The following is a 57,671-nucleotide window of genomic DNA, read 5'->3' on the forward strand; positions in this document are numbered from 1 at the left end:
GTTACCGGGCGGGAAGGGCCGCGGCACCTGTACTGAACATCGGTTAATCCCGGTTTGTTTTAAATTTGACGGGCAATAGCCGTTCACGCCATGCAGACGTCGCGAGACGGCAGGGCTAAGCGTGGTTCAGTTTTGGGAAGGGCGCTATGGTAATGGAAGGCGGCGCGTTCGTCACCTGCAAAACCGGATGATTTTTCTTAACCTGGCGCAATCTCAAAACAGTCCCATCTGCCCGGTGACCAGCGTGGTGAAGTCGTCGTGCAAGAAAGGGAGTATAGCGTCTGCCACCGGTTGCAGCTGACGTTCGAGGTAGTGCTGATAATCGATGGGCGAATGGCGGGTTTCCAGCGGTTCCGGCCCGGCGACGGTCATCACGTAGCTGATCCAGCCGCCGTTCTGATACTGCAGCGGCCGCCCCTGACTGCGGTTGTAGTCGTCGGCGATGCGCGCGGCGCGGGCGTGCGGCGGCACGTTGCGCTGATAGTCGTCGAGCTTTCTGCGCAGCCGTTTGCGGTACACCAATTGATCGTCGAAGTCGCCGTTCAGGGTTTTGCCGACGTAGTCACGCACATAGTCCTGGTAGGGCTGTTGTTTGAAGATGCGCTGATAGAGCTGCTGCTGGAACTGCTGCGCCAGCGGCGTCCAGTCGGTGCGCACCGTTTCCAGGCCTTTGTACACCATCTCTTCCTGGCCGTCGGCGCGCGCGATCAGGCCGGCGTAGCGTTTCTTGCTGCCCTGCTCGGCGCCGCGAATGGTCGGCATCAGGAAGCGGGAATAGTGGGTTTCGAACTCCAGCTCCAGCGCGTTCTCCAGCCCGAACTGCTGCTGCAGATGCTGCTGCCACCAGGCGTTGACCCGTTGCACCAGCGCCCGGCCGATCTGCGCCGCCTGTTGCTCGTCATGCGGCTGTTTCAGCCAGACGAAGGTGGAGTCGGTGTCGCCGTAAATCACCTGATAGCCTTCGGCTTCGATCAGCTCGCGGGTTTGGCGCATGATCTCGTGGCCGCGCAGGGTGATCGACGACGCCAGCCGCGGATCGAAGAAGCGGCAGCCGCTCGATCCCAGCACGCCGTAAAGTGCGTTCATGATGATCTTCAGCGCCTGCGACAGGGGCTTGTTGTGCTGGCGTTTGGCGGCCTCGCGCCCTTGCCAGATCTGCTCGACGATCGCCGGCAGGCAGTGTTTGCTGCGCGAGAAGCGGGCGTTGCGAAAGCCGGGCACCGAGTCGGCGTCGCTGGGGTGGCGCATGCCTTCCACCAACCCGACCGGATCGATCAAGAAGGTGCGGATGATCGACGGGTACAGACTTTTATAGTCCAGCACCAGCACCGAGTCGTACAGGCCGGGCCGGGAATCCATCACAAAGCCGCCGGGGCTGTGTTCCTCCGGCTGTTCGCCGAGGTTGGGGGCGACAAAGCCCAGGCGATGCATGCGCGGCATATAGAGGTGGCTGAAGGCCGCCACCGATCCGCCGCTGCGATCGGCCGCCAGCCCGGTGACGGTGGCGCGCTCCAGCAGGAAGTTGAGCAGGTCGGCCTTGGCGAAAATCCGCGTCACCAGCTCGCAGTCTTTCAGGTTGTAGCGGGCCAGCGCCGGCTTGTCTTCGGCGAAGCGCCGGTCGATCTCCGCCATGCGCTGATAAGGGTTGTCGATCGCCTTGCCTTCGCCCAGCAGTTCCTGCGAAACGTATTCCAGGCTGAAGGAGGGAAAATTCCAGGTGGCGGATTTCAGCGCCTCGATGCCGTCGATGATCAGGCGGCCGGCGGCGGCGGCGAAAAAGTGATTCTGCTTGAAACCATGCTCGCGCCATTCCAGCAGGTTGCCGCCGCGCCCCAGCCGCAGCGGGATTTGGTAGCGCTCGGCGTGCTTTTGCAGCACCCGCAGATCGAACTGCACCAGGTTCCAGCCGATGATGGCGTCGGGATCGTGACGCTCCAGCCACGCGTTCAGTCGTTCCAGCAGTTGAGGGCGGCTGGCGCAATATTCCAGATCGAAATCCAGCGGCTCATCGCCGCCGTTGGCCGGCCCCAGCATGTAGACCTGCCGCTGGCCGCAGCCTTCCAGCGCGATGGAGTAAAGCTCGCCGTGGGCGGTGGTTTCGATATCCAGCGACACCAGTTTTAGCGTTGGGCGGTACTCCGGCGCCGGCTTCATTTGGCCGCTGAGCAACGGCCCATTGCCGTCGCCCAGGCCGTTGAACCATACCGGCGCGGTAATGAAGCGTTCCATCAGGTAGCGCTCGGGCGGGCGAATGTCGGCCTCGTAGACCGCAACGCCGCCTTCCCGCAGCAGTTTTTCCAGCTTGATGAGCTGACGGTGCTGGCGGCAGTACAGCCCCAGCATCGGGCGGTGATGAAAATCCGTCAGCGCCAGCGGTTTCAGTTCGACTTGCCGCTCTTCGCGCAGCAGCAGTTCCGCGCGCTGCCTTTGTTCGGCGGGGATAAATGCCACCGAGGTTTGCGGCGGCAGACGCAGCTGGCGCGGGCCCGCGTCGGTCGCCAGCCAAAATTCGACCTCGGTGCCGGCGGGCGTGTCGCGCCAGTGGCGAGTGAGCAGGAACCCCTGTTGCAGTGCTGTCATAACCCCTTCGTTTTCCGCCGGGCGGCGTGTGCGACGTTCAGCGTGATGTCGGTTTTGGCGCTAATATAGATAAATTACAGTATGGGTTTTTATACAGTCATTGTCCATTGCCGCGCGGCGTTGCCAAATACGCATACAATTCATCGATTGACTCGCCAGCGGCGGCGCTGGAAAATCCTCGGCCCCGTTTGGCCCGAATAATCCACAGAGGTGTAATGGAAGCCTATTTACAAGATTTGATCACCCAGTCACTGGCTTTCACTCTGATGGTCGTTCTGCTGGTCGCTTTTCTGGAGTCGTTGGCGCTGGTGGGGCTGCTGTTGCCCGGCACGGTGATGATGGCCAGCATCGGCGCGCTGATCGGCAGCGGCAAGGTGGATTTTTACTACGCCTGGGCGGCGGGCATCGTCGGCTGCCTGCTCGGCGATTGGATCTCCTATTTCGTCGGCCGCGCCTTTAAGGGGCCTTTGCATCGCTGGTCGTTTCTGAAGAAGAACAAAGCGCTGCTCGACAAAACCGAACATGCCTTGCACCAGCACAGCATGGCGACCATTTTGATCGGTCGCTTCGTTGGCCCGACGCGCCCGCTGGTGCCGATGGTGGCCGGCATGCTCGATTTGCCGCCGTACAAGTTCGCGCTGCCGAACATCATCGGTTGCCTGACCTGGCCGCCGGTCTATTTCTTCCCCGGCATTCTGGCGGGGGTGGCGATCGATATCCCCGCCGACGCCAACAGCGCGACGTTCAAGTGGCTGTTGCTCGCGGCGGCGCTGCTGGTCTGGCTGGCGGTGTGGCTAAGCTGGCGCTGGTGGCGCGAGGGCAAGCGCAGCGCCGATCGGCTGAGCCGTTGGCTGACACCGCTGCGGCTGCGCGTGGTGTGCGGATTGAGTTGGCTGGCGGCGTTGGCGGTCGGCTATTTGCTGAGCCAACAGCCGCTGATGCCGGTGTACCGGCACCTGCTGTGGAAAGTGCTGTCCGGGCAATGATTGCGGGGGCATTAGCCCCCGTTCGCCTTACTGGAAGAACGCTTCCAGCTGTTCAAATACCCGCACGTCTTCGCTGTGGCGCTTCACCCGCAGCACGTCTTCCAGCTTTTCCACCTGGCTTATCATTTGTTCCAGCCGCTGATCGTCGGCGACCAATAGCCAAATGCGGCTCTGTTGGCCGTCTTTCAACGGCAGACACAGAATGCCTTCGACGTTGAACGCGCGGCGGGCGAACAGCCCGCAAACGTGCGACATCACGCCGGGATGGTTGCGCACCGCCAGCTCCAGGATCACCTGTGGTTTATCTTGTGGTTGCAGCATGGCTTATTCTCCAATCATGTCGATGTTGGCGGCGCCCGGCGGCACCATCGGGAACACTTTTTCGTTGATATCGATCAGCGCGTGGATCAGGCAGGGACCCGGGCGCTGGATCGCCTCAGCCAGCGCCGCCTGAGGATCTTCCGCGGCGTTCAGATCGCAGGTATCCAGCCCGAATCCGGCAGCGATTTTCAGGAAGTCGGTACGCTTAGGATAGGCGGCGGCGAAGATGCGCTGTTGGTAGAACAGGGTTTGCTGCTGGTGCACCAGCCCCAGCGCCTGGTTGTTCATCAAAATGATTTTCACGTCCAGATCGTGCTCGACCGCGGTGGCCATTTCCTGAATGTTCATCATCAGGCTGCCGTCGCCGGAGAAGCACAGCACTTTACGTTCGGGCTCCGCCAACGCCGCGCCGATCGCCGCCGGCAGACCGAAGCCCATGGTGCCCAGGCCGCCCGACGTCAGCCACTGGCGCGGCCGGCTCAGCGGATAGGCCTGCGCTACCCACATCTGATGCTGACCCACGTCGGTGGTGATGATGGCGCTGTCGTCCACGCAGCGCGCGGCGGCCAGCACCAGGCCGTAATGGCTCAGCGGATCGTCGGCGTTCGGCATGTTGAACGGGAATTCGCGCTTCAGATCGTTGACGGTGTTCAGCCACGCGCTGCGCGGTTGCGTGTCGATCTGCGGCAGCAGCTGTTGCAGCACCTGGCCGACGTCGGCATGGATCGCCACGTTGGCCTGTTTGACCTTGCCCAGCTCGGCGCGGTCGATATCCACATGAATGATGGCGGCGTTAGGGCAGAACTGCTCGGTTTTGCCGATTGCCCGATCGTCGAAGCGCGCGCCCAGCACGATCAGCAGATCGGCCTCCTGCAGAATGAAGTTGGTGCTGCGCGCGGCGTGCATGCCCAGCATGCCCAGTGACAGCGGGTGTTCCACCGGCATCGCGCCCAGCGCCATCAGCGTCATGGTGGTGGGCAGACCGGCGCGCTCGGCCAGCTCCAGCGCCTGCCGGTGAGCGTCGGCGCAGATGATGCCGCCGCCCAGGTAGAGGATGGGGCGTTTCGCCTGATTGATCATCGCGGCGGCCTGCGAAACCAGCGCCGGATCGAAGCTCGGGGCGGCGTCCGGCACGGCGATCGGCGGCAGCTCTTCCAGGGTGATGGTGGCGGTTTGCACGTCTTTCGGCACATCGATCCAGACCGGGCCGGGACGGCCGGACTCGGCGATGCGGAACGCGTCGCCAATCACCTGCGGCAGCTCGCGGATATCGCGCACCAGATGGTTGTGCTTGGTGATCGGGATGGAAATGCCGTAGGTGTCCACTTCCTGGAAGGCGTCGGTGCCGATCATCGAGGAAGGCACCTGCCCGGTGATGCACACCAGCGGAATGGAGTCGAGCTTGGCGTCGGCGATGGCGGTGACCAGGTTGGTGGCGCCCGGCCCGCTGGAGGCGATGCACACCGCCGCCTTGCCGTTGGCGCGCGCCATGCCTTGCGCCATAAAGCCCGCGCCCTGTTCGTGGCGCGCCAGCACGTGGTGAATGCGGGTGCTTTGGCTCAGCGCGTCATACAGCGGCAGCGCCGCACCGCCGGGGATGCCGGCGACGGTGGTGATGCCCTGACGCTCCAGCAAATGAACGATCAATTGTGCGCCGGTGAAGCGGGTACTCGGTTGAGGCGTGCCCGAAGTTGCCATGTTCCTGTCCTTTCTCAAGGCCGGTGAGCTTTGCTGGGCAGGGTGCTAAAACAAGAAACCCCGCCCGGTTTGCGCCGGCGGGGTTTGGGAATCGATGCGTTGATTCGGACCCTACGGCGCATTGCCGACGACCACCACCACACGCACGACGACCACCGCGGCTGGTAGCGCGGTAACTAGTAGGGTCGAAGTCAGCGAGGATGCGATCACAGGGAACCTTATCATCAGTAAAAAAAGTCAGGTTTTTATAAAAACACAGGCGCAAAATTCGCACAACAGGTTTATTGGCGCAGCATAAAAAACGCGCGTCAGATCACGCTTTACCCGAAATGCCCAGCACGCGCGCTTCCGGTGCGCTGCCGTCCAGCAGGGCCTGCGTCGGGCCGTCGTAGTAGATGCGGCCGTCGACCACCAGCAGCGTGCGCGGTGCGATGCGTGCGGCGTCGTCGAGATTGTGCGACACCATCAGCAGCGTCAGATTACGCTGTTCGCACACCGTCTGCAGCAGCTGCAACATCTCGTTGCGCAGCGCCGGATCGAGCGCCGAGAAGGGCTCGTCGAGCAGCAGGATCGGCCGTTGGCGAATCAAACAGCGCGCCAGCGCGGCGCGCTGACGCTGGCCGCCGGAAAGCTGCGACGGCAGGCGCTCCAGGTGTTCCTCCAGGCCGACCTGACGGGCGATATGTGCCCGCTGTTGGCGCTGCTGTTCAGTCAGGCGCAGGCCGGGATCCAATCCCAGCCCGATGTTCTGCGCCACCGTCAGGTGCGCGAACAGGTTGTTCTCCTGAAACAGCATCGACACCGGCCGTTTGGCCGGCGGCGTGGCGGTATGATCTTCGCCGTTCAGCAGCAGCCGGCCGCTGGCCGCCGGCAGAAAACCGGCGATCAGGCTCAGCAGGGTGCTTTTACCGGCGCCGCTGGGGCCGAGCACCGCGACGCGCTCGCCCGGCTGGATGCGCAGATCAAAGCGCATCGGCAGGTGTTCATACAGGTAGGTCAGTTTTTCAAGCGTCAGCATGGCGCCCCGGTAAGCGTTCGATCAGGGTAAACAGCAGGAAGCACAGCAGCAGCAGCAGCAGCGCGGTCACCGCCCCGTCGTTGCTGCGGTAGGCGCCAATCTGCTGATACAGGTAAAAAGGCAGGGTACGGAAATGCTCATTGCCAAACAAGGCGACCACGCCGAAATCGCCGATCGACAGCACGCAGGCGAAGGCCAGCGCCTGCGCCAGCGGGCGGCGCAGCGCGCGCAGTTCGATCAGCCGCAGCCGCTGCCAGCCGCGGATATCCAGCGACAGGCACAGCGGGTTGTAACGTTCGGCGAGGTCGCGCATCGGGTTCTCCAACACCTTCAGCGCATAGGGCACCGCCATCAGCGCATTGGTGAGGATCACCAGCGCATAGGGCGACTGCGGCAGCCCGATCGTATCGCTCAGCAGCAGGAAGAAGCCAGTGGCCAGCACGATGCCCGGCATCGCTAGGATCACCATGCCGCTCAGCTCCAGCGCCTGGCCGCCGCGCAGTTGCTGTCGCAGCTTCAGCTCGCGGCTGCTCCACAGCAGCATCATCGTGAGCGCCACGCACAATAGCCCGGCGCCGAGGGCGATGCGCAGCGACGTGAACAGCGCCTGCCACAGCACCGGCTGGCGCAGCACGCTGACGACGGCCTGATTGGCGCCGTCGGCAATCACCGCCAGCAGGGGCGGCAGCAGCAGCAGCAGCGCGGCGGCGATCAGCAGAAAATCGCTGATGCGCCGCCACCGGCTGTCTTCCGGGTTGCGCCAGCGCTGGGCGTGGGTATGGCCCACCGGCAGCACCTGGCTCAGGCGCTGGCTGATCAACACCAGCCCCAGACAACAGCTTAACTGGATCAGCGCCAGCATGGCGGCGCGGCCCAGATCGTAGTCGTAACTCAGCGCCTGGTAGATCGCCAGTTCGATGGTGGTGGCCTGCGGTCCACCGCCCAGCGACAGCACGGTGGCGAAGCTGGCGAAACACAGCATGAAGATCAACGCGCCGCTCGGCAGGATCTGGCGGCGCAGCGCCGGCCATTCGACGAAGCGGAACTGCTGCCAGCCGCTCATACCCAGTTGGGCGGCCAGTTGGCGCTGCTCCACCGGAATGTTCTCCAGCGCCTGCAGCAACAGGCGGGCGGCCAGTGGCAGGTTAAAGAACAGGTGTGCCAGCAGAATGCCCTGCAGCCCGTAGGGCGAGAAGCCATATTCGACGCCCAGCCAGCCGCACAGCGTCGCCAGCCAGCCCTGGCGCCCATAGACGCTGAGCAGGCCGAACACCGCCACCAGCACCGGCAGCACCAGCGTCATGGCGCACAGCCGCAGCAACAGCTGCCGGCCGGGGAAACGGCGGCGATAGAGCGCGCGCGCCAGCAGAACGGCGGGCAGCACCGAAATCAGCGCTGACAGCAGCGCCTGCCAGAAGGTGAAGCGCACCACGTGCCACAGGTAGCTGTCCTGCCACAGGCCGCGCCAGTCGCTGTCCGGCGCATGGCGCCACAGCGAGCCCATCGCCAGTGCGGCGACCAGCAGGATCACGCCGGCGGCCAGCAGCCCCGGCCAGAGCCAGCGGGGGATCAGCGGCTGACGGCGGTTTGCCATGCCCGGATCCAACCGCCGCGTTGTGTGGCCACCTCTTCGGCGCTGTATTGCAGCGCGGTCTGCGGCACGTTCATCTGCTCAAAGCCGACGGGCAGCGGGGTGTTGATCACCGGATACATCCAGTTGCCGGTCGGGATGGTGTTCTGGAACGCCGGCGTCACCATGAACCGCATGAAACGCTCGGCCAGCTCAGGCTGTTTGGCGGCCTTCAGCTTGCCCGCCACTTCCACCTGCAAGTAGTGGCCTTCGCTGAACGTGGCGGCGGCGTAAAGGTCTTTTTTCTCTGCGATCAGGTGATAGGCGGGAGAAGTGGTGTAGCTGAGCACCAGATCGCCTTCGCCTTTTAGGAACAGGCCGTAGGCCTCGCTCCAACCTTTGGTGACAGTGACGGTCTTCTTCGCCAACTGCTGCCAGGCGGCCGGCGCCTTGTCGCCATACACTTTTTGCATCCACAGCAGCAGGCCGAGGCCCGGCGTGCTGGTGCGCGGATCTTCGTAAATCACCTTCCAGTCGCGATCGCTGCTGATCAGCTCCTGCAGGCTTTTCGGTGGATTCTTCAGTTTTTCTTTGTTGTAGACGAAGGCGAAGTACCCGTAGTCGTAAGGCACGAAGGTCGTATCCTGCCAGCCGCCCGGCACCGTCAGTTTGGCGGTGTCGACGCCGCTCGGCGCGAACAGGCCGGTTTGCTGCGCCGCCTGCAACAGGTTGTTGTCCAGCCCCAGCACCACGTCGGCGGCGCTGTTCTTGCCTTCCATGCGCAGGCGGTTGAGCAGTGAGACGCCGTCTTCCAGCGCCACGAACTTCAGCTCACAGTCGCACTCGGCTTCGAAGGCTTTTTTTACCGCCGGGCCAGGGCCCCAGTCGGCGGCAAAGGAATCGTAGGTGTAAACCGTCAGCGTCGGCTTGGCGAACACCGGCGCGGCGCATAGCAGCAATAAGCAGGGCAGATATTTTTTGACCACGTTGCACTCCTGAAAAATAAGGGGGCAAGGGTATCTGAGGGGGCGAGGCGGCGTCGCCGGTTCGCTGGGCTCAAATCCCTCCGCCGGTATTGACCGGATCAGGTTCGACGGGTGTGCTCTCAGCGGAAAATCGGGCTTATGCACACGGCCCGACTCACCGCACCCCGTTGAGACGGCGCTATTGTAAAGATTAACCGACCCGGGCGAAAGGCGCTTATGCCTCCGGCGGGGCAAACCAGGCTGACTTGAAGTCGAACCAGCCGAGGGTGTTCATTCGCACGCCGCGCATGCTGCGCTGGCCGTGCAGCTGCAGCCAGTGGTGGAACAGCGGATGTAGCTGGTGGTTGCTGACTAGCCGCTGGCAAAACTCCGCCAGCGGCAAGCGGTTGGCGCGCCATAACTCCGCGTCCTGCGCCAGATCCTCGTTCATGCAGTGCTGCATCAGCGGCAGTTCGTACAGCGTGGCGAACAGCGAAAACTCCAGCGGCAGATAGAAGTTGGCGCTGCCGAGCCACAGATCGCTGCGCGCGTCGCCCTGGTGCCAGGTGGCGTAATCCACGCTTTGTACGATCAGGCGGATGCCGTGCTGCGCCAACAGCGGTTCGATCGCCTGGCGAATGGCGTGAAACTCCGAATGCTCATTGAAGTGGGTCATCGTCAGTTCAGTCAGCCCCGCCGGTTTGGGTTGCTGCGCCAGCGTGCGGTTGTGGTGCCAGCGCGGCAGCAGGCCGTATGCCGGCGACCAATAGCGCTGGTAGAGCGGCCCGGCGTGGCTCAGCAATGAAATGGGGTTGATCAATTCGCACAGCCAGCTGCGAATGGCGGGGTCGGCGGCCAGCGGGGAACGCTGATCGAACAGCAAGAAATAACAGCCCTCTTCCAGTCGGCTTTCCAGTTCGTTTTTGCCGGTTTCATCGCCCTGCAGCTGCACGCCGGAGTGCACCAGCTCTTCGGAGAACTCCGGCAGCACCCAGATGTTCACCTCGTCGATCAGCGCCCGGTAGCCGAAATAGTCGTCGAAGGCGTGGATCTTCATCTGGCTGGGAAGATTGCGCACCACGCGGTAGGGGCCGGTGCCGACCGGATGGCGGGCAAAGTCCGGCAGTTCGCGCCATTCGCGCGGCAGGATCATGGCCTGCACGCTGCCCAGCAGCCAGGGTAGCCAGTGGTCGGGGCTGCGCAGATGCACGTCGATAACGAACGGCGTCGGCGAGGTGACGCTTTCGATATGTGAGAACAGCGGTTGCGAGGTCAGACGCGAGAGGGAAGTGATGACGTCTGCCATCTCCAGCTCGCGGCCGTGATGAAAATGGATCGCCGGGCGCAGGTAAAACCGCCAGTGCAAGGGCGTCAGCGCCTGCCAATGGTGGGACAGATCGGACTCCAGTTCCCCGTTTTCCTCATTTATGCGCGTCAGGCCGTTGAAGATCTGGCGCGCCAAATGGGTTTCCGAACGCCGCAGCGCCGAGCCGGGCAGCAGGTTGTACAACTGCCGGTAGTAGAGCACCCGCAGGATGTGTTTACCCTGGCGGAAGCTGCGCCCCAGCTGCGACAGCAGCATTTGGCGCACCACGTTTTTGTCGCCCACCAGCTGCACCAACTGATCGATGCGGTCCTGCTCCAACAGCTCCTCGGCCCGCTGTTGCTGCAGCGCCAGGCCGGTGTAGTGGAAGGTTAACCGTGAACGCTTGCCGCGCCCCGACTCCGCCTGCCAGGTGAGCCAGCCTTCCCGCTGCATGGCGCTCAGCAGGGAGCGCACGTGGCGCCGCGAGCAGCTGAGCACCTCCGCCAGATCCTGCAGGGTGGTGTCGGTGGTTTCACCGTGGCAGCGCTGCCACAGGCGGATGAACTGGTGCTGCAATCTGGACGTGGACATAAAAGAGGAACGCTCCCGCCTCAACTCGTCAATTTTTCTTTCCCTATATTACGCCGATAATTTTCATCAATGAAAGGGGAGGGCGTAATCATGAAAGCTTTCTTATCCAAACAGTTCTATCAGCGCTATTTCAGCGCGGTGCGCCGTCAACGCGCCGACTGGCTGAGCGTGGTGCCCGAACAGGCGCGGCTGGCGATGCTGGCACACCTGACGCAATGGGACATCAAAGAGATGACCGATAAGCAATATCGCGAGCACCTGTAGGGGCTGCGGCAACAAGTTTCTGAGTAATGGTGCTGTTTCACCAGCCAGTGGGGCAACCCACTGGTTTTTTTATGCATGGACATGGCGATGCGCTTGCATTTTTCTTGCCGTGGCCTAAGGTTCTTTCTTCTGCTTTGAGGTCAGGGAAGACGATATGCAACGCCTGAGCCGGTTGTCACTGCGCATTAACCCCATCTTTGCCGCATTCCTACTGATCGCTTTTCTCTCCGGCATCGCCGGCGCATTGCTGACGCCGACGCTCAGCCTGTTTCTGACCACCGAAGTTAAGGTGCGGCCGCTGTGGGTCGGGCTGTTTTACACCGCCAACGCGGTGGCCGGCATCGTCGTCAGCTTCCTGCTGGCCAAACGTTCCGACACCCGCGGCGATCGCCGCAGGCTGATCCTGCTGTGCTGCCTGATGGCGGTCGGTAACTGCCTGTTGTTCGCCTTTAACCGCGACTACCTGACGCTGATCACCGCCGGGGTGCTGATGTCCGCCGTTGCCAACACCGCCATGCCGCAGATCTTCGCGCTGGCGCGGGAATATGCCGATAGCGAGGCGCGTGAAGTGGTGATGTTCAGCTCGGTGATGCGCGCCCAGCTTTCGCTGGCGTGGGTGATCGGCCCGCCGCTGTCGTTTGCGTTGGCGCTGAACTACGGATTCACCGTGATGTTCCTGATTGCCGCCGTCACCTTCGCGGTTTGCGTGCTGCTGGTGGGGTTTATGCTGCCTTCGGTGCCGCGCGCGGCGGAAAATGAGGGGCTGCAGGGTGGGGTGTCTGCGCCGATCGCGCCCGCCAGTGCCTGGCGCAATCGCGACGTGCGGCTGCTGTTCATCGCCTCAATGCTGATGTGGACCTGCAACACCTTGTATATCATCGATATGCCGCTGTATATCACCGCCGATCTCGGCCTGCCGGAAGGGTTGGCCGGGGTGTTGATGGGTACCGCCGCCGGGCTGGAGATCCCGGCGATGCTGCTGGCCGGTTACTACGTCAAACGTTTCGGCAAGCGCAACATGATGCTGCTGGCGGTGGTGGCAGGCGTGCTGTTTTACCTCGGGCTGACGGTACTGGAGAGCAAGCCGGCCCTGATCGCGCTGCAGCTGCTCAACGCGGTGTTTATCGGTATCGTCGCCGGTATCGGCATGCTCTATTTTCAGGATTTGATGCCGGGCCGACCGGGCGCCGCCACCACGCTGTTCACCAACAGTATCTCGACCGGGGTGATCCTGGCCGGGGTGCTGCAGGGCGCACTGGTGGAGAACCTCGGTCATGGCTCGGTGTATTGGATGGCGGCGCTGTTGGCGCTGGCGGCGCTCGGGATGAGCGCCAAAGTGCGTGAAGTGTGAGGTTAAACGACGGCATTCTTGATGCAAGTCATTGAGAAGGCTGAAGCGGACGCCCAAGCTGAAGGCATATGGAGCGCGATCGTTGCGCCCACGCCCGTCTCGCTATTGAGATGCCGCCTTGTTGTTTAGAACAGTGGGAACGTTATGGATAAACTCACACCGCTCAAACCGCTTCCTTCCCTGTGCGCCCTCGCCGCCACGCTGATTATCTGGTTCCTCATTCCCGTACCGGAGGGCGTTGCGCCCAACGCCTGGCAGCTGCTGGCGCTGTTTATCGGCACCATCATCGCCATTATCGGCAAAGCGATGCCGATTGGCGCGGTCTCAGTGATCGCCATCGCCCTGGTGGCGGTGACCGGCGTCACCAATCCCGGCAAGCCGGGCGCCGCGCTGGACGATGCACTCAGCGGTTTTTCCAACCAGCTGATCTGGCTGATCGGCTTTTCGATCATGATCTCCCTCAGCCTGAACAAAACCGGGCTGGGCGCGCGCATCGGCTACTATTTTATTTCGCTGTTCGGCAAAAAAACGCTGGGCATCGCCTATGCGCTGACGCTGGCGGAAACCACGCTGGCGCCGGTGACGCCGAGCAACACCGCGCGCGGCGGCGGCATCATTCACCCGATCATGAAATCGATCGCCGACAGTTTCGGTTCAAAACCGGAGCTCAATACCTCCGGCAAGATCGGCCGCTACCTGTCGCTGGTGAACTACAACATCAACCCGGTCACCTCGGCGATGTTTATCACCGCCACTGCGCCTAACCCATTGATCGTCAGCCTGATCGCCAAAGGCACCCATGGCAGCTTCGAGCTGTCCTGGTCGATGTGGGCGATTGCCGCCCTGGTCCCGGGGCTGTGTTCGCTGCTCGTGATGCCGCTGGTCATCTACCTGTTGTATCCGCCGGAGGTGAAAAGCACCCCGGACGCGCCGCGCTTCGCGCGCGAAAAACTGCAGGCGTTGGGGCCGGTGACGCTGCCGGAAAAAATTACCCTCGGGGTGTTCGCGCTGTTGCTGATACTGTGGGCCGGCATTCCGGCGATGATCTTCGGCCCGGCGCTGGCGGTCAATCCCACCACCGCGGCGCTGATCGGCTTGGCGGTGCTGCTGGCCACCGGCGTGCTGAGCTGGGAGGATGTGCTGAAGCATAAAGGGGCCTGGGACACCGTGGTGTGGTTCTCGGCGCTGGTGATGATGGCCAGTTTCCTCGGCAAGCTGGGGCTGATCGGCTGGCTGTCGCAGACCGTGGGCAACGGCATTGACCATATGGGTATGAGCTGGGTGGGCGGTACGATCTTGCTGACTCTCATCTACTTGTATTCGCACTATTTCTTCGCCAGCACCACCGCGCACGTGACGGCGATGTTCGCCGCCTTCTTCGCCGCCGGCATCGCGCTTGGCGCGCCACCGGCGCTGCTGGGCCTGATCCTGGCGTTTTCTTCTTCGCTGATGATGTCGCTGACGCATTACGGCACCGGCACCGCGCCGATCATCTTTGGCTCCGGCTATGTGACGCTGGGAGAATGGTGGAAAGCGGGATGGGTGATGAGTGTGGTTAACCTGCTGATCTGGATGCTGATCGGCGGGGCGTGGTGGAAGCTGCTGGGCTACTGGTGAGGAAAAAATTCACCCGCCGGGCGGCGGGTGAAGGGGATTAATTCAGAAACGCCGGCTGCTGCGCTTCGTAGCGGGAGATGTCCGCTTCGTGCTGCAGCGTCAGGCCGATGCTGTCCAGCCCGTTGATCATGCAGTGGCGGCGGAAGCTGTCGATTTCGAACGGATAGCTTTTGCCGCCGGCGTTGACCGTCTGGTTCTCCAGATCCACCACGAACTCCGTCCCTTCGTTGGCGTCTACCAGTTTGAACAGTTCATCCACCTGCTGCTCGCTCAGCGTTACCGGCAACAGCTGGTTGTTAAATGAGTTGCCGTAGAAGATATCGGCGAAGCTCGGCGCGATCACCACTTTGAACCCGTAGTCGGTCAGCGCCCAAGGGGCGTGTTCGCGCGAGGAGCCGCAGCCGAAGTTCTCCCGCGCCAACAGGATGCTGGCGCCTTTATAGCGCGGTTTGTTCAGCACGAACGCCGGGTTCGGTTGCTGGCCGGCATCGTCGAGGAAGCGCCAGTCGTTGAACAGATGCTGGCCGAAACCGGTGCGGGTGACCTTCTGTAAGAACTGCTTGGGAATAATGGCGTCGGTGTCGACGTTGGCCGCATCCAAAGGCACCACTAAGCCGGTATGTTGAGTAAATTTAGCCACGTTAGCCCCTTAGTGAATATCACGGATGTCGGCGAAGTGACCGGCGACGGCGGCCGCGGCGGCCATCGCCGGGCTGACCAGGTGGGTGCGCCCACCGCGGCCCTGACGCCCTTCAAAATTACGGTTGCTGGTGGATGCGCAGCGCTCGCCCGGATTCAGACGGTCGTTGTTCATCGCCAGACACATTGAGCAACCCGGCAAACGCCATTCGAAACCGGCTTCGATAAAGATTTTGTCCAACCCTTCGGCTTCCGCCTGGGCCTTCACCGGGCCGGATCCCGGCACCACGATGGCCTGCACGCCGCTGGCGACCTTGCGCCCTTTGGCGATCGCCGCCGCCGCGCGCAGATCTTCGATGCGGGAGTTGGTGCAGGAGCCGATGAACACTTTGTCGATCGGCACGTCGGTCAATTTGATGCCCGGCTTCAAATCCATGTAGGCCAGCGCTTTCTCGGCGGAGGCGCGCTCGACCGGATCGTTGAACGATTCCGGCGCCGGGATCGCCTGATTGACGGCGATCACCTGGCCGGGGTTGGTGCCCCAGGTGACCTGCGGCGCGATCTCTTCGGCGCGCAGCGTCACCACGGTATCGAACTGGGCGTCGGCGTCGGACTTCAACGTGCGCCAGTAAGCGACCGCCTGCTCCCAGTTTTCGCCGGTTGGCGCGAACTGGCGCCCCTTCAGGTAGGCGAAGGTGGTGTCGTCCGGCGCCACTAAGCCGGCTTTGGCGCCCATTTCGATCGCCATGTTGCACAGGGTCATGCGGCCTTCCATGCTCAACGCTTCGATCGCCTTGCCGCAGAACTCCACCACGTGGCCGGTGCCGCCGGCGCTGCCGGTTTTGCCGATCACCGCCAGCACGATGTCTTTGGCGGTGATGCCCTCGGCGGCGTCGCCGGTGACTTCAATCTTCATGGTTTTGGCCCGGCCCTGCTTCAGAGTCTGGGTCGCCAGCACGTGTTCCACTTCGGAGGTGCCGATGCCGAACGCCAGCGAGCCGAAAGCGCCGTGGGTGGCGGTGTGCGAGTCGCCGCAGACGATGGTCATGCCCGGCAGCGTCATGCCTTGCTCAGGCCCGATCACGTGCACGATGCCCTGGAAGGGGTGATTCAGGTCATACAACGAAACACCGAATTCCGCGCAGTTCTTGATCAACTCCTGCATCTGGATACGTGCCATCTCGCCGCTGGCGTTGATGTCTTTGGTCTGGGTCGACACGTTGTGATCCATGGTGGCGAAGGTTTTGCCGGGCTGGCGTACCTTGCGGCCCATGGCGCGCAGGCCGTCGAACGCCTGCGGCGAGGTGACTTCGTGCACCAGGTGACGGTCGATATACAGCAACGGCGTTTCGTTCGGCGCTTCGTACACCACGTGGGCGTCGTACAGCTTCTGATATAAGGTCTTGGCCATGTTATGCCCCCTGAGCTACAAAGCGAGCGATGATGTCGCCCATTTCATCGGTGCTGACGGCTTTGCCGTCACCGGCCAGATCGGCGGTGCGGTAGCCCTGTTCCAACGCCTGGTTGATGGCGCGCTCCACGGCGTCGGCCGCTTCATCGGCGCCCAGGCTGTAACGCAGCAGCAGGGTGGCGGACAGGATCTGCGCAATTGGGTTGGCGATGCCTTTGCCTGCAATATCCGGCGCGGAACCGCCCGCCGGTTCGTACAGGCCGAAGCCTTGCTCGTTCAGGCTGGCGGATGGCAACATGCCCATCGAGCCGGTGATCATCGCGCATTCGTCGGACAGGATGTCGCCGAACAGGTTGGAGCACAGCAGCACGTCGAATTGGGACGGATCCTTGATCAGCTGCATGGTGGCGTTGTCGATATACATGTGCGACAGCGACACGTCCGGGTAATCCTTGGCAACCTGATTGACCACTTCACGCCACAGGATGGAGCTTTGCAGTACGTTGGCCTTGTCGATCGACGTCACCTTGTGGCGGCGCTTGCGGGCGGATTCGAAGGCGATGCGTGCGATGCGTTCAATCTCGAAACGGTGATACACCTCGGTATCGAAAGCGCGCTCCTGCATGCCCTGGCCTTCGCGGCCCTTCGGTTGGCCAAAGTAGATGCCACCGGTCAGTTCGCGCACGCACAGAATGTCGAAGCCGCGGGCGGCGATGTCGGCGCGCAGCGGGCAGAATGCCTCCAGCCCTTGATACAGGCGGGCCGGGCGCAGGTTGCTGAACAGTTTGAAGTGCTTGCGCAGCGGCAACAGCGCGCCGCGTTCCGGCTGCTCGGCCGGCGGCAGGTGTTCCCATTTCGGGCCGCCCACCGAGCCGAACAGGATGGCGTCGGCCTGCTCGCAGCCGGCGACGGTCGCCGCCGGCAACGGGCTGCCGTGGCGATCGATGGCGATGCCGCCGACGTCGTACTCGGCGGTGGTGATGCGAATATCAAAGCGTTGACGCACCGCGTCCAATACTTTGCGCGCCTGAGCCATTACTTCCGGGCCGATGCCGTCTCCGGGCAAGACGGCAATGTGATAAGTCTTCGTCATGTTCACACCGTTTCCTGATTATTTTGATGTTTGTTTTGCTGCAGGCGCTGCTTTTCTTTTTCTACCTGCTGTGAGCGCCAAATATTGTTCAACACGTGCACCATTGCCTTGGCAGAGGATTCGACGATGTCGGTCGCCAGGCCTACGCCGTGGAAGCGGCGGCCGTTGTAAGAGACGACGATATCCACCTGGCCCAGCGCGTCGCGGCCATGGCCCTTGGCGGTCAACTGGTACTTCACCAGTTCGATCGGGTAATCGGTGATGCGATTGATCGCCTGATAGACCGCATCGACCGGGCCGTTGCCGGTGGCGGCTTCGGCTTTCTCTTCGCCGCCGCAGATCAGTTTCACCGAGGCGGTGGCCATGATGCTGCTGCCGGACTGCACGCTGAAGTAGCCCAGGCTGAAGTGCTCCGGCTCTTCCTGCTGTTTATTGATGAAGGCCAGCGCCTCCAGGTCATAGTCGAACACCTGGCCTTTTTTGTCGGCCAGCTTCAGGAAGGCGGCATACAGGGTATCCAGGTTGTAGTCCTGCTCCTGGTAGCCCATCTCTTCCATGCGGTGTTTCACCGCCGCGCGGCCGGAGCGGGAGGTCAGGTTCAACTGCACGTCCTTCAGGCCGATCGACTGCGGGGTCATGATTTCGTAGTTTTCGCGGTTCTTCAGCACGCCGTCCTGGTGAATGCCGGAGGAGTGGGCGAAGGCGTTGGAGCCGACGATCGCCTTGTTGGCCGGAATCGGCATGTTGCACAGCTGGCTGACGATCTGGCTGGTGCGGAAGATTTCCTGATGATTGATGTTGGTGTGCACGTTCATGATGTCCTGGCGCACTTTAATCGCCATGATCACCTCTTCCAGTGAACAGTTGCCGGCGCGCTCACCGATGCCGTTCAGGGTGCCTTCCACCTGACGGGCGCCGGCCTGGACCGCGGCAATGGAGTTGCCGACCGCCATGCCCAAATCGTCGTGGCAGTGTACGGAAATGATGGCTTTGTCGATGTTCGGCACGCGGTCATACAAGGTGGTGATGATGCCGCCGAACTGGTTCGGCGTGGTGTAGCCGACGGTGTCCGGAATATTGATGGTGGTGGCGCCGGCGTTGATGGCGGCTTCGACCACGCGGCACAGATTGTCGATCGGCGTGCGGCCGGCGTCTTCACAGGAGAACTCTACGTCGTCGGTGTAGTTGCGGGCGCGTTTGACCGAGCGCACCGCCATCTCCAACACTTCGTCGAACGAGCGCTTCAGCTTCGATTCGATATGCAGGGTGGAGGTGGCCAGGAACACGTGGATGCGGAACGCTTCAGCGACGCGCAGCGCTTCGGCGGCCACGTCGATGTCTTTGTCCACGCAGCGGGCCAGGCCGCAGACGCGACTGTTCTTGATCTGGCGCGCGATGGTTTGCACCGATTCGAAGTCGCCCGGCGAAGAGACCGGGAAGCCGACTTCCATCACGTCAACGCCCATTCTTTCCAGCGCCAGCGCAATCTGAATCTTCTCTTTTACGCTCAGGCTGGCCTGCAATGCCTGTTCGCCGTCACGCAGCGTGGTATCGAAAATAATGACTTGTTGGCTCATCGGTGCATTCCTTATCGTGTTGATTTCACGCTAAGCGGGCAAAAAAAAACCCGCGCAGTAGCGCGGGTTTCTTATGGGTGATCGGCTGAGTCAGCTCCGAACTTCATCCACAGGCATACCGCGCAAACAAGATGCGTTGAGTAGTAGGCCTAGTAGACGGTGGGTACGGATCATAAGGGTTCAGCTTCTCTTAAATTGGGTGTCTGCCTAATTTGATACGTGATTGGCCTGGCGATGTCAACACCTGATTGAATGCGGGGACAATGCACCGGCTAAGTGGCCAAACAGAGGAACATTCGGTAAAAATGCGGTGCTCTAGAGAAAAAGTGGGGCGCAGTTTGCGCGTTGCTTAGCATAAACGAATCGAATAGAGACTGCGCTAATTGCTTCTGGATTTTGTTGGGTTAAGATTTGTGATGAAAATTAAGAGAGATTAATCACGGGAGGCAACAAAATAACATTTTTAATTCAAATGATTGAAATTGGATTCATATGATTAATTGATTGTTTTAGTCATAATATAACAAAATAATGCGATTTTACACAAAGTGAGCAGTGTTTTTAGATGGTTTGATTGCTTATGATGTGTTTTTATAGTTTGTCTCATACAGTGCGGTTACGTTGTTTAATTGTATTAATCATTGTTAATACCTAATTGTTGGTACCACCCAGGTAGCATTCTTCCTGCTGACGGGATAAGTGACTGACATGCATTCCATATACGACTTATATCGTGTCGATAACACGAGGTTTTTTATCGGCTCATGACGGTAATAGCAGGATTTGTCGTGCAAAGATAAGACAATGCGGCGTTTCATTGTTTTTCGAGCATAAGGATTAGATTATCTACACAGGATTTAGTGGAGTGAAATATGGCTGAATATGATTCAGAAATCGCCATGGTCAAAGAGCCGGCGGACATCCATTTGCGCAGCGTCGATCTTAATTTGCTGACGGTGTTTGACGCCGTGATGCAAATGCAAAATATTACGCGAGCCGCTAATTCGTTGGGGATGTCGCAGCCGGCGGTGAGTAACGCGGTGGCGCGCCTGAAGGTGATGTTCAACGATGAACTGTTTGTGCGCTGCGGGCGCGGGATTCAGCCCACTATGCGCGCCAGGCAGCTGTTCGGGCCGGTGCGGCAAGCGCTGCAGCTGGTGCAAAATGAGTTGCCGGGATCTGAGTTTGAGCCGCTGACCAGCACGCGAGCGTTCTCCTTGTCGCTGTGCAGCCCGCTCGATTTACGTCTGGGCGCTGGAATAATCAATCACGTCAAACAGATCGCGCCGCAGCTTAACCTGCAAATAAAGTCATACATTAACAATAATATCGAACATCAATTGCGTTATCAGGACGTCGAGTTTGTCATCGGCTACAGCCGTTTCGAGTCGGCGGAGTTTCGCAGCCTGGCAATGTTCGACGACGAATTAGTGCTGGCGGTCGCGCAGGCGCACCCGCGAATAGGGGAGGAGGTGACGCCGGAGAAAATGTTGGCCGAACAGCACGCGGCAGTTTCCCTGGAAAGTTTTGGTTCTTTCAGTAAACCTTTTTATTTAGAGGAACCGATGCTGCGCACCGTGACACAACAGTGCACGGATCTCTACAGCGTGTTGAATATGGTGTCGCAAACGGACATGGTGGCGATTGCGCCCGCCTGGCTGGTGCGGCAACAGACGGAAGCGTTGAAAATAAAGTCGGTTCCTTTATGTGGCAACGATAATAAAGCTACTTGCTATCTCTCCTGGCATGAATCCTCCGAGCGGGATAAAGGCCACCAGTGGATGAAATCCGTTCTGATTGAGGCCGGTAACCCAAAGTAACGCGATAAAAAATGGGGTCATACAAAAATAATATTCAACTGAGCGTTTTTTTCTCATGATAAAAGCTAAGAACTATCTGGGTTTTTATTAAGATGTTTCTTGGTTTTGCGGCGATAAAATAACTTATTTTCAGGGTGGGTTGGTTCGTTTACCAAAAATAATTAATATAAATTAATATTCTGATTTTTACTTTTCGGCTGGTATTTTAAACTAATTCGATGCGGCGGCCCGGATGGGCCGCGTTTTATTGCTGCCACCCAACCTTTTCCTTCCCGTTCTGTCCAACCCATGAAAGCACGAAAGCCGGCCTGAGTTTTGGCTCACACTTCTACGCTGAAATCACTTTTCCCTCTGCCTGAGAGTAGGTAGACTGCGCGGAAAAAAGTAAACACGTGTAAGCTGAGATGAGGGCCGCAAGGCGTCGTTCAGGCTTAACTGTATGATTCATTTCAGGCTTAGAGCACTATGATCACTAATCTGCTGCAATACCATCTTATCCATCGTATACAGCATCAAATCACCCATCGAGCCGATCGCACAGCTTTTCGCCAATGGTCGCCCAACGGCGAGTTTCAACTGACCTGGGGAGAGGCTGCCACCCGCATCGATCGCATTGCCGCCGGGCTGTTGGCCCTTGGGGCCGAAGTGCAAGAGCGCATAGGTATATTCGCCAATAACGGCATAGCCTGGTCGTTGGCCGATCTCGCTATCCTGCATCTGCGCGGCGTCAGCGTGCCGCTGTATTCCACCAATACGCCGGCGCAGGCGGCATTTGTCATCAACGACGCCGACATCCGTATACTGTTCGTCGGCGAGCAGGCGCAGCTTGACGCCGCCATCGCGCTGCGCGGCGTTTGCCCACAGCTGCGCCATATTATCGTGTTTGACGAGGATGCCGATCTGCGCGGCTGCGAGATCGCACAGCATCTGAGCGCCTTCGAGCGTGCCGCCGATCCGGCGGCTTTTATCGTTCAACGTCGGCAGCGCATTGAAGAGTGCGACCTTCAGGATCTCTTCACCCTGATCTATACCTCGGGCACCACCGGTGAGCCTAAGGGGGTGATGCTGGACTACCGCAATCTGGCGGCGCAGCTCTACCTGCATGATGAAAGGCTGACGGTCGGCGAAGAAGATGTGTCGCTCAGTTTCCTGCCGCTGTCGCACGTGTTCGAGCGTGCCTGGAGCTTCTTTGTGATGCATTCCGGCGCGCAGAACGTCTTCCTGCCGAACACCGACTGGGTGCGGGAAGCGATGGGGCAGGTCCGCCCGACGCTGATGTGCGCGGTACCGCGTTTCTACGAGAAGATTTTCAGCGCGGTGCATGAAAAAGTGGCGCGCGCCCCTTGGCTGCGCCGCGCGCTGTTCCACTGGGCGATCGTCTGCGGGGAGCGCAAGTTCCTTCAAGAGCGGGCCGGCAAACCGTTGGGTAAACTGTTCGAACTCTCCCATCGCTGGGCCGACAAGCTGGTATTGAGCAAGTTGCGCGGCATCCTCGGCGGCCGGGTGCGCTTTCTACCGGCGGCGGGTGCCAAGCTGGATGACAATGTGATCCTGTTCTTCCAGGCGATGGGCGTCAACATCAAGTACGGCTACGGCATGACCGAAACCTGTGCGACCGTGTCCTGCTGGGAAGAAGGGCATTTCCGTTTCGGCTCCATCGGCAAACCGCTGCCGGAGGTCGAGGTGCGCATCGGTGAAGAAAATGAAATCCAGGTGCGAGGGCCGATCGTGATGCGCGGCTATTTCAACAAGCCATTGGAAACCGCCGCGACCTTTACCGCAGACGGCTGGCTGAAAACCGGCGATGCCGGGGCGATCGATGAAGAGGGCAATCTGTTCATCACCGAGCGCCTGAAGGATTTGATGAAAACCTCCGGCGGCAAATACATCGCGCCGCAGATGCTGGAAGGTACGCTGGCGCAGGACCGTTTTATCGAACAGGTGGCGATCATCGCCGATGCGCGCAAGTTCGTTTCCGCGCTGATCGTGCCGTGCTTTGAGTCGCTGGAAGAGTACGCGAAGTCAGTCAACCTGAAGTACCAAGATCGTCTGGAACTGCTGCGCAACGGTGAAATTCTCGAGATGTTCGAAAAGCGTCTGCGCGAGATGCAAAAGGAGCTGGCGCGCTTCGAACAGGTGAAGAAGTTCACTCTGCTGCCGGCGGCCTTTTCCATGGAGCTGGGAGAGCTGACGCCAACGCTGAAGCTGCGCCGCAAAGTGATCCTGCAGCGCTATCAGCGTGAAATCGACTCAATGTACCAGGAACAGGCTTGACGCCGCCGCCGGATCGCGCGTCCGGCGAAAAAAACGGCATATACCTCGCCTGATTTAGTTCTGTAATTTTCCCTCTGTTCGAAACAATGCCTAGCCTGACGCCTCTGGGGCTAGCGCATTGTTTTTATAAAGCCGCGATCTCCAGCCGCTTGGCAATAACCCCGCCGCCGTTAAGCCATTTTGCCGTTTGCCTGCCCCATCTTCTGACGTTATGTTAATTCGATAGCGACAACCCATAAAAATTTAGGGGCATTGCCCCGCAGCAGGCGCTACGTTCCGGCGCCAGAGAAGAATAAGCAAGCCTGGAGGCAAACCCATGGAGATGTTGTCAGGAGCCGAGATGGTCGTCCGATCGTTGATCGATCAGGGCGTTAAGCATGTATTCGGCTATCCCGGCGGGGCGGTGCTCGATATCTACGACGCCCTGCATACGGTCGGAGGGATCGATCATATTCTGGTGCGCCACGAGCAAGGTGCGGTGCACATGGCCGACGGTTACGCGCGCGCCACCGGTGAAGTGGGCGTGGTGTTGGTGACCTCAGGCCCCGGCGCCACCAATGCCATTACCGGTATTGCCACCGCCTATATGGATTCGATCCCGATGGTGGTGCTGTCGGGACAGGTGCCCAGCTCGCTGATCGGCTACGACGCCTTCCAGGAGTGCGATATGGTGGGGATTTCGCGTCCGGTGGTGAAGCACAGCTTCCTGGTAAAACGCACCGAAGACATCCCGGCGGTGTTGAAGAAGGCGTTCTACCTGGCTTCCAGCGGCCGCCCAGGCCCGGTAGTGATCGATCTGCCGAAAGATATTGTCGGTCCGGCGGTGCGGATGCCTTATGCCTACCCGCAGGACGTGAGCATGCGTTCTTATAACCCGACGGTGCAGGGCCACCGCGGGCAGATCAAACGCGCGTTACAAACCATTCTGGCGGCCAAAAAGCCGGTGATGTACGTCGGCGGCGGCGCGATCAACGCCGGTTGTGAAGCTGAATTACTGTCGTTGGCGGAGCAGCTGAACCTGCCGGTAACCAGCAGCCTGATGGGATTGGGCGCTTTCCCCGGCACCCATCGTCAGAGCGTCGGTATGCTCGGCATGCACGGAACCTATGAAGCCAACAAAACCATGCACCATGCCGACGTGATCTTCGCCGTAGGCGTGCGCTTCGACGATCGCACCACCAACAATCTGGCTAAATACTGCCCGGACGCCACCGTGCTGCACATTGATATCGATCCGACTTCGATCTCCAAAACGGTGGACGCCGATATTCCGATCGTCGGCGATGCCAAGCAGGTGTTGGTTCAAATGCTGGAGCTGCTGGCGCAGGATGAGAAAGCGCAGGATCACGATGCGCTGCGCGACTGGTGGCAGTCTATCGAGCAGTGGCGTGCCCGCGACTGCCTGGGTTACGACAAGCACAGCGGCACCATCAAGCCGCAGGCGGTGATCGAAACCCTGCACCGCCTGACCAAAGGCGACGCCTACGTCACCTCGGACGTGGGCCAGCACCAGATGTTCGCCGCGCTCTATTATCCGTTCGACAAACCGCGCCGCTGGATCAACTCCGGCGGCCTCGGCACCATGGGCTTCGGCCTGCCGGCGGCATTGGGCGTCAAGCTGGCGCTGCCGGAAGAAACCGTGGTGTGCGTGACCGGCGACGGCAGCATTCAGATGAATATTCAGGAGCTGTCCACTGCGCTGCAATATAACCTGCCGGTGGTGGTGGTGAACCTCAATAACCGTTATCTGGGCATGGTGAAGCAGTGGCAGGACATGATTTATTCCGGCCGCCATTCGCAGTCTTACATGGATTCGCTGCCGGACTTCGTCAAGCTGGCCGAGGCTTACGGCCATGTCGGCATCGCCATCCGCACGCCGGATGAGCTGGAAAGCAAGCTGGCGCAGGCGCTGGCGGAAAAAGAGCGGCTGGTGTTCGTCGACGTGACCGTCGATGAAACCGAACATGTTTACCCGATGCAGATCCGCGGCGGAAGCATGGACGAAATGTGGCTTAGCAAAACGGAGAGGACCTGATCATGCGCCGTATTTTATCTGTCTTGCTGGAAAACGAATCCGGCGCCTTGTCGCGCGTGGTCGGGCTGTTCTCCCAGCGCGGTTATAACATTGAAAGCCTGACGGTGGCGCCGACCGACGATCCGACGCTGTCGCGCATGACTATCCAGACCGTCGGCGACGAGAAAGTGCTGGAGCAGATTGAGAAACAGCTGCACAAGCTGGTGGACGTGCTGCGCGTCAGCGAGCTGGTGCAAGGCGCTCACGTCGAGCGCGAGATCATGCTGGTGAAGCTGCAGGCCAGCGGTTATGGCCGTGAAGAGGTGAAACGCTGCGCCGACATTTTCCGCGGCCAGATCGTCGATGTGACGGCGACGCTGTACACGGTACAGCTGGCCGGCACCAGCGACAAGCTCGACGCCTTCCTGAGCGCGGTGCGTGAAGTGGCCGAGATTGTGGAAGTGGCGCGTTCCGGCGTGGTCGGCGTGTCGCGCGGCGACAAAATCATGCGCTGAGCGCGGTTTAGTGGCGAATAATCGGGGCGCGGCATGGCTGCGCCCTTTGTTTTTCGGCATTTTTTTGCCCAATTGCTGGCACCTTTAGGCAAAAGCGGTTGCTAGGTAGTGTTTTCTGCTGTTAGATCGCAGAGGCTGGATTGAATAACCGCACGGGATGTCATGGTTAATCCGAGCACAGCCTTCACTTCTATTTTCAGCGTCATTAAGGGGTTAATGTGAAACTGGATGAAATCGCGCGTCTCGCGGGCGTTTCGCGCACGACGGCCAGTTATGTCATCAACGGCAAGGCGAAGCAGTATCGTGTCAGCGATAAAACCGTCGAGAAAGTGATGGCCGTGGTCAGGGAGCATAACTACCACCCGAATGCCGTCGCGGCAGGGCTGCGCGCTGGGCGCACCCGTTCTATCGGTCTGGTGATCCCGGATCTGGAAAATACCAGCTATACCCGTATCGCCAACTACCTGGAGCGTCAGGCGCGCCAGCGTGGTTATCAATTGCTGATCGCCTGCTCCGAAGATCAGCCGGACAACGAAATGCGCTGTATCGAGCACTTGCTGCAGCGTCAGGTGGACGCCATCATCGTTTCCACCGCCTTGCCGCCGGAGCACCCCTTCTATCAACGCTGGGCCAACGATCCGCTGCCGATCATCGCACTGGACCGCGCGTTGGATCGCGAGCATTTCATCAGCGTCGTCGGGGCCGACGAGGAAGATGCCTTTGCGCTGGCGCAGGAGCTGCGCACCTTCCCGGCGGAGTCGGTACTGTACCTGGGCGCCTTGCCGGAGCTTTCGGTCAGCTTCCTGCGTGAGCAGGGCTTCCGTCAGGCCTGGCAAGAGGATCCTCGCCATGTCGATTATCTGTACGCCAACAGCTATGAGCGTGAGGCCGCCGGCGCGCTGTTTGCCGAATGGCTGAAAACGCACCCGATGCCGCAGGCGCTGTTCACCACGTCGTTCTCTTTATTGCAGGGCGTGATGGACGTGACGCTGAAGCAACGCGGCCGTTTGCCGACCGATCTGGCGATTGCCACCTTCGGCGACCATGAGCTGTTGGATTTTCTGGAGTGCCCGGTGCTCGCGGTAGCGCAGCGCCATCGCGACGTGGCCGAACGCGTGCTGGAGCTGGTGTTGGCCAGCCTGGACGAACCGCGTAAACCCAAACCGGGACTGACGCGGATCCGCCGTAATCTGTTCCGCCGCGGTAGCCTGAGCCGCAAATAGGCCGCTCTACAGGAGCCCGCGTTGTCGGGCTCCTGGTTTAGACGTAACCCGCGACCCGAAACAGCCGTCGGCAATATTCCAGGAAATAGCCATACACCACGCCCATCGCCATGGAGACCAGCGCATTGCTGGTCACCGCCGCCAGCATTTGTTGGCCGTCGGCGCCCACGCTCCACAGAATGGCGGCATAAACCGGCGACTGGAAACTGACGTAAGCCAGCAGATCGGCGAGGTTGCGCAGTAGGAATTGGCCGCGTGGGCAGCGGCGTGCCGTGCGGATAAACAGATCGCGATAGCGGCCGTAAGGCCAGGCGATCAGGATGTTGACCGGGATCGACAGCAGGCGCGAAGAGAGGGATTGCTGGAAGCTCATGCCGGAGATCAACACTTCTATCGCCATGCCGGCGATAAAGCAGTACACCACCAGTGCGAACGTATCGGCAGCGGCGCTACGCCAGTGAGGGGCGGGCGAAAGCATGCACTCTCTCCTTTTTTTGGTTAATGTTCTGTTAAATTATTTATTTGCAGTTGTTAGTTCTGGTTTTTTGCGCTTCATATAGTGTACTAATCTGTATTGTGTTTTTTAACTGGATTTAAATTTTTATTTTTAACATTTGTTCGGTTTTTGTCCCGCAGAACAGGGGCACTGGATGGGACAGGGAGATTAAAATCGGTGAATTTAAATAAATTCATTAAAAACATGCAGTTGCGATTTTTGGTGTTTGAAGAGGTTTTTTTCCGGCAAAAATTGTGGAAATAAAGGTGTAAGAAAATGAAACCATAATTGTAAACAGGTATTTTGGGAATAATCTTACCAAATTGATTTAAATCGAAATTACTTCTGCTCGTAATATCCGAGCCATTTATTTTTATCGTGCTCTCATCAGGGCGGGACAAATTGAAGTAAAATAGCGCGCAGTTTCACGGTGAATAACGATTGAGCGTTATTAACTCAAGGGGTTATGGCCTTATTCTTCGGTCGATTCGCCAGGCGCTGAGCCTTGGCGGGCGCGGGGCGGCAGCGGTTACAGCCCTGAGATTGCCGAGCTGAAAAATGAGACATGGCTTGCAGAAGGAAGTAATGAGTTAATTAATCGCCAGTTCGTCAGGTTTTTAATCAGATTCTTTCCGCTTAGAAAATTCTCTCCGTTTATCATGGTGTTAATTTTTAATCGTCGAATAATCAGAGTTTCTTTCGCGAGTCAGCTCCCAAAATGACCAGAGAAATATTGCCAAAGCGCTGGCGCTCTGGCTTGACAAGGTTTTCATACCCTCCGTAAACTCCATTGTGTGGGAATTTGTGGGGTAAAGTGGTGAAAACGGTCACTAAGGGGTAGCTCAGGAATGTTCCGTGGAGCGACGATGGTCAACCTCGACAGCAAAGGGCGGCTCGCCGTACCTACCCGATATCGGGAATTGCTCAACGAGGAATCGCAAGGCCAAATGGTCTGTACCATTGACCTCCATCAGCCCTGCCTGCTGCTTTATCCTTTGCCCGAATGGGAAATTATTGAACAAAAATTATCACGTCTGTCGAGCATGAATCCCGCCGAGCGCCGCGTTCAGCGCCTGCTGTTGGGGCATGCCAGTGAGTGTCAGATGGATAGTGCCGGTCGTTTGCTGCTTGCCAATACGCTGCGGCAACACGCCGGGCTCACAAAAGAAGTGATGCTGGTCGGTCAGTTCAACAAGTTTGAACTGTGGGATGAACAGACCTGGTATCAACAAGTCAAGGATGATATTGACGCTGAACAGTCGACTCAGGAACCGTTGTCTGAGCGGCTACAGGACTTGTCGCTATAAGCATGTTGGAAAACTATAAACACACCACCGTCCTGCTGGACGAAGCCGTCAACGGCCTCAACATCCGCAGCAACGGCATATATATCGACGGTACTTTTGGTCGCGGTGGCCATTCTCGTCTGATTCTGTCCCAGCTGGGGCCGGAAGGGCGCTTGCTGGCAATTGACCGTGACCCTCAGGCGATTGCAGCCGCCAAATCTATTGAAGATCCTCGTTTCACCATCGTACACGGCCCATTTTCCGAGTTGTCGCACTATGTGCGGGAGCGCGAACTGGTCGGCAAGATCGACGGCGTTCTGCTCGATCTGGGCGTTTCCTCGCCGCAGCTTGACGACGCAGAGCGCGGGTTCTCCTTCATGCGCGACGGTCCGCTGGACATGCGCATGGATCCGTCCACCGGCCTGTCCGCCGCGGATTGGCTGATGAAGGCCGAGGCGGACGATATCGCCTGGGTGCTGAAAACCTTTGGCGAAGAGCGTTTCGCCAAGCGCATCGCACGCGCCATCGTCGAAAGAAACCGCGTGGAGCCGATGACGCGCACCAAAGAGTTGGCGGATCTGATTGCCGATGCCAGCCCGTTCCGTGAAAAGCACAAGCATCCGGCGACGCGCAGCTTCCAGGCGATCCGCATCTATATCAACAGCGAGCTGGAAGAGATCGAGCGTGCGCTCGACGGCGCGCTGGAAGTGCTGGCCCCACAGGGCCGTTTGTCGATCATAAGTTTCCACTCGCTGGAAGACCGCATCGTCAAACGCTTTATGCGTCACCACAGCCGCGGCGCTCAGGTGCCGGCGGGCATTCCGTTGACCGAAGAGCAACTGCGCAGCATGGGCGGACGAACGCTGAAAGCGCTGGGCAAAATGATGCCGTCGGAAGCGGAAGTGGCGGACAACCCGCGTGCGCGCAGCTCGGTGCTGCGTATTGCTGAGAGGATGCCCGCGTGATCGGCAACGAACGTCACGGCCTGGTCGGGGTGATTGGCGGCGATCTGCTGCGCAACGCCAAGATCCCCATGATTTTACTGATTGCGTCACTGGTCTCCGCGGTTTTCGTGGTGACCACCGCGCACCGCACCCGCCTGCTGACCGCCGAGCGCGAACAGCTGGTTCTGGAGCGTGATGCGCTGGATATCGAGTGGCGCAACCTGATTTTAGAAGAGAACGCCCTCGGCGATCACAGCCGGGTTGAACGTATCGCGACAGAAAAACTGCAGATGCAACATGTTGATCCATCGCAGGAAAATATCATCGTTAAACAATGAATGGTTTAACCGGAATAATGACACGGAGTAGAAAGGAAACGCATGAAAGCAGCGCGCCCCGGTAAGTTGAGACGCCAGGAAGATCAGGCCAGCTTTGTCAGCTGGCGTTTTGCGTTGCTGTGCGGCTGCATTTTGCTGGCGATGGTTGGCCTGATGCTGCGCGTCGCGTACCTGCAGGTCATCAACCCCGATCGTCTGGTGAAAGAAGGCGACATGCGTTCGCTGCGCGTGCAGGAAGTGCCGACCGCGCGCGGCATGATCAGCGATCGCGCCGGCCGTCCGTTGGCGGTCAGCGTGCCGGTCAATGCGGTGTGGGCGGATCCGAAAGAGCTGAACGAGCGCGGCGGTATCACGCTGGACAGCCGTTGGAAAGCGCTTTCTGATGCGCTCAACATCCCGCTGGACCAGCTTTCCAACCGCATCAACGCCAACCCGAAAGGGCGCTTCGTTTATCTGGCTCGCCAGGTGAACCCGGCGATTGGCGACTACATCCACAAACTCAAGCTGCCGGGGATCTATCTGCGGCAGGAGTCGCGCCGTTACTACCCGGCTGGGCAGGTGACGTCGCACATCATTGGCGTGACCAACATCGACGGGCAAGGCATCGAAGGCGTCGAGAAGAGCTTCGACCGCTGGCTGACCGGGCAACCGGGCGAAAGAACGGTGCGTAAGGACCGCTTCGGCCGGGTGATCGAAGATATCTCCTCCGTCGACAGCCAGGCGGCGCATAACCTGGTGTTGAGCGTCGATGAGCGCCTGCAGGCGCTGGTGTATCGCGAGCTGAACAACGCGGTGGCGTTCAACAAGGCCGAGTCAGGCACCGCGGTGCTGATCGACGTGAACACCGGCGAAGTGCTGGCGATGGCCAACAGCCCGTCTTACAACCCGAACAATATGGCCGGTACGCCGAAAGAAACCATGCGTAACCGTGCTATCACCGATATTTTTGAACCCGGTTCAACCGTGAAGCCGATGGTGGTGATGACCGCGCTGCAAAACGGCGTGGTGAGAGAAAACAGCGTGCTGAACACCATCCCGTACCGCATCCAGGGCCACGAGATCAAAGACGTGGCGCGGTACTCGGAGCTGTCATTGACCGGGATCTTGCAGAAGTCGAGTAACGTCGGTGTTTCAAAGCTGGCGTTAGCGATGCCGTCCTCAGCGTTAGTAGATACTTACTCTCGTTTTGGGCTGGGAAAAGCGACCAATTTGGGGCTGGTCGGAGAAAGCAGTGGCATATACCCAAAAAAACAACGGTGGTCTGACATAGAGAGGGCCACCTTCTCTTTCGGCTACGGGCTGATGGTAACTCCGTTACAGTTGGCGCGAGTCTATGCAACGATCGGCAGCCTGGGCGTGTATCGCCCATTGTCGATCACCAAGGTTGACCCTCCGGTCGCCGGCGAACGCGTTTTCCCTGAACCTCTGGTGCGCACCGTGGTGCACATGATGGAAAGCGTGGCCTTGCCGGGCGGCGGCGGCGTGAAAGCCGCCATCAAGGGGTACCGTATCGCCATCAAAACCGGTACCGCGAAAAAAGTGGGCCCGGACGGCAAATACGTCAACCGATATATCGCTTATACCGCCGGCGTCGCGCCGGCAAGTAACCCCCGTTTTGCCCTGGTGGTCGTCATCAACGACCCACAGGGTGGGAAATACTATGGTGGCGCAATCTCCGCGCCGGTGTTCGGCGCCATCATGGGCGGCGTATTACGCACCATGAACGTCGAGCCTGACGCGTTGCCTACCGGTGACAAAAGCGAATTAGTGATTAACAAGAAAGAGGGTTCAGGTGGCAGATCGTAATTTGCGCGACTTACTCGCCCCGTGGGTGCCGACGGCACCCGGGCGCGCGCTGCGGGAAATGACATTAGACAGCCGTGTGGCGGCTGCCGGGGATCTGTTTATCGCCGTTGTCGGCCATCAAACGGATGGACGCCGCTATATTCCGCAGGCCATTGCGCAGGGCGTCGCCGCCGTGATCGCCGAAGCTGACGGCCAGGCCGAAGACGGCGCCATCGTTGAAATGCACGGCGTACCGGTGATCTACCTGAGCCAACTGAACCAGCGCCTTTCCGCGCTGGCAGGGCGTTTTTACCATCAGCCGGGCGAGCGTCTGCGCCTGGTCGGCGTGACCGGCACCAACGGCAAAACCACCACCACGCAGCTGCTGGCGCAGTGGAGCCAACTGCTGGGCGAAACCAGCGCGGTGATGGGCACCGTCGGCAACGGCCTGCTGGGCCAGGTGTGTCCGACGGAGAATACCACCGGTTCTGCGGTGGATGTTCAACACGTATTAAACGACTTGGCGGAACAGGGCGCGACCTTCGCCGCGATGGAAGTCTCATCCCACGGTCTGGTGCAACACCGGGTGGCGGCGCTGCCGTTCGCTGCGGCGGTTTTCACCAACCTGAGCCGCGATCACCTGGATTACCACGGTGACATGGCCAATTACGAAGCGGCCAAATGGTCGCTGTTCGCCGCCCATAGCGTAGGGCAGGCAATCATCAACGCCGACGATGAAGTCGGTCAGCGCTGGCTGAGCAAGCTGCCGGATGCGATAGCGGTGACGATGCAGGGCAACCTGCAGCCGGGCTGCCACGGCCGCTGGTTGAAAACCACGGCGATCGATTATCACGACAACGGCGCCACGGTTCGTTTCAGCTCCAGCTGGGGCGACGGCGAGATCGAAAGCCGCCTGATGGGCGCGTTCAACGTCAGCAACCTGCTGTTGGCCTTGGCCACGCTGCTGTCGCTGGGCTACCCGCTGGAGGCGCTGGTGGAAACCGGCAGCCGTCTGCAGCCGGTCTGCGGCCGCATGGAAGTGTTTAACGCGCCGGGCAAACCGACGGTGGTGGTGGATTACGCCCACACGCCGGATGCGCTGGAGAAAGCGCTGGAAGCCGCGCGCCTGCACTGCCAGGGGCAGCTGTGGTGCGTCTTCGGCTGCGGCGGCGATCGCGACAAGGGCAAGCGTCCGCTGATGGGCGGTATTGCCGAGCAGTTCGCCGATCGCGTGGTGATCACCGATGACAACCCGCGTACCGAAGAGCCGCGCGCAATTATCAACGACATCCTGACCGGATTGCTGGACGCCGGGCAGGCGCTGGTGATCCACGGCCGCGCCGAAGCGGTAACCAGCGCCATCATGCAAGCGCAGGCGCAGGATGTGGTGTTGGTGGCGGGCAAGGGCCATGAAGATTATCAGCTGGTGGGCAACCGCCGCCTGGATTACTCCGACCGCACGACGGTCGCCCGACTGCTGGGGGTGCTGGCATGATCCCTGTCTCTCTTCAGACACTGGCTGAGGTATTGAGCGCTGAACCGATCGGCGCCGATTGCCAAATTGTCGAGGTGACGACAGACACCCGCAAGGTGACCGCCGGTTGCCTGTTTGTGGCGCTGAAAGGTGAGCGTTTCGACGCTCACGACTTCGCGGCGGATGCCGTAGCCGCAGGCGCCGGGGCGTTGCTGGTCAGTAAGCGCTTATTGGTGGACGTGCCGCAGCTGGTGGTGGAAGACACCCGTTTGGCGCTGGGGCAGCTTGGCGCCTGGGTGCGTCAGCAGGTGCCGGCGCGCGTGGTGGCGCTGACCGGCTCCTCGGGCAAGACATCGGTGAAAGAAATGACCGCCGCCATTCTGCGTGAATGCGGCGAAGTGCTGTATACCGCCGGTAACTTCAATAACGACATCGGCGTGCCGCTGACGCTGTTGCGTCTGGAGCCGCAGCATGATTTTGCCGTGATAGAGCTGGGCGCTAACCACATTGGCGAAATCGCTTACACCACCGCATTGACGCGTCCGCAGACCGCTTTGGTGAATAACCTGGCGGCGGCGCACCTGGAAGGCTTCGGCTCGCTGGCCGGCGTCGCTCAGGCGAAAGGTGAAATCTTTACCGGCCTGCCGGCCGACGGCGTGGCGATCATCAACGCCGATAACAACGATTGGCCGCACTGGCAGAGCATACTGGTCGGCAAAACCGTCTGGCGCTTCTCGCCGCAGGCCGCCGAAGGTGTGGACTTCTTCGCGGACAACGTGCGGGTGAATGGCGCAGGTACGCAGTTCACGCTGCACAGCCCGTTCGGCACCGCCGAGATCGCACTGCCGCTGCCGGGGCGCCACAACGTGGCCAACGCGCTGGCGGCCACGGCGCTGGCGATGTCGGTGGGCGCGACGCTCGAAGCGGTGCGTCAGGGGTTGAAACAATTGCAGGCGGTGCCGGGGCGCTTGTTCCCGGTGGCGCTGGCCGAAGGCAAGCTGCTGCTGGACGACAGCTATAACGCCAACGTCGGGTCGATGACCGCGGCGGCGCAGGTGCTGGCGGAAATGCCGGGCTACCGCGTGATGGTGGTCGGCGATATGGCCGAGCTGGGCGCAGAAGCGGAAGAGTGCCATCGTCAGGTGGGTGAAGCCGCCCGCCTGGCCGGGGTCGATAAAGTGATCAGCGTCGGCGGGTTGAGCCGCGTGCTGAGCGAAGCGTCCGGCAACGGCGAACATTATCAGGACAAGACAGCAGTGATCGCGCGCGTGGCGGAATTACTGTCGGAACATGCGGTCATCACCGTGTTAATCAAAGGTTCACGTAGTGCCGCAATGGAGCAGGTAGTACGCGCGTTACAGGAGAAAGCACCATGTTAGTTTGGCTGGCCGAACATTTGGTCAAGTATTACTCAGGCTTCAACGTCTTTTCTTATCTGACGTTCCGAGCCATTGTCAGCCTGCTGACCGCGCTGTTCCTGTCGCTGTGGATGGGCCCGCGGGTGATCAAGCGCCTGCAAGAAATGTCCTTCGGTCAGGTGGTGCGCAACGACGGCCCCGAGTCGCACTTCAGCAAGCGCGGCACGCCGACCATGGGCGGCATCATGATCCTGACCTCCATCACCATTTCGGTGCTGATGTGGGCCTACCCGTCCAACCCATATGTCTGGTGCGTGCTGTTTGTGCTGGTGGGTTACGGCATCGTTGGCTTCGTTGACGACTACCGCAAGGTGGTGCGTAAGGACACCAAAGGGCTGATCGCCCGCTGGAAGTATTTCTGGCAATCGGTGATTGCGCTGATTGTCGCATTCGCCATGTACGCCGTAGGAAAAGACACGCCAGCCACCGAGCTGGTTGTGCCGTTCTTTAAGGACGTGATGCCGCAGCTGGGCCTGCTGTACATCCTGCTGGCCTATTTCGTCATCGTCGGCACCAGCAACGCGGTTAACCTGACCGACGGCCTGGACGGCCTGGCGATCATGCCGACGGTATTCGTGGCGGCCGGCTTCGCGCTGGTGGCCTGGGCGACCGGTAATATGAACTTCGCCAACTACCTGCACATTCCGTATCTGCGTCATGCCGGTGAGTTGGTGATCGTGTGTACCGCCATCGTCGGTGCCGGCCTCGGCTTCCTGTGGTTCAACACCTACCCGGCTCAGGTGTTTATGGGCGACGTCGGTTCGCTGGCGCTGGGCGGCGCGCTGGGCACCATCGCGGTGCTGCTGCGCCAGGAGTTTTTGTTGGTGATCATGGGCGGCGTGTTTGTGGTAGAGACGCTGTCGGTGATCCTGCAGGTGGGATCGTTCAAGCTGCGCGGACAACGCATTTTCCGCATGGCGCCGATTCACCACCACTATGAATTGAAAGGCTGGCCGGAGCCGCGCGTGATCGTGCGCTTCTGGATCATTTCGCTGATGCTAGTGCTGATTGGCCTGGCAACGCTGAAGGTGCGTTAATCATGGCAGACTATCAGGGTAGAAAAGTCGTCATCATCGGGTTGGGCCTCACCGGCCTGTCCTGTGTCGATTTCTTCATGGCGCGCGGCGTGACGCCGCGCGTGATGGATACCCGTATCGCGCCGCCAGGGTTGGACAAACTGCCTGAAAGCGTGGAGCGCCATCTGGGCGATCTGAATCAAGACTGGCTGCTGGCGGCGGATCTGATCGTCGCCAGCCCGGGCGTCGCGCTGGCGACCCCGGCATTGAGCGCCGCGGCGGAAGCCGGCGTCGAAATCGTCGGCGACGTCGAACTGTTCTGCCGCGAGGCGCAGGCGCCGATCGTGGCGATTACCGGCTCCAACGGCAAGAGCACCGTCACCACCCTGGTGGGCGAGATGGCGAAAGCCGCCGGTTGGGCGGTGGGCGTGGGCGGCAATATCGGCCTGCCGGCGCTGAGCCTGTTGCGTCAGGAATGTCAGCTTTACGTGCTGGAGCTGTCCAGCTTCCAGCTGGAAACGACGTATAGCCTGCGGGCGGCGGCGGCGACCATCCTGAACGTGACCGAAGATCATATGGATCGCTATCCGTTCGGTCTGCAGCAGTATCGCGGTGCCAAGCTGCGCGTGTATGAAAACGCCGCGGTGTGCGTGGTGAACGCGGACGACGCGCTGACCATGCCGGTGCGCGGCGCCGACGAACGCTGTGTCAGCTTCGGCGCGGACGTAGGCGACTATCACTTGAACCGCCAGCAGGGGGAAACCTGGCTGCGGGTGCGCGGTGAGAAGGTGCTGAATACGCGCGAAATGAAGCTGACCGGCCGCCACAATTACACCAACGCCCTGGCGGCGCTGGCGTTGGCGGATGCGGTCAATATCCCGCGTGCGTCCAGCCTGAAGGCGCTGACCACCTTCACCGGCCTGGCGCACCGCTTCCAGCTAGCCTGGGAGCACAACGGCGTGCGTTGGATCAACGATTCCAAAGCAACCAACGTCGGCAGCACCGAAGCGGCGCTGAACGGCCTGCAGGTGGACGGCACGCTGCATCTGCTGCTGGGCGGCGACGGCAAGTCCGCCGATTTCTCGCCGCTGGCGCGCTATCTGCAGGGCGACAACGTGCGTCTGTATTGTTTTGGCCGTGACGGCGCTCAGCTGGCACAGCTGCGGCCGGAAGTGGCGACGTTGACCGAGACCATGGAGCAGGCGATGCGCACCATCGCCGGCCGCGTAATGCCCGGCGATATGGTGCTGTTGTCGCCGGCTTGCGCTAGCCTCGATCAGTTCCGTAATTTTGAAGTGCGCGGCGATGAGTTCGCCCGCCTGGCGCAGGAGCTTGGCGGATGAAACTACGCTTGCCGAACTTCGGGCTGACAGAACGGCTGAAAGACTGGGTGACCGGCGCGCGCGACAACGACGCGGTCAACATGGTGCTGTACGATCGCACCCTGCTGTGGTTGACCTTCGGCTTGGCGATCATCGGCTTCGTGATGGTGACCTCGGCCTCGATGCCGATCGGCCAACGCCTGGCGGACGATCCGTTCCTGTTCGCCAAACGTGACGCGCTGTACCTCGGCCTGGCGTTCGGCCTGTCGCTGGTGACGCTGCGCATCCCGATGGAAATTTGGCAGCGCTACAGCAACGTGATGCTGCTGATGTCGATCGTGATGCTGCTGATCGTCCTGGTGGTGGGGAGCTCGGTAAACGGGGCCTCGCGTTGGATCGCACTCGGCCCGTTGCGTATTCAGCCCGCGGAGCTGTCCAAGCTGTCGCTGTTCTGCTACCTGGCGAGCTATCTGGTGCGCAAGGTGGAAGAGGTGCGCAGCAACTTCTGGGGCTTCTGCAAGCCGATGGGCGTGATGGTGGTGCTGGCGGTGCTGCTGCTGGCGCAGCCGGACCTCGGTACCGTGGTGGTGCTGTTCATCACCACGCTAGCAATGCTGTTCCTGGCCGGTGCGAAAATGTGGCAGTTCCTGGCGATCATCGGCTCCGGCGTGTTCGCCGTGGTGCTGCTGATCATCGCGGAACCGTACCGTATGCGCCGCGTGACGTCGTTCTGGAACCCGTGGGCCGACCCGTTCGGCAGCGGCTACCAGCTGACCCAGTCGCTGATGGCGTTCGGCCGCGGCGAGTTCTGGGGGCAGGGGCTCGGCAACTCGGTGCAGAAACTGGAGTATTTGCCAGAGGCACACACCGACTTCATCTTCTCCATTTTGGGGGAAGAACTGGGCTATATCGGTGTGGTTTTAGCCCTGTTAATGGTATTCTTCGTCGCTTTTCGCGCGATGTCCATCGGGCGCCGCGCGCTGGAGATCGACCAACGCTTCTCCGGCTTCCTGGCCTGCGCGATCGGCGTGTGGTTCAGCTTCCAGGCGCTGGTTAACGTCGGCGCCGCCGCGGGCATGCTGCCGACCAAAGGTCTGACGCTGCCGCTGATCAGTTACGGCGGTTCGAGCTTGCTGATTATGTCGACGGCGATCGTGCTGTTGCTGCGAATTGATTATGAAACGCGCCTGACCAAGGCTCAGGCGTTTGTGAAGAGGTAAGGGATGAGCGGGAAACCTAAGCGTTTAATGGTGATGGCAGGCGGTACCGGCGGGCACGTGTTCCCGGGGCTGGCGGTCGCGCATCATCTGATGGCGCAGGGCTGGCAGGTGCGCTGGCTCGGAACCGCAGACCGAATGGAAGCCGATCTGGTGCCGAAGCACGGGATCGAGATCGATTTTATCCGCATCTCCGGCCTGCGCGGCAAGGGCCTGAAGGCTCAATTGACCGCACCGCTGCGGATCTGGCAGGCGGTGCGCCAGGCGAAAGCCATTATGCGCAGCTATCAGCCGGATGTGGTGCTGGGAATGGGCGGTTACGTCTCCGGTCCCGGCGGCCTGGCAGCCTGGCAGTGCGGCATCCCGGTGGTGCTGCACGAGCAGAACGGCATCGCCGGTTTGACCAACCGCTGGCTGGCGCGCATCGCCGCCAAAGTGATGCAGGCCTTCCCCGGCGCGTTCCCGAACGCCGAGGTGGTGGGCAACCCGGTGCGTACCGACGTGTTGGCGCTGCCACTGCCGGCAGAGCGGTTGCAAGGGCGCGAAGGCCCGATCCGCGTGCTGGTGATTGGCGGAAGTCAGGGCGCCCGCGTGCTGAATCAGACAGTTCCTGAAGTCGCGGCGCGTTTGGGCGATAGAATTACGCTCTGGCATCAGGTTGGCAAGGGCGCGCTGGAAACGGTGCTGCGCGACTACGAAAGGGTAGGGCAGACGCAGCACAAAGTGACCGAGTTCATCGACGACATGGCCGCCGCCTATGCCTGGGCCGACGTGGTGGTCTGCCGCTCCGGCGCGTTGACCGTCAGTGAAATCGCGGCGGCGGGGCTGCCGGCGATCTTCGTGCCGTTCATGCACAAGGATCGTCAGCAGTACTGGAACGCACGCCCGCTGGAAGAAGCCGGCGCAGCGAAGATTATCGAACAGCCGCAGTTTAACGCCGATGTGGTGGCCGAACTGCTGGCGAGTTGGGATCGCAAGACGCTGCTGGCCATGGCCGAGAAAGCGCGTGCGGTCGCCATTCCGGATGCCACCGAGCGCGTGGCGGCGGAGCTGGTGCGGCTCGCCAAGTAACGAGTGCAGGGGTTCGGCGCGCCGAACCTGAATAAAAGCAATGTGATGTAGGGCCGGGGTACCGGATCCGGATTAGAGAGAGTGATGAATACACAACAACTGGCGAAACTACGTACTATCGTGCCCGAGATGCGTCGCGTCCGGCACATTCACTTTGTCGGCATCGGTGGTGCCGGCATGGGTGGTATCGCCGAAGTGTTGGCAAACGAAGGGTATCAGATCAGCGGCTCCGACCTGGCGCCGAATCCGGTCACCCAACAGTTGAGCGCGCTCGGGGCGACGATTTATTTCAATCACCGTCCGGAAAACGTGCTGGATGCGAGCGTGGTGGTGGTGTCTACCGCCATCTCCGCCGACAACCCGGAGATCGTCGCCGCTCGTGAAGCGCGCATCCCGGTGATCCGCCGCGCTGAAATGCTGGCGGAGCTGATGCGTTTTCGCCACGGTATCGCTATCGCCGGCACGCACGGCAAAACCACCACCACGGCGATGGTCTCGAGCATTTACGCCGAAGCCCGCCTGGACCCGACCTTCGTCAATGGCGGGCTGGTGAAGGCGGCGGGAACCCACGCGCGACTGGGGTCCAGCCGTTATCTGATCGCGGAAGCGGATGAGAGCGATGCGTCGTTCCTGCATCTGCAGCCGATGGTGGCCGTGGTCACCAACATCGAAGCCGACCACATGGACACCTACCAGGGCGACTTCGAGAACCTGAAGCAGACGTTTATCAATTTCTTGCACAACCTGCCGTTCTATGGCCGCGCAGTGATGTGCATCGACGATCCGGTGGTGCGCGAGCTGTTGCCGCGCGTGGGGCGCCACATCACCACCTACGGCTTCAGTGAAGATGCCGACGTGCGCATCGAAGACTACCGGCAGATTGGGCCGCAGGGGCACTTTACCCTGAGCCGTCAGGACAAACCGTTGCTGACGGTGACGCTGAACGCGCCGGGCCGCCACAATGCGTTGAACGCAGCGGCGGCGGTGGCGGTAGCGACCGAAGAAGGCATCGACGACGAAGATATCCTGCGCGCGCTGGCGGGCTTCCAGGGCACTGGGCGCCGCTTCGATTTCCTCGGCGAGTTTCCGCTGGAGCCGGTCAACGGCAAAGCGGGCAGCGCGATGCTGGTGGACGATTATGGCCACCATCCGACCGAAGTGGACGCCACGCTGAAAGCGGCGCGCGCCGGCTGGCCGGACAAGCGTCTGGTGATGATCTTCCAGCCGCACCGCTACACGCGTACTCGCGATCTGTACGACGATTTCGCCAACGTGCTGTCGCAGGTGGATGTGCTGCTGATGCTTGACGTGTACGCCGCCGGTGAAGCGCCGATCCCGGGCGCGGACAGCCGCTCGCTGTGCCGCACCATCCGCAGCCGCGGCAAGCTGGATCCGATCCTGGTTTCCGATGCCGATACCGTGCCGGAAACGCTGGCGCAGCAGCTGCAGGATGAAGACTTGGTGCTGGTGCAAGGCGCCGGCAACGTGGGCAAAATCGCCCGTAAACTGGCTGAGCTGAAGCTGCAGCCGCCGAAGAAAGAGGAGGAGCACCATGGCTGATAAAGTTGCAGTTCTGCTGGGCGGCACCTCCGCTGAACGTGACGTTTCTCTGCAGTCCGGCGCCGCGGTGCTGGCCGGGTTGCGCGAAGCCGGTATCGATGCGCACGGCGTCGATACCCGCGATTTCCCGGTGACCCAGCTGAAAGAGCTGGGGTTCACCAAAGTGTTTATCGCGCTGCACGGCCGCGGCGGCGAGGACGGCACCCTGCAGGGGCTGCTGGAGTTTCTCGAGTTGCCTTATACCGGCAGCGGCGTGATGGCCTCGGCGCTGACCATGGACAAATGGCGCACCAAGATGGTGTGGCAATCGATGGGCTTGCCGGTGGCGCCTTACGTGGCGTTGAATCGCCAGCTGTACCTCGGCGCCGAAAAAGCGGCGCTGCTGGCGCGCGTGGCGGATCTCGGGCTGCCGGTGATCGTCAAGCCGAGCCGTGAAGGCTCCAGCGTCGGCATGAGCAAGGTCACCGAAAGCGCGGCGTTGGCAGCGGCGTTGGAAGAAGCCTTCCGCCATGACGACGATGTGCTGGTGGAGAAGTGGTTGAGCGGGCCGGAATACACCGTGGCGATGCTGGGCGACCAGGTGCTGCCGTCTATACGTATCCAGCCGGCCGGTGTGTTTTACGACTACCAGGCCAAGTACATTTCGGACGATACGCAGTACTTCTGCCCGAGCGGTTTGAGCGCCGAGCAGGAAGCCGAGATGGCGGCGTTGGCGCTGCGCGCCTACCGCGGTCTGGACTGCAGCGGCTGGGGCCGCGTCGATGTGATGCAAGACAGCGATGGCAGCTTCTATCTGCTTGAGGTGAACACCTCTCCGGGCATGACCAGTCATAGCCTGGTGCCGATGGCGGCGCGCCAGTTTGGATTAAGCTTCTCGCAGCTAGTGGCGAGAATTTTGGAGTTGGCCGACTGATATGTCGCAAGCTGCCCTGAATGCGCGCGATCGCGAGGTGGATAACGGCCCGCGCCGCAGCAATGGAACCCAGTTGGCGGGAATGATTTTCCTGCTGATGGTGTTGGGAACGGTCGTGTGGAGCGGTTGGGCGGTGCTTGGCTGGATGAAAGACGCCAGTCGCCTGCCGCTCTCAAGGCTGGTGGTGACCGGCGAACGCCATTACACCACCAACGATGATATTCGTCAGGCGATCCTGGCGCTGGGAGCGCCCGGCACCTTTATGACGCAGGATGTGGACGTTATCCAGCAGCAGATCGAACGTCTGCCGTGGATCAAGCAGGCCAGCGTGCGCAAACAATGGCCGGATGAGCTGAAGATCCATCTGGTGGAGTATGTCCCGGTGGCGCGCTGGAACGATTTGCACATGGTGGACGCCGAGGGCAAAGCGTTCAGCGTGCCGGCGGAGCGGGCGGGCAAGCAGAAGTTGCCGCTGCTCTACGGGCCGGAAGGGAGCGAGCAGGATGTGCTGGAGGGCTATCGGGCGATGAGCGCCACGTTGGCGGCCAGCAAATATACGCTGAAAATGGCGGCGATGACCGCGCGCCATTCCTGGCAGCTGGCGCTGGACAACGATGTCCGGCTTGAGCTGGGGCGCGATGACCGCAACGGGCGTTTGCAGCGGTTTATTGAGCTTTACCCGGTATTGCAGCAGCAGGGCCAGGCGGAGAGCAAGCGTGTCAGCTATGTCGATCTGCGCTACGAGTCCGGCGCTTCGGTAGGGTGGGCTCCGGTGTTGGTCGATCCGCAGGCGCTTGGCGGTCAGCAAAACAGTAATCAGCAACAGAATCAGGCACAGGCAAAACAACAATGATCAAGTCGACGGACAGAAAACTGGTAGTTGGACTGGAGATCGGTACTGCAAAAGTCTCCGCGTTGGTAGGGGAAGTTCTGCCCGATGGCATGGTCAACATTATCGGGGTGGGCAGCTGCCCGTCTCGCGGCATGGATAAGGGCGGCGTAAACGACCTGGAGTCGGTGGTGAAGTGCGTACAGCGCGCCATTGATCAGGCCGAGCTGATGGCGGACTGCCAGATCTCGTCGGTGTACCTGGCGCTGTCGGGCAAGCACATCAGCTGCCAGAACGAAATCGGCATGGTGCCGATCTCGGAAGAGGAAGTGACGCAGGACGACGTGGAGAACGTGGTGCACACCGCCAAATCGGTGCGCGTGCGCGACGAACACCGCATCCTGCACGTGATTCCTCAGGAATACGCCATCGATTATCAGGAAGGCATCAAAAACCCGGTTGGGCTGTCCGGCGTGCGCATGCAGGCCAAGGTGCATCTGATTACCTGCCATAACGATATGGCGAAGAACATCGTCAAGGCCGTGGAACGTTGCGGCCTGAAAGTTGACCAACTTATTTTCGCCGGTCTGGCCGCGAGCTACGCGGTGCTGACCGAAGATGAACGCGAACTCGGCGTTTGCGTGGTGGATATCGGCGGCGGCACCATGGATATGGCGGTGTACACCGGCGGTGCGCTGCGCCACACCAAAGTGATCCCTTACGCCGGGAACGTGGTCACCAGCGATATCGCTTACGCCTTCGGCACGCCGCCGACCGACGCGGAAGCGATTAAAGTTCGACACGGTTGTGCGCTTGGGTCGATTGTTAGCAAGGATGAGAATGTAGAGGTGCCTAGCGTCGGGGGACGTCCTCCGCGCAGTCTGCAAAGACAGACGCTGGCTGAAGTCATTGAGCCACGCTACACCGAACTGTTGAATCTGGTTAACGATGAAATTTTGCAATTGCAGGAGCAACTGCGTCAGCAAGGGGTGAAGCATCATCTGGCGGCAGGTATCGTGCTGACCGGTGGCGCCGCCCAGATTGATGGCCTGGCAGCCTGTGCGCAACGGGTGTTCCACACCCAGGTACGCATCGGCCAACCCTTGAACATCACGGGTCTGACGGATTATGCGCAGGAGCCTTACTACTCGACGGCGGTAGGTCTGCTGCACTATGGAAAAGAGTCTCACCTGAGCGGTGAGACAGAGGTAGAAAAACGCGCCTCGGTGGGCAATTGGTTTAAACGCATCAATAGCTGGCTGAGAAAAGAGTTTTAATGTTTCAACAAAGAGATCATGCTGAGTAATCTTTTTATGATCTCGCAGCGACAGGCACAAAACGGAGAGAAACTATGTTTGAACCAATGGAACTAACCAATGACGCGGTGATTAAAGTCATCGGCGTCGGCGGCGGCGGTGGCAACGCCGTTGAACACATGGTGCGCGAGCGCATCGAAGGTGTTGAATTCTTCGCTGTGAACACGGACGCCCAGGCGCTCCGCAAAACGGCGGTTGGCCAAACCATCCAGATTGGTAGCGGTATTACCAAAGGTCTGGGTGCGGGCGCGAACCCTGAAGTGGGTCGCAATTCAGCGGAAGAAGACCGCGAAGCCCTGCGCGCAGCGCTGGACGGCGCAGACATGGTCTTCATCGCAGCCGGCATGGGCGGCGGTACCGGTACCGGTGCAGCGCCAGTGGTGGCTGAAGTGGCTAAAGATTTGGGTATTCTGACCGTGGCCGTGGTGACCAAGCCTTTCAACTTCGAAGGCAAGAAGCGCATGGCATTCGCGGAGCAGGGTATCGCTGAGCTGTCCAAACACGTGGACTCGCTGATCACTATCCCGAACGACAAGCTGTTGAAAGTTCTGGGTCGCGGCATTTCCCTGCTGGACGCGTTCGGCGCTGCCAACGACGTGCTGAAAGGCGCGGTGCAGGGTATCGCCGAGCTGATCACCCGTCCGGGCCTGATGAACGTCGACTTCGCCGACGTGCGCACCGTGATGTCCGAAATGGGCTACGCGATGATGGGTTCCGGCGTGGCTTGCGGTGAAGACCGCGCCGAAGAAGCGGCCGAAATGGCGATCTCCAGCCCACTGCTGGAAGACATCGACCTGTCCGGCGCGCGCGGCGTGTTGGTCAACATTACCGCTGGCTTCGACCTGCGTCTGGATGAGTTCGAAACCGTGGGTAACACCATCCGCGCGTTCGCTTCCGACAACGCTACCGTGGTTATCGGTACCTCGCTGGATCCAGAAATGAACGACGAACTGCGCGTAACCGTGGTTGCAACCGGTATCGGTATGGACAAGCGTCCTGAAATCACCCTGGTGACCAATAAGCAGGCCAGCCAGCCGGTGATGGATCACCGTTATCAGCAGCACGGCATGTCGCCTCTGCCGCAGGAAGTGAAACCTGCCGCGAAGGTGGTCAACGACCAAGCTGCGCAGCCGAATAAAGAGCCCGACTATCTTGATATTCCAGCCTTCCTGCGTAAGCAGGCAGACTAAGAATATCCTGAGAATTTGGAATCTCCGCTCTTTGTGCTAAACTGTCCCGCCAGCCATGCTGTATGCTTGGCTGGTAGGATGGATAACATTGCGAGATAAAACGATGATCAAACAAAGGACATTAAAACGTATTGTTCAGGCGACTGGCGTCGGTTTGCATACCGGCAAGAAAGTCACGCTGACAATGCGCCCAGCGCCGGCTAATACCGGGGTCATCTATCGTCGCACTGACTTGAATCCACCGGTTGATTTTCCGGCTGATGCAAAATCCGTGCGTGATACCATGCTCTGTACTTGCCTGGTGAATGAGCATGACGTGCGTATTTCGACCGTTGAGCACCTCAACGCCGCGCTGGCTGGGCTGGGCATCGACAACATCGTCATTGAAGTCGACGCCGCTGAAATCCCAATCATGGACGGCAGCGCCAGTCCGTTCGTGTTCTTGCTGCTGGATGCCGGCATCGAAGAACTGAACTCGGCGAAGAAATTCCTGCGTCTGAAAGAGACTGTGCGTGTTGAAGATGGCGATAAATGGGCCGAGCTGTCCCCGCATAACGGGTTCCGCTTGGACTTCACCATCGATTTCAACCACCCGGCTATTGACGCCAGCTCTCAGCGCTATCGCCTTGATTTCTCGGCTGAGTCGTTCGTGCGTCAAATCAGCCGCGCGCGCACCTTCGGGTTTATGCGTGACATCGAATACCTGCAGTCCCGTGGCCTGGCCTTGGGCGGCAGTTTCGATTGCGCCATCGTGGTAGACGACTACCGCGTGCTGAACGAAGACGGTCTGCGTTTCGAAGACGAATTCGTACGTCACAAAATGCTGGACGCCATCGGCGACCTGTTCATGTGCGGCCACAACATCATTGGCGCGTTCACCGCGTTCAAGTCTGGCCACGCGCTGAACAACAAACTGCTGCAGGCCGTGTTGGCCAAGCAGGAAGCGTGGGAATACGTGACCTTCCAGGACGAAGCCGAAATGCCATTGGCATTCAAGGCACCGTCTACCGTATTGGCGTAAGGTCTGAATTCCTCGCCTGCGAATAACGGCAGGCGCATCCCCTGAGAGCCTGAGAATTCAGGCTCGCGATGGTGTGATGCCGGCTGTCGGGTGTTTTGCAGTTCGTGTCGCTGATTACTTATCACGACTGGTTGTGTTGGTACCCTCTCCGGCCAATGCAGCCAGCCGTTCCAATATTTTGCGCAGCTTCTCCGGGCTACGGCTTGCCAATCCTCTCAGTTCCTCCGCACTTTCCAGACTCAAATGCCGCATTGGCACGGGTTTTTCCGGCGCTTTTTCGGCGTTTTGCACCTGGTTGCTGCCTTTCGCCATCAAGGCCGGATTAATCCTGATGTCGATCGACGACAATGATGGTAGAATTTGCGCTCGTAGTGCAGACAGCAAAGCGGGTTGTTCGTAGCGCAAGCGCATCATCCAACTGGCATTTGCCGTTTCGAGCACTAAAATACCCTGTCGGAAATTCGCGACGCGGCACCAGGGATGCAGGGGAGCGGGCAACAGGCCCTTCACTGCACGGTTAAGCTTGAGCAGCGCCACCGCGCGTTGCTGGACGTTTTGCAGCGTCCCTTTGCTGCCGGCAGACGCGTCGTCGAACAGGACATCTAATAATTGTGGACGGCTATCGCGCATAATGGGCTCCGGCGGATTATAAACTCGTGATCGGTATTCTAAATCGTTGGCGACAATTTGGCAGACGTTATTTCTGGCCCCATCTCCTGTTAGGGATGGTTGCGGCCACGCTTGGCGCACCTTCCAATTTGTCCGGCGCCCCCGATCAGGCCGCACTGCCGAGCACATCGTCCAGCCTTAACCGGCAAAATTCGGCCAACGGCACCTTCAACAGCCTGGCCCTGCTGCAGGACGCACATCGCCGTCCTACCTTCAGCGTAGATTATTGGCAGCAACATGCGCTGCGCACCGTCATTCGTCACCTCTCTTTCGCGCTGGCGCCGCAGGCGGTTTATGCGCGGGTGCAGGAAAGCGAAGCCGAAGCGGAACCCCCTTTGCAGGTAGCGCAACTGGCGCTGCTTTCTACTCTCAACGCGCTGCTGACGCACGAGCCGAAGCCGCCGACCATCATTCGCCACACCCACCTTGAGGTGCTGCCCACGCTGGCGCGCCACCAGACCGGCCTGTGGGTGGCGCAGGTGCAAGGCATTCGTGCCGGGCCCGCCGCACTCGTCTGACTTCGCCCTTCGGGCACAAAAACCATAAATAATAGCAAGTTGACTGCCGTGCTCGGCCGTCATGACAGAGATATCAAACATCATGTTAGTGAAATTATTAACCAAAGTTTTTGGCAGCCGTAACGATCGTACCCTGCGCCGCATGCGCAAAGTGGTTGAGCAGATCAACCGCATGGAACCGGACATGGAAAAACTGTCCGATGACGAGCTGAAAGCGAAAACCAACGAGTTCCGCGCGCGCCTGGAGAAAGGCGAGTCGTTGGACAGCCTGATCCCGGAAGCCTTCGCCGTGGTGCGTGAGGCGAGCAAGCGCGTGTTCGGCATGCGTCACTTCGACGTGCAGCTGCTGGGCGGCATGGTGCTGAACGATCGCTGCATCGCCGAGATGCGCACCGGTGAAGGTAAAACCCTGACCGCGACGCTGCCGGCTTATCTGAACGCCCTGAGCGGCCGCGGCGTGCACGTCGTGACCGTCAACGACTATCTGGCGCAGCGTGACGCCGAAAACAACCGTCCGTTGTTCGAGTTCCTCGGCCTGAGCATCGGTATCAACCTGCCGGGCATGCCGGCGCCGGCCAAGCGTGAAGCTTACGCCGCCGACATCACCTACGGCACCAACAACGAATACGGCTTCGACTACCTGCGCGACAACATGGCGTTCAGCCCGGAAGAGCGCGTGCAGCGCAAACTGCACTATGCGCTGGTGGATGAGGTGGACTCCATCCTGATCGATGAAGCGCGTACGCCGCTGATCATCTCCGGCCCGGCAGAAGACAGCTCCGAGATGTACATCAAGGTCAACAAGCTGATCCCTAAACTGATCCGCCAGGAAAAAGAAGACTCCGACACCTTCAAGGGTGAAGGGCACTTCTCGGTGGATGAGAAGGCGCGTCAGGTCCACCTGACCGAACGCGGTCTGATCCTGATCGAAGAGATGCTGGTGGAAGCTGGCATCATGGATGAAGGCGAATCGCTGTACTCGCCGACCAACATCATGCTGATGCACCACGTTACCGCCGCGCTGCGTGCCCACGTGCTGTTTACCCGCGACGTGGACTACATCGTGAAAGACGGCGAAGTGATCATCGTCGATGAGCACACCGGCCGTACCATGCAGGGCCGCCGCTGGTCCGACGGTCTGCACCAGGCGGTGGAAGCCAAAGAAGGCGTGGAGATCCAGAACGAGAACCAGACGCTGGCTTCGATCACCTTCCAGAACTACTTCCGTCTGTACGAGAAGCTGGCCGGGATGACCGGTACCGCCGATACCGAAGCCTTCGAATTCAGCTCGATCTACAAGCTGGACACCATCGTGGTGCCAACCAACCGTCCGATGATCCGTAAGGATATGCCGGATCTGGTGTACATGACCGAGAAAGAGAAGATCGGTGCCATCATCGAAGACATCCGCGAGCGTACCGCCAAAGGCCAGCCGGTGCTGGTGGGTACCATCTCAATCGAGAAATCCGAAGTGGTTTCCCATGAGCTGACCAAAGCGGGTATCGAGCACAAGGTGCTGAACGCCAAATTCCACGCCATGGAGGCGGACATCGTCGCCCAGGCGGGTCAGAGCGGTGCGGTGACCATCGCCACCAACATGGCGGGCCGTGGTACCGATATCGTGCTGGGCGGCAGCTGGCAGGCCGAAGTGGCGCTGCTGGAAGAACCGACAGAAGAGCAAATTGAAGCCATCAAAGCCGCCTGGAAAGTGCGCCACGACGCGGTGCTGGCGGCGGGCGGTCTGCATATTATCGGCACCGAGCGCCATGAATCGCGCCGTATCGATAACCAGCTGCGCGGCCGTTCCGGTCGTCAGGGCGACGCCGGTTCATCTCGCTTCTACCTGTCGATGGAAGATGCCCTGATGCGTATCTTCGCCTCGGATCGCGTGTCTGGCATGATGCGTAAACTGGGCATGAAAGAAGGCGAAGCGATTGAGCACCCGTGGGTGACCAAGGCGATCGCCAACGCCCAGCGCAAGGTGGAGAGCCGCAACTTCGATATCCGTAAGCAGCTGCTGGAATACGACGATGTCGCCAACGATCAGCGCCGCGCTATCTACAGCCAGCGTAACGAATTGCTGGACGTGTCCGACGTGAGCGAAACCATCGCCAGCATCCGCGAGGACGTGTTCAAGAGCACCATCGACAACTACATCACGCCGCAGTCGCTGGAAGAAGAGTGGGACATTCAGGGGCTGGAAGAGCGCCTGAAGAACGACTTCGATCTGGAGATGCCAATTGCCCAGTGGCTGGACAAAGAGCCGGAGCTGCACGAAGAGACGCTGCGCGAACGTATTCTGGAGAACGCCAAAGAGCAGTACCTGCGTAAGGAAGACGTGGTCGGCAGCGAAATGATGCGCAACTTCGAGAAGGGCGTGATGCTGCAGACGCTGGATTCCCTGTGGAAAGAGCACCTGGCGGCGATGGACTACCTGCGTCAGGGCATCCACCTGCGCGGCTATGCGCAGAAGGATCCGAAGCAGGAGTACAAGCGCGAATCCTTCAACATGTTCGCCACCATGCTGGAATCGCTGAAATATGAAGTGATCAGCGTGCTGAGCAAGGTACAGGTGCGGATGCCGGAAGAAGTGGAAGCGCTGGAACAGCAGCGTCGTGAAGAGGCTGAGCGCCTGGCGCAGCAGCAACAGCTGAGCCACCACGACGAGAACGCGCTGGTGACCGAAGATCCGAACGCGCCGGCGACCGCCGAGCGCAAAGTGGGCCGCAACGATCCTTGCCCATGCGGTTCCGGCAAGAAATACAAGCAGTGCCACGGCCGCCTGCAGTAATGCCGGCTGCGGTTAACCGATAACACCCAGGGGTTCAGCTTGCTGAGCCCCTGTTTTTTGGCACCCATCAGGAGGGTGAGATGAAACATCTGAATATCGCCGTGGGCATCATCCGCAATGCTCAACGGGAAATCTTTATTACCCGCCGCGCCGCTGACACGCACATGGCCGGATTTTGGGAGTTTCCCGGCGGCAAGATCGAACCGGGTGAGACGCCGGAACAGGCCCTGAGCCGCGAGTTGCGTGAAGAGACCGGTATCGAAGCCGAGCGGGCCGAACTGTTGGAGGTGGTGGAACATCGTTTCAGCGATCGCATCGTGACACTGAATTTTTATCTGGTGGAGCGTTGGGCGGGCGAGCCGTTTGGCCGTGAGGGGCAGCCGATGCGCTGGGTAAAACAGGCCGATCTGCGTGAAGACGAGTTCCCGGAAGCCAACGTCGGCATTATTCAACTGCTGGTAGCGCAGGCGAACGCCGCGCAATAACAAGATTGGCCTGGCGTCCGCCAGGCCTTCAACCGGCGACTAGCGGTCGTCGAGTTCGCTCCAGTCTTCGCTTTCCGACAGATCGCTGTTGCTCGGAATGCGCTTCTCTTCATCGGCCCACTCGCCAAGATCAATCAGCTGGCAGCGCTTGCTGCAAAACGGCCGGAACGGGCTGACTTCACCCCAAACCACGCCGGTGCCACAGGTTGGGCATTTCACTACGGTCGTCATAACGGTTCCTTACGCCTTCTGTCAGTGCTGAGAAGGCTTGCTTTCATGAGTTCAACAACAGGCCAATTCGAACGTCAGGCGTTCAGGCACCACGCCATTTTCGCTGTCCAGCGGCAGGAAACGAATGGCATAACGCGTCTTGTGGCCAGAAATCTGCGGATAAAGCTGCGGCGCCAGATGGAGGCGCAGGCGTAGCAGATCCGCCCCTTCGGCGTTGTCCTGGAAAAAGCCGTTCAGGCTGATTTGATTGCGGAACGGCCCCGACTGACGGATCAGATCCAGCACCATGATCAGCGCCTGGTTCAGCGGATCCAACGATTGCAGCCAGGCGGCGACGTCGGCGTCGCGATCCTGCTGCGGCGCGTGCATCCACATGTGCAGGGTTGGCAGATCGAAGCTGCAGCAGCCGCCGGGAATGTTCAGCCGCTGGCGCACCAGGCCGATCAGCCGGTCTTCACGCAGCGCCTGACCGAGGCGCGGCGCCGCCATCAGCGCCGATGAGCGCGACTTCAACTGGCCGCGCAGCTGATCGATCAGCGCCATATCCACGCCCGGCACATCGGCCCAGGCCAACAGTTTTTGCTGCTGGCGCTCCAGCTCTTTGAGCAGTTCGGTGCGCACTTCGCCGCGCTCCAGCACGTCCAGCAAATCGGAGACGGTGCGGAAAAAGGTAAGGGCGATGGCGGTTTCGCTCAGGGCGCGCTGGCCGTGCAGCTGTTGCAGTAAAAACTCGATGCGCAGCCAGGTGCGCATTTTTTCGTTCAGCGGGTGTTCAAAGAGAACGGTTGGGGAAACATCACTCATGCAGTTTAATCCTGTTGGGGCGCTGTTGCCGCCAGTTCAAGGTAGCGACGATGCAGTGCGGCGACCCGTGGCTCTATCCCCTGAGCGGCGCCGCTGTTGTCAATAATGTCATCCGCCACGGCGAGGCGCTGCTGGCGCGTGGCCTGGGCGGCGAGAATGCTCTGCGCTTGCTCGCGGCTGATGCCGTCGCGCGCGATGGTGCGAGCCAACTGGGTTTCGGTGTCGACGTCGATCACCAGCACCCGATCGGCGCGATCCTGCAGGCCGTTTTCCACCAGCAGCGGCACGACCCACAGCGCGTACGGGCTGGCCGCCTGCGCCAGTTGGCGTTGGGTCTCGCGGTGTATCAGCGGATGCAGTAGTTGGTTCAGCCAGGTTTTATCATCGGGGTGGCTGAAGATGCGCTGACGCAGAGCAGCGCGGTTGAGCGCGCCGTCCGGCAGCAACATTTCATTACCAAATCGCTCGGCGATCGCGGCCAGAGCAGGGGTGCCCGGCTCAACGACCTGACGGGCGATCACGTCGGCATCGACAATGGCTGCGCCGTGGCGCGCAAAGGCGTTCGCAACGGTCGTTTTGCCGCTGCCTATGCCCCCGGTCAACGCAACAATGTAGGCCATGGTGTTAGGTGCATCCGATGTTCATAAAAAAATAATAGACGAATCATAAAGCGATCGCGCAGAAGTGCAAGTCGGCAGGCGGCGCTTGCGCCTCGGCCCCGTTCGGGCGGCGAGAAAAAGCGCAGCGGCACGGCAGAAATGAGCGGGCAATCACACTGCGATTATGCAGGTAAATTTGTCGGATTGTAGCGTAAATAAAGGCGAATTCGCAGTCTTGTTCGGCGATTATTAGCGCGTATTATAACGTCACTGGAACTGGCATTAATCTCGCCGTCATCTTTCCGCGCCACGGGAAAGCCGTCGGGCAGAGGTTCGAACATCCTCCTTGCGATCCGTCGCCATTAACCAGGAAATCATAAGTCATGCGTATTGAAGAAGATTTGAAGTTGGGCTTTAAAGACGTGTTGATCCGCCCTAAGCGCTCCACGCTGAAAAGCCGTTCCGAGGTTGAACTGGAACGTCAGTTTACCTTCAAGCATTCAGGTTGCAGCTGGTCCGGCGTGCCGATTATCGCCGCCAACATGGACACGGTGGGCACCTTCCGCATGGCCGAGGCCCTGGCTTCTTTCGATGTTCTCACCGCCGTACACAAACATTACAGCGTCGAGCAATGGGCTGATTTCGTGCAGCGCATGCCGGAATCGGTGCTGCGCCACGTGATGGTGTCCACCGGCACTTCCGAAGCCGACTTCACCAAAATGCAGCAGATCCTGGCCCTGTCTCCGGCGCTGAAATTCATCTGTATCGACGTGGCCAACGGCTACTCTGAACACTTCGTCGCCTTCCTGCAGAAAGCGCGCGAAGCCTGCCCGAATCACGTGATCTGCGCCGGCAACGTAGTGACCGGCGAGATGGTGGAAGAGTTGATCCTCTCCGGCGCCGACATCGTTAAAGTCGGCATTGGCCCGGGGTCGGTATGCACCACCCGCGTGAAAACCGGCGTGGGCTATCCGCAGCTGTCGGCGGTAATCGAATGCGCCGATGCGGCCCACGGGCTGGGCGGCCAAATCGTCAGCGACGGCGGCTGCTCGGTGCCGGGCGATGTCGCCAAAGCCTTCGGCGGCGGCGCGGACTTCGTGATGCTGGGCGGCATGCTGGCCGGCCACGACGAGTGCGAAGGCACCGTGGTGGAAGAGAAAGGCGAGAAGTTCATGCTGTTCTACGGCATGAGCTCCGAGTCAGCGATGAAGCGCCATGTCGGCGGCGTAGCGGAGTATCGCGCGGCCGAAGGGAAAACCGTCAAGCTGCCGCTGAGGGGCGAGGTGGAGTTTACCGTGCGCGATATCCTCGGTGGTCTGCGTTCCGCCTGCACCTACGTCGGCGCCGAGCGTTTGAAAGAGCTGACCAAGCGCACCACCTTTATCCGCGTGGCAGAGCAGGAAAACCGCGTCTTCGGCAGCAAATAAGCCGCACTTTGCATTCGGGCGCAGCACACCGCGGCGCCCGCTATCCTTTTCCCCTTATCCCAACACGCTGCCCAGTTGAAAGATAGGCAGATACATGGCGATCACCAAAGCGCCGACAATCCCGCCCACCACCAGCATCAGCAGCGGCTCCAGCGTTTGCGCCAGCGTATCGGCCAGCTCGTGCGTCTGCCGTTCATACCAGTGCGCCAACTTATCCAGCAAGGCGTCCAGCGAACCGGACTCTTCGCCCACCCGCACCAACTGCCGGCACAGCGGCGGAAACAGCGGTTGCAGGCCCATGGCTTGATGAAAGGCTTCGCCTTCGGCGATCTGCCGTCGCACCTGCTCCAGCGCCTGTCGGTACAGCAGATGGTCAGCCGCCAGCGCCGCCGCGCTCAAGCCTTCCACCAGCGTCAGCCCGGCGCGTTGGGTCATGGTCAGGATGCGAAATGTTTGGCTCAGCGCGCCGCCGCTCACCAGCCGGGCGATCAGCGGCAGGCGAAGCAAGAGTGCCTGTTCACGTCTGCGCCACGGCGGGCGCGGATGCAGCCAGCGGCAGTAGCCGAACAGCGATGCGCCGAGCAGCAGCGCCAAATAGGGGCCAACGGCGATCAGCAGCGCGGACAACTTCAATAGCCCTTGGGTAAACCAGGGCAGTGGCGCATCGAACGATTGATAAACCTTGGCGAATTCCGGCAGCACCATCACCAGCATCAGCATGCTGACCATCAGCGCCACCGCGCAGATGAAGAGGGGATACCGCAGCGCTTTGGTCACCTTGCGGCGCAGCAACAGCTGGGCCTCCTGTTGTTGCGCCAGCTGCAGGCAGCAGCGATCGAGGTTGCCGGTCAGTTCACCGATGGCGATCAGCTGGCGGTAGATCAGGGGAAAAATCCCCGGTTGTTCGGTGAGGGTTTCGGAAAGCGGTTGCCCTTCGCGCACCTGGTCGGCCAGCTGGCGCAGCAGGCAGCGCCAGGCTGCCGAAGGATGCTCTGCTGCCAGCAACTGCAGCGCATCGACCAGCGGCAACCCCGCCTGCAGCAGAGTGGCGAGCTGGCGGGTGAAGTGGATTAAGGGTTCTCCACGCCATTGGCCGGGCGTAACGCGTTTGCCGTGCCCGATTCGGCACGGTTGCATGCCTTGCTCAATCAGTAATCGGCTCACCTGCCGTTTTTCTTCGCTCATCAGTTCGCCGCGGTGTAAGGCGCCCTGAGCGTCGAAAGCCTGCCACAGAAAAAGGCGGCGCGCTTTCATGACGTGGTTGCGCCGAGCTGGACGACGTCGATCACGCGATACAGTTCTTCCAGCGAGGTCGAGCCTTCGGCGGCCAGAGTCAGCCCGGCCTGCAGCAGCGAAAGCTGCCCCTGGTCACGGGCGATATTCGCCAGCAGGCTAGGAGCAGCGTTCGCCAGCAGCGCCGCCTGTATTTCCGGCGTAATGGCCAACAGCTCATACACGCCGATGCGCCCATAGTAGCCGCCGAAGCAGTGCTCGCAGCCGTCGGCGCGCCAGGCGGTCAGCGGTTCTGGCCAGATAGCGGTGGGAAAATGCGTCGGCTGGCTTTGCGGATAGCGGCAGTGGCGGCACAGCCTGCGCACCAACCGCTGCGCGACGATCAGCTTCAGGCAGCCGGCGAGCAGGTAGCCGGGGATCCCCATGTGCATCAGCCGCGTCAGGGTTTCGCCAGTGGAGTTGGTATGCAGCGTTGACAGCACCAGGTGGCCAGTTTGCGCGGCCTTGACCGCGATCTCGGCGGTTTCCGTATCGCGGATCTCGCCGATCATGATGACGTCCGGATCCTGGCGCAGTAGGGCGCGCAGCACCCGGGCGAAGCTCAGCTCGGTTTTGGCGTTGATCTGGGTCTGATTAATGCCGAACAGCGGGATCTCGACCGGATCCTCGACGCTGCATAGGTTGCTTTGCGCATCGTTCAACTGGCGCAGACCGCTGTACAGCGTCACCGTCTTGCCGCTGCCGGTCGGGCCGGTCACCAGGATTAACCCTTGCGGGCAGGCCAGCGCCGTCGCGTAGCGCGCCAGATCCGCCCGGCTCATGCCCAGTTTATCCAGCGGCAGCTCCTGCTGCTCACCCTGCTGGACGCGCAGCACCACCTTTTCGCCGTGCAGCGTCGGCAGGGTGGCGATACGCATGGCATAGCGCGCGCTGTCCAGCGTCAGGCTGAGCTGCCCGTCTTGAGGCTGACGGCGCTCGGCGATATCCAACTGGCCGAGGATCTTCAGCCGGGCGATGAGGCGCGCGGTCAGCTGCGGCGGCGGTGAGGCGAGGGTTTGCAGCACGCCGTCGATGCGCAGACGAATGCGAAAATGCTGCCGAAAGGGCTCGAAGTGGATGTCCGAGGCGCGGCGCTGAATGGCCAGGCGCAGCGTCTGGTTGATGAACTGTACCACCGGCGCATCGCCGTCGTCGGGGTAGGCGATATCGGTTGTGTCCTCTTCGGCCGCCAGCGGTGCCGAGAGCGGCTCGTGGCGCTGGTTAAGCGCCAGCTCCAACCTGGCCGCCGGCCATTGTTCCAGATGGATGCGTTTGCCGGTGGCGAAACGCAGCGCCGCCAGCAGCCCCTGCGGCGCTTCTTCGCTGAGCGCGACCGTCAGGGTGGTCGGGTCTTCGCTCAGCGCCAGCGCCTGATAGCGCCGACACAGGGTGTGAACCTCTTCGCTGATTTGCGCGTTCATCGCTGCTACTCCGCTGCGTCGTCGAAGCGGAAGACTTCCCGGCACACCTCAACCAGCGTCGCGTTTTCGCTGCTGCACAGCCGGGTCCAGTGGGTCAGCCCATCGGCGTTCGATTTGGGGGTTAACGCCACCGCCAGCCCCTGCAGCGTTTGGGCGCCGGTCAGCGTGATGACGCCTTTAACGACTTTCACCCCGCTGACGTAACGCGACGCGCCGCCGGTGGGAATGCCTTTGCTGCCAGCGTCACAGCCGGCGGGCGCGCCTTCATCCAGCACGCACAGTTCGACCGCCAGTTTATACGGCGCCATGGTTTGCAGCATGTCGGTCATCGCCGCTTTCTGGATGTAGCGCTGGTAGGCAGGAATGCCGATGGCGCTGAGGATGGCGATGATGGCGATCACCACCATCAGTTCGATCAGGCTAAAGCCGCGTTGCGTTTCCATGCGTTGTTTCCTCCATAAGGGTGTGGAAAACAACGGTAGCGGTTTGCGCGGGGGAACGGCGAGCGGGTTTTACGCGTTTCTCGGCATGCTTCCATCAGTAATGATGCCGTTTGCAGCGGAGGGAAAAACGGTGCGAGGGGCTTCGCAAATCTGCGGTAACGCCCCCGGCGGCGGCCGGGGGCGAGGGGATCATTTGAAGCGCATCGACAGATCGAGCGCGGTCACATGTTTGGTCAGCGCGCCGACCGAAATGTAATCCACGCCGGTCTCGGCGAAGGTGCGCAGCGTCTCGCTGGTGACGTTGCCGGATACCTCCAACTGGGCGCGGCCCTGGGTTTGGGCAACCGCCTGACGCATCATCTCGACGCTGAAGTTGTCCAGCATGATGATGTCGGCGCCGGCGTCCAGCGCCTGCTGCAGTTCATCAAGCGATTCGACTTCCACTTCCACCGGCACGTCGGCGTGCAGCCAGAAGGCTTTTTCCACCGCGTTTTTGATCGAGCCGGAGGCGATGATGTGGTTTTCCTTGATCAGGAAGGCATCGGACAGCCCCAGCCGGTGGTTGCTGCCGCCCCCGCACAGTACGGCATATTTCAACGCGGTGCGCAGGCCGGGCAAGGTCTTGCGGGTATCGAGCAGGCGAGTCTGGGTGCCTTCCAGCAGAGCCACATAGCGGCTGACCTCGGTCGCCACGCCGGAGAGCATCTGCACGAAGTTCAGCGCGGTGCGCTCGCCGGTCAACAGCACCCGCGCAGGGCCGCGCAGCCGGCAAAGCGGTTGGTTCGGTATCAGACGGTCGCCGTCTGCCACCAGCCACTCCACCTGCACCTGGTTGCCCAACTGAATAAAGACTTCGTTCAGCCAGCGGCGGCCACAGAACACGCCGGCTTCGCGGGTAATGACGGTGGCTTCGGCCTGCTTGTCCGCCGGTAACAATTGCGCGGTAATATCGCGCCCGGCGTCAACTTCACCTCCCAGGTCT

50 protein-coding genes and 1 riboswitch (1 of these 51 only partly in view) are annotated in these 57,671 nt (G+C 60.5%); of the genes, 29 read left to right on the forward strand and 21 right to left on the reverse strand.

Features of this window, described 5'->3' with window-relative positions; all coding sequences use genetic code 11:
• Positions 1-213 precede the first annotated feature (213 nt).
• Positions 214-2,580 carry a DNA polymerase II gene (locus WA302_RS20925; protein ID WP_213928216.1) on the reverse strand — a complete coding sequence of 789 codons (2,367 nt, stop codon included), beginning with the start codon at positions 2,578-2,580 and terminating at the stop codon, positions 214-216.
• Between the two features lie 215 nt (positions 2,581-2,795).
• Here WA302_RS20925 and WA302_RS20930 point away from each other — a divergent pair, with 215 nt between their 5' ends.
• Positions 2,796-3,566 (forward strand): DedA family protein, encoded by a 771-nt coding sequence (locus WA302_RS20930; protein WP_046898113.1) that lies wholly within the window; start codon positions 2,796-2,798, stop codon positions 3,564-3,566.
• A gap of 27 nt (positions 3,567-3,593) precedes the next feature.
• Here WA302_RS20930 and ilvN (WA302_RS20935) read toward each other — a convergent pair whose 3' ends face one another.
• The 7 genes from ilvN (WA302_RS20935) to sgrR form a co-directional block, all read right to left on the reverse strand.
• The gene (gene ilvN / locus WA302_RS20935) at positions 3,594-3,887 is read right to left on the reverse strand and encodes an acetolactate synthase small subunit (protein ID WP_033641839.1); all 294 of its coding nucleotides are present in this window, start codon (positions 3,885-3,887) and stop codon (positions 3,594-3,596) included.
• A 3-nt stretch (positions 3,888-3,890) separates the two neighbouring features.
• Positions 3,891-5,585 carry an acetolactate synthase large subunit gene (ilvB, locus tag WA302_RS20940; RefSeq protein ID WP_042783677.1) on the reverse strand — a complete coding sequence of 565 codons (1,695 nt, stop codon included), beginning with the start codon at positions 5,583-5,585 and terminating at the stop codon, positions 3,891-3,893.
• A gap of 111 nt (positions 5,586-5,696) precedes the next feature.
• Positions 5,697-5,810: an ilvB operon leader peptide IvbL gene (gene ivbL, locus WA302_RS20945; RefSeq protein ID WP_154747116.1), complete on the reverse strand. Its 114-nt coding sequence runs from the start codon at positions 5,808-5,810 to the stop codon at positions 5,697-5,699.
• Positions 5,811-5,898: 88 nt separating this feature from the next.
• Entirely contained in the window at positions 5,899-6,603 is a 705-nt protein-coding gene (gene thiQ, locus WA302_RS20950) for a thiamine ABC transporter ATP-binding protein ThiQ (protein WP_025301552.1), read from the reverse strand.
• Positions 6,590-8,197, reverse strand: coding sequence for a thiamine/thiamine pyrophosphate ABC transporter permease ThiP (gene thiP, locus WA302_RS20955; protein WP_089180558.1), 1,608 nt, complete (start codon positions 8,195-8,197; stop codon positions 6,590-6,592). The genes thiQ and thiP overlap by 14 nt, the downstream gene beginning before the upstream one ends.
• Positions 8,173-9,159 (reverse strand): thiamine ABC transporter substrate binding subunit, encoded by a 987-nt coding sequence (gene thiB, locus WA302_RS20960; RefSeq protein ID WP_089180559.1) that lies wholly within the window; start codon positions 9,157-9,159, stop codon positions 8,173-8,175. The genes thiP and thiB overlap by 25 nt, the downstream gene beginning before the upstream one ends.
• 57 nt (positions 9,160-9,216) lie before the next feature.
• A riboswitch (TPP riboswitch) is annotated at positions 9,217-9,336 on the reverse strand.
• A gap of 37 nt (positions 9,337-9,373) precedes the next feature.
• Positions 9,374-11,035, reverse strand: a complete 1,662-nt coding sequence (sgrR, locus tag WA302_RS20965) for an HTH-type transcriptional regulator SgrR (protein WP_336064719.1) — start codon at positions 11,033-11,035, stop codon at positions 9,374-9,376.
• A 90-nt stretch (positions 11,036-11,125) separates the two neighbouring features.
• Between sgrR and sgrT the strand changes: the two genes are divergently transcribed.
• The 3 genes from sgrT to WA302_RS20980 all read left to right on the forward strand — a co-directional run bounded on the left by sgrT (position 11,126) and on the right by WA302_RS20980 (position 14,267).
• Positions 11,126-11,299 carry a glucose uptake inhibitor SgrT gene (gene sgrT, locus WA302_RS20970; protein ID WP_071826098.1) on the forward strand — a complete coding sequence of 58 codons (174 nt, stop codon included), beginning with the start codon at positions 11,126-11,128 and terminating at the stop codon, positions 11,297-11,299.
• 154 nt (positions 11,300-11,453) lie between these two features.
• Positions 11,454-12,650 (forward strand): sugar efflux transporter, encoded by a 1,197-nt coding sequence (locus WA302_RS20975; protein WP_060448169.1) that lies wholly within the window; start codon positions 11,454-11,456, stop codon positions 12,648-12,650.
• Positions 12,651-12,794: 144 nt separating this feature from the next.
• A complete protein-coding gene (locus tag WA302_RS20980) occupies positions 12,795-14,267 on the forward strand; it encodes a DASS family sodium-coupled anion symporter (protein WP_025301557.1) in 1,473 nt (490 codons plus the stop codon).
• 37 nt (positions 14,268-14,304) lie between these two features.
• Here WA302_RS20980 and leuD read toward each other — a convergent pair whose 3' ends face one another.
• Genes leuD through leuA form a run of 4 tightly spaced genes read right to left on the reverse strand, consistent with a single transcriptional unit; the run spans position 14,305 to position 18,987 of the window.
• Positions 14,305-14,907, reverse strand: a complete 603-nt coding sequence (leuD, locus tag WA302_RS20985) for a 3-isopropylmalate dehydratase small subunit (protein ID WP_004932829.1) — start codon at positions 14,905-14,907, stop codon at positions 14,305-14,307.
• A gap of 9 nt (positions 14,908-14,916) precedes the next feature.
• On the reverse strand, positions 14,917-16,317 hold the full coding sequence (gene leuC / locus WA302_RS20990) for a 3-isopropylmalate dehydratase large subunit (protein WP_025301558.1): 1,401 nt from the start codon (positions 16,315-16,317) through the stop codon (positions 14,917-14,919).
• A gap of 1 nt (position 16,318) precedes the next feature.
• A complete protein-coding gene (gene leuB, locus WA302_RS20995; RefSeq protein WP_025159635.1) occupies positions 16,319-17,410 on the reverse strand; it encodes a 3-isopropylmalate dehydrogenase in 1,092 nt (363 codons plus the stop codon).
• 2 nt (positions 17,411-17,412) lie between these two features.
• The gene (gene leuA, locus WA302_RS21000; RefSeq protein ID WP_004932820.1) at positions 17,413-18,987 is read right to left on the reverse strand and encodes a 2-isopropylmalate synthase; all 1,575 of its coding nucleotides are present in this window, start codon (positions 18,985-18,987) and stop codon (positions 17,413-17,415) included.
• 872 nt (positions 18,988-19,859) lie between these two features.
• Between leuA and leuO the strand changes: the two genes are divergently transcribed.
• The 5 genes from leuO to cra all read left to right on the forward strand — a co-directional run bounded on the left by leuO (position 19,860) and on the right by cra (position 26,833).
• Positions 19,860-20,807, forward strand: coding sequence for a transcriptional regulator LeuO (gene leuO / locus WA302_RS21005; protein WP_025301560.1), 948 nt, complete (start codon positions 19,860-19,862; stop codon positions 20,805-20,807).
• Between the two features lie 465 nt (positions 20,808-21,272).
• Positions 21,273-23,081 carry an AMP-dependent synthetase/ligase gene (locus WA302_RS21010; RefSeq protein ID WP_025301561.1) on the forward strand — a complete coding sequence of 603 codons (1,809 nt, stop codon included), beginning with the start codon at positions 21,273-21,275 and terminating at the stop codon, positions 23,079-23,081.
• Positions 23,082-23,397: 316 nt separating this feature from the next.
• Positions 23,398-25,116 (forward strand): acetolactate synthase 3 large subunit, encoded by a 1,719-nt coding sequence (ilvI, locus tag WA302_RS21015; protein ID WP_043135936.1) that lies wholly within the window; start codon positions 23,398-23,400, stop codon positions 25,114-25,116.
• Positions 25,117-25,118: 2 nt separating this feature from the next.
• Positions 25,119-25,610: an acetolactate synthase small subunit gene (gene ilvN / locus WA302_RS21020; protein ID WP_004932806.1), complete on the forward strand. Its 492-nt coding sequence runs from the start codon at positions 25,119-25,121 to the stop codon at positions 25,608-25,610.
• A gap of 218 nt (positions 25,611-25,828) precedes the next feature.
• A complete protein-coding gene (gene cra, locus WA302_RS21025; protein ID WP_025301563.1) occupies positions 25,829-26,833 on the forward strand; it encodes a catabolite repressor/activator in 1,005 nt (334 codons plus the stop codon).
• A gap of 37 nt (positions 26,834-26,870) precedes the next feature.
• Here the strand turns inward: cra and WA302_RS21030 are convergent, their stop codons facing one another.
• Positions 26,871-27,311, reverse strand: coding sequence for an L-alanine exporter AlaE (locus WA302_RS21030; RefSeq protein ID WP_025301564.1), 441 nt, complete (start codon positions 27,309-27,311; stop codon positions 26,871-26,873).
• Between the two features lie 866 nt (positions 27,312-28,177).
• Here WA302_RS21030 and mraZ point away from each other — a divergent pair.
• From mraZ to lpxC, 16 genes are all read left to right on the forward strand, one after another.
• On the forward strand, positions 28,178-28,636 hold the full coding sequence (gene mraZ, locus WA302_RS21035; protein WP_025159638.1) for a division/cell wall cluster transcriptional repressor MraZ: 459 nt from the start codon (positions 28,178-28,180) through the stop codon (positions 28,634-28,636).
• 2 nt (positions 28,637-28,638) lie between these two features.
• Positions 28,639-29,580, forward strand: coding sequence for a 16S rRNA (cytosine(1402)-N(4))-methyltransferase RsmH (rsmH, locus tag WA302_RS21040; protein ID WP_025301565.1), 942 nt, complete (start codon positions 28,639-28,641; stop codon positions 29,578-29,580).
• Positions 29,577-29,897 (forward strand): cell division protein FtsL, encoded by a 321-nt coding sequence (gene ftsL, locus WA302_RS21045; protein WP_025301566.1) that lies wholly within the window; start codon positions 29,577-29,579, stop codon positions 29,895-29,897. Before rsmH ends, ftsL begins: the two co-directional genes overlap by 4 nt.
• A gap of 42 nt (positions 29,898-29,939) precedes the next feature.
• Entirely contained in the window at positions 29,940-31,703 is a 1,764-nt protein-coding gene (locus WA302_RS21050; protein ID WP_004932790.1) for a peptidoglycan glycosyltransferase FtsI, read from the forward strand.
• Positions 31,690-33,177, forward strand: a complete 1,488-nt coding sequence (gene murE / locus WA302_RS21055) for a UDP-N-acetylmuramoyl-L-alanyl-D-glutamate--2,6-diaminopimelate ligase (RefSeq protein WP_049294825.1) — start codon at positions 31,690-31,692, stop codon at positions 33,175-33,177. The genes WA302_RS21050 and murE overlap by 14 nt, the downstream gene beginning before the upstream one ends.
• On the forward strand, positions 33,174-34,535 hold the full coding sequence (murF, locus tag WA302_RS21060) for a UDP-N-acetylmuramoyl-tripeptide--D-alanyl-D-alanine ligase (RefSeq protein ID WP_043135927.1): 1,362 nt from the start codon (positions 33,174-33,176) through the stop codon (positions 34,533-34,535). Before murE ends, murF begins: the two co-directional genes overlap by 4 nt.
• Positions 34,529-35,611: a phospho-N-acetylmuramoyl-pentapeptide-transferase gene (gene mraY, locus WA302_RS21065; protein ID WP_004932782.1), complete on the forward strand. Its 1,083-nt coding sequence runs from the start codon at positions 34,529-34,531 to the stop codon at positions 35,609-35,611. Before murF ends, mraY begins: the two co-directional genes overlap by 7 nt.
• Before the next feature lie 2 nt (positions 35,612-35,613).
• Positions 35,614-36,933: a UDP-N-acetylmuramoyl-L-alanine--D-glutamate ligase gene (gene murD, locus WA302_RS21070; protein ID WP_197819392.1), complete on the forward strand. Its 1,320-nt coding sequence runs from the start codon at positions 35,614-35,616 to the stop codon at positions 36,931-36,933.
• A complete protein-coding gene (ftsW, locus tag WA302_RS21075) occupies positions 36,930-38,132 on the forward strand; it encodes a cell division protein FtsW (protein ID WP_025301570.1) in 1,203 nt (400 codons plus the stop codon). Before murD ends, ftsW begins: the two co-directional genes overlap by 4 nt.
• Before the next feature lie 3 nt (positions 38,133-38,135).
• Positions 38,136-39,200, forward strand: coding sequence for an undecaprenyldiphospho-muramoylpentapeptide beta-N-acetylglucosaminyltransferase (gene murG / locus WA302_RS21080; RefSeq protein ID WP_004932773.1), 1,065 nt, complete (start codon positions 38,136-38,138; stop codon positions 39,198-39,200).
• An 84-nt stretch (positions 39,201-39,284) separates the two neighbouring features.
• Positions 39,285-40,760, forward strand: a complete 1,476-nt coding sequence (gene murC / locus WA302_RS21085; RefSeq protein ID WP_336064720.1) for a UDP-N-acetylmuramate--L-alanine ligase — start codon at positions 39,285-39,287, stop codon at positions 40,758-40,760.
• Positions 40,753-41,673: a D-alanine--D-alanine ligase gene (locus WA302_RS21090; RefSeq protein ID WP_336064721.1), complete on the forward strand. Its 921-nt coding sequence runs from the start codon at positions 40,753-40,755 to the stop codon at positions 41,671-41,673. The genes murC and WA302_RS21090 overlap by 8 nt, the downstream gene beginning before the upstream one ends.
• A 1-nt stretch (position 41,674) precedes the next feature.
• Positions 41,675-42,526, forward strand: a complete 852-nt coding sequence (gene ftsQ / locus WA302_RS21095; protein ID WP_004932761.1) for a cell division protein FtsQ — start codon at positions 41,675-41,677, stop codon at positions 42,524-42,526.
• A complete protein-coding gene (gene ftsA, locus WA302_RS21100) occupies positions 42,523-43,779 on the forward strand; it encodes a cell division protein FtsA (protein ID WP_004932758.1) in 1,257 nt (418 codons plus the stop codon). The genes ftsQ and ftsA overlap by 4 nt, the downstream gene beginning before the upstream one ends.
• 74 nt (positions 43,780-43,853) lie before the next feature.
• Complete coding sequence (gene ftsZ, locus WA302_RS21105; protein ID WP_004932757.1) at positions 43,854-45,008, forward strand: cell division protein FtsZ; 1,155 nt, start codon at positions 43,854-43,856, stop codon at positions 45,006-45,008.
• A gap of 103 nt (positions 45,009-45,111) precedes the next feature.
• Entirely contained in the window at positions 45,112-46,029 is a 918-nt protein-coding gene (gene lpxC, locus WA302_RS21110) for a UDP-3-O-acyl-N-acetylglucosamine deacetylase (protein WP_004932754.1), read from the forward strand.
• 114 nt (positions 46,030-46,143) lie between these two features.
• Here the strand turns inward: lpxC and WA302_RS21115 are convergent, their stop codons facing one another.
• Positions 46,144-46,659: a DUF721 domain-containing protein gene (locus WA302_RS21115; protein ID WP_025301574.1), complete on the reverse strand. Its 516-nt coding sequence runs from the start codon at positions 46,657-46,659 to the stop codon at positions 46,144-46,146.
• A gap of 26 nt (positions 46,660-46,685) precedes the next feature.
• On the opposite strand from WA302_RS21115, the gene secM reads away from it, so the two are divergent.
• The 3 genes from secM to mutT all read left to right on the forward strand — a co-directional run bounded on the left by secM (position 46,686) and on the right by mutT (position 50,492).
• Entirely contained in the window at positions 46,686-47,216 is a 531-nt protein-coding gene (secM, locus tag WA302_RS21120) for a secA translation cis-regulator SecM (RefSeq protein ID WP_049204789.1), read from the forward strand.
• Between the two features lie 82 nt (positions 47,217-47,298).
• Entirely contained in the window at positions 47,299-50,007 is a 2,709-nt protein-coding gene (secA, locus tag WA302_RS21125) for a preprotein translocase subunit SecA (RefSeq protein WP_025301576.1), read from the forward strand.
• Between the two features lie 80 nt (positions 50,008-50,087).
• A complete protein-coding gene (gene mutT / locus WA302_RS21130) occupies positions 50,088-50,492 on the forward strand; it encodes an 8-oxo-dGTP diphosphatase MutT (protein ID WP_025301577.1) in 405 nt (134 codons plus the stop codon).
• A 39-nt stretch (positions 50,493-50,531) separates the two neighbouring features.
• Here the strand turns inward: mutT and yacG are convergent, their stop codons facing one another.
• From yacG to coaE, 3 genes are read right to left on the reverse strand one after another with little or no spacing between them, the layout of a single operon-like run.
• Positions 50,532-50,723 carry a DNA gyrase inhibitor YacG gene (gene yacG, locus WA302_RS21135; protein ID WP_025301578.1) on the reverse strand — a complete coding sequence of 64 codons (192 nt, stop codon included), beginning with the start codon at positions 50,721-50,723 and terminating at the stop codon, positions 50,532-50,534.
• Positions 50,724-50,774: 51 nt separating this feature from the next.
• The gene (gene zapD, locus WA302_RS21140; RefSeq protein WP_025301579.1) at positions 50,775-51,527 is read right to left on the reverse strand and encodes a cell division protein ZapD; all 753 of its coding nucleotides are present in this window, start codon (positions 51,525-51,527) and stop codon (positions 50,775-50,777) included.
• A 5-nt stretch (positions 51,528-51,532) separates the two neighbouring features.
• Positions 51,533-52,147 (reverse strand): dephospho-CoA kinase, encoded by a 615-nt coding sequence (gene coaE / locus WA302_RS21145; RefSeq protein ID WP_025301580.1) that lies wholly within the window; start codon positions 52,145-52,147, stop codon positions 51,533-51,535.
• A 362-nt stretch (positions 52,148-52,509) separates the two neighbouring features.
• On the opposite strand from coaE, the gene WA302_RS21150 reads away from it, so the two are divergent.
• Positions 52,510-53,553: a GMP reductase gene (locus WA302_RS21150; RefSeq protein WP_043135912.1), complete on the forward strand. Its 1,044-nt coding sequence runs from the start codon at positions 52,510-52,512 to the stop codon at positions 53,551-53,553.
• Positions 53,554-53,607: 54 nt separating this feature from the next.
• On the opposite strand, the gene hofC is transcribed toward WA302_RS21150, so the two are convergent.
• The 4 genes from hofC to nadC all read right to left on the reverse strand — a co-directional run.
• On the reverse strand, positions 53,608-54,807 hold the full coding sequence (gene hofC, locus WA302_RS21155) for a protein transport protein HofC (protein ID WP_261456543.1): 1,200 nt from the start codon (positions 54,805-54,807) through the stop codon (positions 53,608-53,610).
• Positions 54,804-56,246 carry a type II secretion system protein GspE gene (gspE, locus tag WA302_RS21160; protein WP_261456542.1) on the reverse strand — a complete coding sequence of 481 codons (1,443 nt, stop codon included), beginning with the start codon at positions 56,244-56,246 and terminating at the stop codon, positions 54,804-54,806. The genes hofC and gspE overlap by 4 nt, the downstream gene beginning before the upstream one ends.
• A 5-nt stretch (positions 56,247-56,251) precedes the next feature.
• Positions 56,252-56,689 (reverse strand): prepilin peptidase-dependent pilin, encoded by a 438-nt coding sequence (gene ppdD / locus WA302_RS21165; RefSeq protein ID WP_043135904.1) that lies wholly within the window; start codon positions 56,687-56,689, stop codon positions 56,252-56,254.
• 189 nt (positions 56,690-56,878) lie between these two features.
• Positions 56,879-57,671, reverse strand: partial view of a carboxylating nicotinate-nucleotide diphosphorylase gene (gene nadC, locus WA302_RS21170; RefSeq protein ID WP_025301584.1) — the 3' portion only. 98 nt of this gene lie beyond the right edge of the window; 793 of the gene's 891 nt are visible here — the last part of the coding sequence; the start codon falls outside the window, past its right edge; its stop codon occupies positions 56,879-56,881.

The sequence above is a fragment of the Serratia sp. 201 genome (assembly GCF_037027545.1).
In the GTDB taxonomy this organism is placed as follows: Bacteria; Pseudomonadota; Gammaproteobacteria; order Enterobacterales; family Enterobacteriaceae; genus Serratia; species Serratia bockelmannii.

What these genes read in the sequence shown, in the direction of transcription:
- ftsW (WP_025301570.1), top strand. Translation starts at nt 36,930, where the DNA reads ATGAAACTACGCTTGCCGAACTTCGGGCTGACAGAACGGCTGAAAGAC.
- gspE (WP_261456542.1), bottom strand. Translation starts at nt 56,246, where the DNA reads ATGAACGCGCAAATCAGCGAAGAGGTTCACACCCTGTGTCGGCGCTAT.
- WA302_RS21030 (WP_025301564.1), bottom strand. Translation starts at nt 27,311, where the DNA reads ATGCTTTCGCCCGCCCCTCACTGGCGTAGCGCCGCTGCCGATACGTTC.
- ppdD (WP_043135904.1), bottom strand. Translation starts at nt 56,689, where the DNA reads ATGGAAACGCAACGCGGCTTTAGCCTGATCGAACTGATGGTGGTGATC.
- mraZ (WP_025159638.1), top strand. Translation starts at nt 28,178, where the DNA reads ATGTTCCGTGGAGCGACGATGGTCAACCTCGACAGCAAAGGGCGGCTC.
- mraY (WP_004932782.1), top strand. Translation starts at nt 34,529, where the DNA reads ATGTTAGTTTGGCTGGCCGAACATTTGGTCAAGTATTACTCAGGCTTC.
- murD (WP_197819392.1), top strand. Translation starts at nt 35,614, where the DNA reads ATGGCAGACTATCAGGGTAGAAAAGTCGTCATCATCGGGTTGGGCCTC.
- WA302_RS21010 (WP_025301561.1), top strand. Translation starts at nt 21,273, where the DNA reads ATGATCACTAATCTGCTGCAATACCATCTTATCCATCGTATACAGCAT.
- WA302_RS20980 (WP_025301557.1), top strand. Translation starts at nt 12,795, where the DNA reads ATGGATAAACTCACACCGCTCAAACCGCTTCCTTCCCTGTGCGCCCTC.
- murG (WP_004932773.1), top strand. Translation starts at nt 38,136, where the DNA reads ATGAGCGGGAAACCTAAGCGTTTAATGGTGATGGCAGGCGGTACCGGC.
- WA302_RS21115 (WP_025301574.1), bottom strand. Translation starts at nt 46,659, where the DNA reads ATGCGCGATAGCCGTCCACAATTATTAGATGTCCTGTTCGACGACGCG.
- leuO (WP_025301560.1), top strand. Translation starts at nt 19,860, where the DNA reads ATGGCTGAATATGATTCAGAAATCGCCATGGTCAAAGAGCCGGCGGAC.
- thiP (WP_089180558.1), bottom strand. Translation starts at nt 8,197, where the DNA reads ATGGCAAACCGCCGTCAGCCGCTGATCCCCCGCTGGCTCTGGCCGGGG.
- leuB (WP_025159635.1), bottom strand. Translation starts at nt 17,410, where the DNA reads ATGACGAAGACTTATCACATTGCCGTCTTGCCCGGAGACGGCATCGGC.
- yacG (WP_025301578.1), bottom strand. Translation starts at nt 50,723, where the DNA reads ATGACGACCGTAGTGAAATGCCCAACCTGTGGCACCGGCGTGGTTTGG.
- ftsA (WP_004932758.1), top strand. Translation starts at nt 42,523, where the DNA reads ATGATCAAGTCGACGGACAGAAAACTGGTAGTTGGACTGGAGATCGGT.
- ftsZ (WP_004932757.1), top strand. Translation starts at nt 43,854, where the DNA reads ATGTTTGAACCAATGGAACTAACCAATGACGCGGTGATTAAAGTCATC.
- ilvN (WP_033641839.1), bottom strand. Translation starts at nt 3,887, where the DNA reads ATGCTGCAACCACAAGATAAACCACAGGTGATCCTGGAGCTGGCGGTG.
- WA302_RS20930 (WP_046898113.1), top strand. Translation starts at nt 2,796, where the DNA reads ATGGAAGCCTATTTACAAGATTTGATCACCCAGTCACTGGCTTTCACT.
- ilvI (WP_043135936.1), top strand. Translation starts at nt 23,398, where the DNA reads ATGGAGATGTTGTCAGGAGCCGAGATGGTCGTCCGATCGTTGATCGAT.
- sgrT (WP_071826098.1), top strand. Translation starts at nt 11,126, where the DNA reads ATGAAAGCTTTCTTATCCAAACAGTTCTATCAGCGCTATTTCAGCGCG.
- leuC (WP_025301558.1), bottom strand. Translation starts at nt 16,317, where the DNA reads ATGGCCAAGACCTTATATCAGAAGCTGTACGACGCCCACGTGGTGTAC.
- secA (WP_025301576.1), top strand. Translation starts at nt 47,299, where the DNA reads ATGTTAGTGAAATTATTAACCAAAGTTTTTGGCAGCCGTAACGATCGT.
- hofC (WP_261456543.1), bottom strand. Translation starts at nt 54,807, where the DNA reads ATGAAAGCGCGCCGCCTTTTTCTGTGGCAGGCTTTCGACGCTCAGGGC.
- ivbL (WP_154747116.1), bottom strand. Translation starts at nt 5,810, where the DNA reads ATGATAAGGTTCCCTGTGATCGCATCCTCGCTGACTTCGACCCTACTA.
- WA302_RS20975 (WP_060448169.1), top strand. Translation starts at nt 11,454, where the DNA reads ATGCAACGCCTGAGCCGGTTGTCACTGCGCATTAACCCCATCTTTGCC.
- WA302_RS20925 (WP_213928216.1), bottom strand. Translation starts at nt 2,580, where the DNA reads ATGACAGCACTGCAACAGGGGTTCCTGCTCACTCGCCACTGGCGCGAC.
- murC (WP_336064720.1), top strand. Translation starts at nt 39,285, where the DNA reads ATGAATACACAACAACTGGCGAAACTACGTACTATCGTGCCCGAGATG.
- WA302_RS21150 (WP_043135912.1), top strand. Translation starts at nt 52,510, where the DNA reads ATGCGTATTGAAGAAGATTTGAAGTTGGGCTTTAAAGACGTGTTGATC.
- rsmH (WP_025301565.1), top strand. Translation starts at nt 28,639, where the DNA reads ATGTTGGAAAACTATAAACACACCACCGTCCTGCTGGACGAAGCCGTC.
- WA302_RS21050 (WP_004932790.1), top strand. Translation starts at nt 29,940, where the DNA reads ATGAAAGCAGCGCGCCCCGGTAAGTTGAGACGCCAGGAAGATCAGGCC.
- ilvB (WP_042783677.1), bottom strand. Translation starts at nt 5,585, where the DNA reads ATGGCAACTTCGGGCACGCCTCAACCGAGTACCCGCTTCACCGGCGCA.
- WA302_RS21090 (WP_336064721.1), top strand. Translation starts at nt 40,753, where the DNA reads ATGGCTGATAAAGTTGCAGTTCTGCTGGGCGGCACCTCCGCTGAACGT.
- mutT (WP_025301577.1), top strand. Translation starts at nt 50,088, where the DNA reads ATGAAACATCTGAATATCGCCGTGGGCATCATCCGCAATGCTCAACGG.
- murF (WP_043135927.1), top strand. Translation starts at nt 33,174, where the DNA reads ATGATCCCTGTCTCTCTTCAGACACTGGCTGAGGTATTGAGCGCTGAA.
- zapD (WP_025301579.1), bottom strand. Translation starts at nt 51,527, where the DNA reads ATGAGTGATGTTTCCCCAACCGTTCTCTTTGAACACCCGCTGAACGAA.
- thiQ (WP_025301552.1), bottom strand. Translation starts at nt 6,603, where the DNA reads ATGCTGACGCTTGAAAAACTGACCTACCTGTATGAACACCTGCCGATG.
- coaE (WP_025301580.1), bottom strand. Translation starts at nt 52,147, where the DNA reads ATGGCCTACATTGTTGCGTTGACCGGGGGCATAGGCAGCGGCAAAACG.
- ilvN (WP_004932806.1), top strand. Translation starts at nt 25,119, where the DNA reads ATGCGCCGTATTTTATCTGTCTTGCTGGAAAACGAATCCGGCGCCTTG.
- ftsQ (WP_004932761.1), top strand. Translation starts at nt 41,675, where the DNA reads ATGTCGCAAGCTGCCCTGAATGCGCGCGATCGCGAGGTGGATAACGGC.
- leuA (WP_004932820.1), bottom strand. Translation starts at nt 18,987, where the DNA reads ATGAGCCAACAAGTCATTATTTTCGATACCACGCTGCGTGACGGCGAA.
- sgrR (WP_336064719.1), bottom strand. Translation starts at nt 11,035, where the DNA reads ATGTCCACGTCCAGATTGCAGCACCAGTTCATCCGCCTGTGGCAGCGC.
- lpxC (WP_004932754.1), top strand. Translation starts at nt 45,112, where the DNA reads ATGATCAAACAAAGGACATTAAAACGTATTGTTCAGGCGACTGGCGTC.